The sequence below is a fragment of the Brevundimonas sp. FG8 genome (assembly GCF_057808845.1).
The window spans coordinates 1-56532 of the sequence record NZ_JBMDIU010000002.1; the positions used below are offsets into that span (position 1 = coordinate 1).

Annotated in this window: 53 protein-coding genes (1 of these 53 only partly in view); 23 read left to right on the forward strand and 30 right to left on the reverse strand. The window is 67.5% G+C overall.

Annotation, left to right across the window (positions count from 1 at the left end; genetic code table 11):
• Window positions 1-3 precede the first annotated feature (3 nt).
• The 8 genes from infB to pnp all read left to right on the forward strand — a co-directional run bounded on the left by infB (window position 4) and on the right by pnp (window position 8830).
• Entirely contained in the window at window positions 4-2550 is a 2547-nt protein-coding gene (gene infB, locus ACODRV_RS03635; RefSeq protein WP_488907750.1) for a translation initiation factor IF-2, read from the forward strand.
• A gap of 72 nt (window positions 2551-2622) precedes the next feature.
• Window positions 2623-3135 carry a hypothetical protein gene (locus ACODRV_RS03640; RefSeq protein ID WP_141627972.1) on the forward strand — a complete coding sequence of 171 codons (513 nt, stop codon included), beginning with the start codon at window positions 2623-2625 and terminating at the stop codon, window positions 3133-3135.
• A 39-nt stretch (window positions 3136-3174) separates the two neighbouring features.
• Window positions 3175-3858, forward strand: a complete 684-nt coding sequence (locus tag ACODRV_RS03645; RefSeq protein WP_488907454.1) for a hypothetical protein — start codon at window positions 3175-3177, stop codon at window positions 3856-3858.
• A gap of 12 nt (window positions 3859-3870) precedes the next feature.
• Entirely contained in the window at window positions 3871-4560 is a 690-nt protein-coding gene (locus tag ACODRV_RS03650; RefSeq protein ID WP_488907455.1) for a DUF2459 domain-containing protein, read from the forward strand.
• A 67-nt stretch (window positions 4561-4627) separates the two neighbouring features.
• Entirely contained in the window at window positions 4628-5083 is a 456-nt protein-coding gene (rbfA, locus tag ACODRV_RS03655) for a 30S ribosome-binding factor RbfA (protein WP_141627975.1), read from the forward strand.
• A 40-nt stretch (window positions 5084-5123) separates the two neighbouring features.
• The gene (gene truB / locus ACODRV_RS03660; protein ID WP_488907456.1) at window positions 5124-6056 is read left to right on the forward strand and encodes a tRNA pseudouridine(55) synthase TruB; all 933 of its coding nucleotides are present in this window, start codon (window positions 5124-5126) and stop codon (window positions 6054-6056) included.
• 35 nt (window positions 6057-6091) lie between these two features.
• Window positions 6092-6361 (forward strand): 30S ribosomal protein S15, encoded by a 270-nt coding sequence (rpsO, locus tag ACODRV_RS03665; RefSeq protein WP_141627977.1) that lies wholly within the window; start codon window positions 6092-6094, stop codon window positions 6359-6361.
• 237 nt (window positions 6362-6598) lie between these two features.
• Window positions 6599-8830 carry a polyribonucleotide nucleotidyltransferase gene (pnp, locus tag ACODRV_RS03670; RefSeq protein WP_488907457.1) on the forward strand — a complete coding sequence of 744 codons (2232 nt, stop codon included), beginning with the start codon at window positions 6599-6601 and terminating at the stop codon, window positions 8828-8830.
• Between the two features lie 301 nt (window positions 8831-9131).
• Here pnp and ACODRV_RS03675 read toward each other — a convergent pair whose 3' ends face one another.
• A complete protein-coding gene (locus ACODRV_RS03675) occupies window positions 9132-9377 on the reverse strand; it encodes a hypothetical protein (protein ID WP_488907458.1) in 246 nt (81 codons plus the stop codon).
• Between the two features lie 250 nt (window positions 9378-9627).
• Between ACODRV_RS03675 and ACODRV_RS03680 the strand changes: the two genes are divergently transcribed.
• Window positions 9628-10578, forward strand: a complete 951-nt coding sequence (locus ACODRV_RS03680) for a toll/interleukin-1 receptor domain-containing protein (RefSeq protein ID WP_488907459.1) — start codon at window positions 9628-9630, stop codon at window positions 10576-10578.
• Between the two features lie 184 nt (window positions 10579-10762).
• Window positions 10763-11305 (forward strand): hypothetical protein, encoded by a 543-nt coding sequence (locus tag ACODRV_RS03685; RefSeq protein WP_488907460.1) that lies wholly within the window; start codon window positions 10763-10765, stop codon window positions 11303-11305.
• A gap of 75 nt (window positions 11306-11380) precedes the next feature.
• Here the strand turns inward: ACODRV_RS03685 and clpB are convergent, their stop codons facing one another.
• Entirely contained in the window at window positions 11381-13969 is a 2589-nt protein-coding gene (clpB, locus tag ACODRV_RS03690; protein ID WP_488907751.1) for an ATP-dependent chaperone ClpB, read from the reverse strand.
• A gap of 167 nt (window positions 13970-14136) precedes the next feature.
• Between clpB and ACODRV_RS03695 the strand changes: the two genes are divergently transcribed.
• Window positions 14137-14781 carry a LysE family translocator gene (locus tag ACODRV_RS03695; protein ID WP_488907461.1) on the forward strand — a complete coding sequence of 215 codons (645 nt, stop codon included), beginning with the start codon at window positions 14137-14139 and terminating at the stop codon, window positions 14779-14781.
• A 3-nt stretch (window positions 14782-14784) separates the two neighbouring features.
• Here ACODRV_RS03695 and ACODRV_RS03700 read toward each other — a convergent pair whose 3' ends face one another.
• Window positions 14785-17058: a TonB-dependent receptor domain-containing protein gene (locus ACODRV_RS03700; protein WP_488907462.1), complete on the reverse strand. Its 2274-nt coding sequence runs from the start codon at window positions 17056-17058 to the stop codon at window positions 14785-14787.
• A gap of 243 nt (window positions 17059-17301) precedes the next feature.
• On the opposite strand from ACODRV_RS03700, the gene ACODRV_RS03705 reads away from it, so the two are divergent.
• Genes ACODRV_RS03705 through ACODRV_RS03715 form a run of 3 tightly spaced genes read left to right on the forward strand, consistent with a single transcriptional unit; the run spans window position 17302 to window position 21656 of the window.
• On the forward strand, window positions 17302-19101 hold the full coding sequence (locus tag ACODRV_RS03705) for an SH3 domain-containing protein (protein ID WP_488907463.1): 1800 nt from the start codon (window positions 17302-17304) through the stop codon (window positions 19099-19101).
• Window positions 19102-19161: 60 nt separating this feature from the next.
• Window positions 19162-20799: a serine hydrolase gene (locus ACODRV_RS03710; protein ID WP_488907464.1), complete on the forward strand. Its 1638-nt coding sequence runs from the start codon at window positions 19162-19164 to the stop codon at window positions 20797-20799.
• Window positions 20796-21656 carry a hypothetical protein gene (locus ACODRV_RS03715; RefSeq protein WP_488907465.1) on the forward strand — a complete coding sequence of 287 codons (861 nt, stop codon included), beginning with the start codon at window positions 20796-20798 and terminating at the stop codon, window positions 21654-21656. The genes ACODRV_RS03710 and ACODRV_RS03715 overlap by 4 nt, the downstream gene beginning before the upstream one ends.
• Before the next feature lie 9 nt (window positions 21657-21665).
• Here the strand turns inward: ACODRV_RS03715 and ACODRV_RS03720 are convergent, their stop codons facing one another.
• From ACODRV_RS03720 to prmC, 4 genes are all read right to left on the reverse strand, one after another.
• Window positions 21666-22370, reverse strand: a complete 705-nt coding sequence (locus tag ACODRV_RS03720) for a DUF4893 domain-containing protein (RefSeq protein ID WP_488907466.1) — start codon at window positions 22368-22370, stop codon at window positions 21666-21668.
• Window positions 22371-22427: 57 nt separating this feature from the next.
• A complete protein-coding gene (locus tag ACODRV_RS03725) occupies window positions 22428-23084 on the reverse strand; it encodes a DUF4893 domain-containing protein (protein WP_141627989.1) in 657 nt (218 codons plus the stop codon).
• A 140-nt stretch (window positions 23085-23224) separates the two neighbouring features.
• The gene (locus ACODRV_RS03730; RefSeq protein ID WP_488907467.1) at window positions 23225-24124 is read right to left on the reverse strand and encodes a DUF4167 domain-containing protein; all 900 of its coding nucleotides are present in this window, start codon (window positions 24122-24124) and stop codon (window positions 23225-23227) included.
• Window positions 24125-24501: 377 nt separating this feature from the next.
• Complete coding sequence (gene prmC, locus ACODRV_RS03735; RefSeq protein ID WP_488907468.1) at window positions 24502-25410, reverse strand: peptide chain release factor N(5)-glutamine methyltransferase; 909 nt, start codon at window positions 25408-25410, stop codon at window positions 24502-24504.
• 83 nt (window positions 25411-25493) lie between these two features.
• Here prmC and ACODRV_RS03740 point away from each other — a divergent pair, with 83 nt between their 5' ends.
• Window positions 25494-26732, forward strand: coding sequence for a YihY/virulence factor BrkB family protein (locus tag ACODRV_RS03740; protein WP_488907469.1), 1239 nt, complete (start codon window positions 25494-25496; stop codon window positions 26730-26732).
• 50 nt (window positions 26733-26782) lie between these two features.
• Window positions 26783-27442 carry an HPP family protein gene (locus ACODRV_RS03745; protein ID WP_141627993.1) on the forward strand — a complete coding sequence of 220 codons (660 nt, stop codon included), beginning with the start codon at window positions 26783-26785 and terminating at the stop codon, window positions 27440-27442.
• Here the strand turns inward: ACODRV_RS03745 and prfA are convergent.
• Window positions 27439-28509 carry a peptide chain release factor 1 gene (gene prfA / locus ACODRV_RS03750; RefSeq protein WP_488907470.1) on the reverse strand — a complete coding sequence of 357 codons (1071 nt, stop codon included), beginning with the start codon at window positions 28507-28509 and terminating at the stop codon, window positions 27439-27441. The genes ACODRV_RS03745 and prfA overlap by 4 nt on opposite strands.
• Window positions 28510-28675: 166 nt before the next feature.
• On the opposite strand from prfA, the gene ACODRV_RS03755 reads away from it, so the two are divergent.
• Window positions 28676-29455: a sulfite exporter TauE/SafE family protein gene (locus ACODRV_RS03755; protein WP_488907471.1), complete on the forward strand. Its 780-nt coding sequence runs from the start codon at window positions 28676-28678 to the stop codon at window positions 29453-29455.
• A 65-nt stretch (window positions 29456-29520) separates the two neighbouring features.
• Here ACODRV_RS03755 and ACODRV_RS03760 read toward each other — a convergent pair whose 3' ends face one another.
• The 7 genes from ACODRV_RS03760 to ACODRV_RS03790 all read right to left on the reverse strand — a co-directional run bounded on the left by ACODRV_RS03760 (window position 29521) and on the right by ACODRV_RS03790 (window position 37802).
• Entirely contained in the window at window positions 29521-30012 is a 492-nt protein-coding gene (locus tag ACODRV_RS03760; RefSeq protein ID WP_488907472.1) for a translation initiation factor 2, read from the reverse strand.
• 168 nt (window positions 30013-30180) lie between these two features.
• On the reverse strand, window positions 30181-30771 hold the full coding sequence (locus ACODRV_RS03765; protein WP_488907473.1) for a glutathione S-transferase N-terminal domain-containing protein: 591 nt from the start codon (window positions 30769-30771) through the stop codon (window positions 30181-30183).
• A 4-nt stretch (window positions 30772-30775) separates the two neighbouring features.
• Window positions 30776-31648, reverse strand: a complete 873-nt coding sequence (locus ACODRV_RS03770) for an alpha/beta hydrolase family protein (protein WP_488907474.1) — start codon at window positions 31646-31648, stop codon at window positions 30776-30778.
• A gap of 60 nt (window positions 31649-31708) precedes the next feature.
• Window positions 31709-32860, reverse strand: a complete 1152-nt coding sequence (gene ispG / locus ACODRV_RS03775; RefSeq protein WP_488907475.1) for a flavodoxin-dependent (E)-4-hydroxy-3-methylbut-2-enyl-diphosphate synthase — start codon at window positions 32858-32860, stop codon at window positions 31709-31711.
• A 71-nt stretch (window positions 32861-32931) separates the two neighbouring features.
• Window positions 32932-34056 (reverse strand): helix-turn-helix domain-containing protein, encoded by a 1125-nt coding sequence (locus ACODRV_RS03780; RefSeq protein WP_488907476.1) that lies wholly within the window; start codon window positions 34054-34056, stop codon window positions 32932-32934.
• Window positions 34057-34209: 153 nt separating this feature from the next.
• The gene (gene ptsP / locus ACODRV_RS03785) at window positions 34210-36477 is read right to left on the reverse strand and encodes a phosphoenolpyruvate--protein phosphotransferase (protein ID WP_141627998.1); all 2268 of its coding nucleotides are present in this window, start codon (window positions 36475-36477) and stop codon (window positions 34210-34212) included.
• A gap of 50 nt (window positions 36478-36527) precedes the next feature.
• A complete protein-coding gene (locus ACODRV_RS03790; RefSeq protein ID WP_141627999.1) occupies window positions 36528-37802 on the reverse strand; it encodes an aspartate kinase in 1275 nt (424 codons plus the stop codon).
• 55 nt (window positions 37803-37857) lie between these two features.
• On the opposite strand from ACODRV_RS03790, the gene ubiG reads away from it, so the two are divergent.
• Both ubiG and ACODRV_RS03800 read left to right on the forward strand, forming a co-directional pair.
• A complete protein-coding gene (ubiG, locus tag ACODRV_RS03795) occupies window positions 37858-38658 on the forward strand; it encodes a bifunctional 2-polyprenyl-6-hydroxyphenol methylase/3-demethylubiquinol 3-O-methyltransferase UbiG (protein WP_141628000.1) in 801 nt (266 codons plus the stop codon).
• Between the two features lie 106 nt (window positions 38659-38764).
• Window positions 38765-38992 (forward strand): hypothetical protein, encoded by a 228-nt coding sequence (locus ACODRV_RS03800; protein WP_141628001.1) that lies wholly within the window; start codon window positions 38765-38767, stop codon window positions 38990-38992.
• Here ACODRV_RS03800 and ACODRV_RS03805 read toward each other — a convergent pair.
• From ACODRV_RS03805 to ACODRV_RS03835, 7 genes are all read right to left on the reverse strand, one after another.
• The gene (locus ACODRV_RS03805; protein WP_240811680.1) at window positions 38989-39522 is read right to left on the reverse strand and encodes a GNAT family N-acetyltransferase; all 534 of its coding nucleotides are present in this window, start codon (window positions 39520-39522) and stop codon (window positions 38989-38991) included. The genes ACODRV_RS03800 and ACODRV_RS03805 overlap by 4 nt on opposite strands.
• Window positions 39477-39947 (reverse strand): DUF6265 family protein, encoded by a 471-nt coding sequence (locus tag ACODRV_RS03810; RefSeq protein WP_240811681.1) that lies wholly within the window; start codon window positions 39945-39947, stop codon window positions 39477-39479. Before ACODRV_RS03810 ends, ACODRV_RS03805 begins: the two co-directional genes overlap by 46 nt.
• Before the next feature lie 30 nt (window positions 39948-39977).
• Entirely contained in the window at window positions 39978-40817 is an 840-nt protein-coding gene (locus tag ACODRV_RS03815) for an AraC family transcriptional regulator (protein ID WP_488907477.1), read from the reverse strand.
• Between the two features lie 3 nt (window positions 40818-40820).
• The gene (locus ACODRV_RS03820) at window positions 40821-41255 is read right to left on the reverse strand and encodes a DUF1178 family protein (protein ID WP_488907478.1); all 435 of its coding nucleotides are present in this window, start codon (window positions 41253-41255) and stop codon (window positions 40821-40823) included.
• Window positions 41252-42100 carry a carbon-nitrogen hydrolase family protein gene (locus ACODRV_RS03825; RefSeq protein WP_488907479.1) on the reverse strand — a complete coding sequence of 283 codons (849 nt, stop codon included), beginning with the start codon at window positions 42098-42100 and terminating at the stop codon, window positions 41252-41254. Before ACODRV_RS03825 ends, ACODRV_RS03820 begins: the two co-directional genes overlap by 4 nt.
• A complete protein-coding gene (gene grxC, locus ACODRV_RS03830) occupies window positions 42097-42354 on the reverse strand; it encodes a glutaredoxin 3 (protein WP_141628006.1) in 258 nt (85 codons plus the stop codon). The genes ACODRV_RS03825 and grxC overlap by 4 nt, the downstream gene beginning before the upstream one ends.
• A 63-nt stretch (window positions 42355-42417) precedes the next feature.
• Complete coding sequence (locus ACODRV_RS03835) at window positions 42418-43212, reverse strand: ComFC family protein (RefSeq protein ID WP_488907480.1); 795 nt, start codon at window positions 43210-43212, stop codon at window positions 42418-42420.
• Here ACODRV_RS03835 and ACODRV_RS03840 point away from each other — a divergent pair.
• Entirely contained in the window at window positions 43211-44095 is an 885-nt protein-coding gene (locus ACODRV_RS03840) for a methyltransferase domain-containing protein (RefSeq protein ID WP_488907481.1), read from the forward strand. The two genes, ACODRV_RS03835 and ACODRV_RS03840, sit on opposite strands and share 2 nt — an antisense overlap.
• Window positions 44096-44102: 7 nt before the next feature.
• On the opposite strand, the gene ACODRV_RS03845 is transcribed toward ACODRV_RS03840, so the two are convergent.
• From ACODRV_RS03845 to ACODRV_RS03860, 4 genes are read right to left on the reverse strand one after another with little or no spacing between them, the layout of a single operon-like run.
• Entirely contained in the window at window positions 44103-44282 is a 180-nt protein-coding gene (locus tag ACODRV_RS03845; protein WP_141628009.1) for a Flp family type IVb pilin, read from the reverse strand.
• 19 nt (window positions 44283-44301) lie between these two features.
• Window positions 44302-44700 carry an 8-oxo-dGTP diphosphatase MutT gene (gene mutT / locus ACODRV_RS03850; RefSeq protein WP_488907752.1) on the reverse strand — a complete coding sequence of 133 codons (399 nt, stop codon included), beginning with the start codon at window positions 44698-44700 and terminating at the stop codon, window positions 44302-44304.
• A gap of 8 nt (window positions 44701-44708) precedes the next feature.
• Complete coding sequence (gene argJ / locus ACODRV_RS03855; RefSeq protein ID WP_488907482.1) at window positions 44709-46106, reverse strand: bifunctional glutamate N-acetyltransferase/amino-acid acetyltransferase ArgJ; 1398 nt, start codon at window positions 46104-46106, stop codon at window positions 44709-44711.
• Window positions 46103-47038: a peptidylprolyl isomerase gene (locus tag ACODRV_RS03860; RefSeq protein ID WP_488907483.1), complete on the reverse strand. Its 936-nt coding sequence runs from the start codon at window positions 47036-47038 to the stop codon at window positions 46103-46105. Before ACODRV_RS03860 ends, argJ begins: the two co-directional genes overlap by 4 nt.
• A 235-nt stretch (window positions 47039-47273) precedes the next feature.
• Between ACODRV_RS03860 and secA the strand changes: the two genes are divergently transcribed.
• Together secA and ACODRV_RS03870 are read left to right on the forward strand one after the other, a co-directional pair.
• On the forward strand, window positions 47274-50129 hold the full coding sequence (gene secA / locus ACODRV_RS03865) for a preprotein translocase subunit SecA (RefSeq protein WP_488907484.1): 2856 nt from the start codon (window positions 47274-47276) through the stop codon (window positions 50127-50129).
• 123 nt (window positions 50130-50252) lie between these two features.
• Window positions 50253-51416 carry an aminotransferase class V-fold PLP-dependent enzyme gene (locus tag ACODRV_RS03870; RefSeq protein WP_488907485.1) on the forward strand — a complete coding sequence of 388 codons (1164 nt, stop codon included), beginning with the start codon at window positions 50253-50255 and terminating at the stop codon, window positions 51414-51416.
• A 7-nt stretch (window positions 51417-51423) separates the two neighbouring features.
• On the opposite strand, the gene ACODRV_RS03875 is transcribed toward ACODRV_RS03870, so the two are convergent.
• From ACODRV_RS03875 to ACODRV_RS03890, 4 genes are all read right to left on the reverse strand, one after another.
• Entirely contained in the window at window positions 51424-52347 is a 924-nt protein-coding gene (locus ACODRV_RS03875; protein WP_488907486.1) for a hypothetical protein, read from the reverse strand.
• Window positions 52348-52456: 109 nt separating this feature from the next.
• Window positions 52457-53959: a CoA-acylating methylmalonate-semialdehyde dehydrogenase gene (locus tag ACODRV_RS03880; RefSeq protein WP_141628016.1), complete on the reverse strand. Its 1503-nt coding sequence runs from the start codon at window positions 53957-53959 to the stop codon at window positions 52457-52459.
• An 81-nt stretch (window positions 53960-54040) separates the two neighbouring features.
• The gene (locus tag ACODRV_RS03885; RefSeq protein WP_488907487.1) at window positions 54041-54859 is read right to left on the reverse strand and encodes an alpha/beta fold hydrolase; all 819 of its coding nucleotides are present in this window, start codon (window positions 54857-54859) and stop codon (window positions 54041-54043) included.
• Window positions 54860-54989: 130 nt separating this feature from the next.
• On the reverse strand, window positions 54990-55475 hold the full coding sequence (locus tag ACODRV_RS03890; RefSeq protein ID WP_488907488.1) for a Fur family transcriptional regulator: 486 nt from the start codon (window positions 55473-55475) through the stop codon (window positions 54990-54992).
• Between the two features lie 106 nt (window positions 55476-55581).
• On the opposite strand from ACODRV_RS03890, the gene ACODRV_RS03895 reads away from it, so the two are divergent.
• Window positions 55582-56532, forward strand: partial view of a TonB-dependent receptor gene (locus ACODRV_RS03895; RefSeq protein ID WP_488907489.1) — the 5' end (the start) only. 1074 nt of this gene lie beyond the right edge of the window; only the first 951 of its 2025 coding nucleotides appear in the window; its start codon is at window positions 55582-55584; the stop codon falls past the right edge of the window.

The following is a 56532-nucleotide window of genomic DNA, read 5'->3' on the forward strand; positions in this document are numbered from 1 at the left end:
TTTATAAGAGACAGCAACGAGGCGGCCAAGCTGGCCGCCGCCGCGCCTGCGCCCGCTCCGGTGAAGGCCAAGCCCGCCGCGCCGGTCGAAGCCGCCGCGCCCGCCCCGACGCCGGCTCCGGCTCCGACGCCTGCCCCCACGCCGCGTCCGGCCGCACCGGCCCGTCCGTCCGTCAACTTCGGCCAACGCGCGCCGCGCCTGCCCTCTGGCAACCCGGGTCGCGCCCCGGCTCCCGGCTTCGGCGGCCGTTCGGCCCGCGAACAGGCCATGGGTGGCGGTGAGCGCAGCTTCACCGATCGCCCGGCCGCGGCCGCCGGCGGCGCCGGTCGTCCCCAAGGTGATCGCCCGCAACAGGGTGATCGTCCGCAGGGCGCGCGCGCTCCGGGCGCCCGTCCGACCCAACCGGTCCGCTATTCCGCGCTGGACCCGCGCCCGGCCCCCGGCGCCCGCGCCGGCGCCCCGCGCACCGGTCCCGGCGGTCGTCCCGCCCCGAATGCTCCGCCTGCGACTCCGGAAGTCGCCCGTCCCGCGCGCGCCGGCTTCGGTCGCCCCGCCGGCAGCCGGGCCGAGGAAGATCGTGACAAGCGCTTCAACGAAGCCGGACCGGGCAAGGCCGTCAGCCGCACCCGCGGCGAGCCGAAGCGCCGCGAAGGCCGCCTGACCATCCAGGCCGTGGCCGGTGGTGACGAGGACGCCGCCGAGCGCATGCGCTCGCTGGCCTCGGTTCGCCGCGCCCGCGAACGCGAGAAGGAAAAGCGCAAGGGCGGCTCTACCGATGCGCCGAACCGTCCGCGTGAAGTCGTCATTCCGGACACCATCACGGTCGGCGAACTGGCCAACCGGATGGCCGTTCGCGGCGTCGACATCATCAAATTCCTGATGCGTCAGGGCCTGATGATGAAGATCAACGACGTCATCGATTCCGATACCGCCGAGCTGGTCGCCGAAGAGTATGGCATGGCCGTCAAGCGCGTATCCGAGTCGGACGTTGAAGAAGGCTTCATCGCCGAGGCTGATGACGAAGGCGCCACCGAAGGTCGCGCCCCGGTCGTGGCCATCATGGGTCACGTCGACCACGGCAAGACCTCGTTGCTGGATGCGCTGCGCACCACGGACGTGGCGGGCGGCGAAGCCGGCGGCATCACCCAGCACATCGGCGCCTATCAGGTGCGCCTGGAAAACGGCCAGCGCGTCACCTTCCTGGACACCCCGGGCCACGCCGCCTTCTCGGCGATGCGTGCGCGCGGCGCCAACGTCACGGACATCGTGGTGCTGGTCGTGGCGGCGGACGACGGCGTCATGCCGCAGACGGTGGAAGCCATCCAGCACGCCAAGGCGGCGGGCGCCCCGCTGATCGTGGCGGTCAACAAGATCGACAAGCCGGACGCCAACTCGCAGAAGGTCGTCAACGAACTTCTGCAGTACGAGGTCATCTCGGAAAGCCTGGGCGGCGATACCCAGATCATCGAGGTCTCGGCCAAGGAACGGCTGAACCTGAACGGTCTGATCGACGCCATTCTGGTTCAGGCCGAGGTCATGGACCTGCGCGCCAACCCCGACCGTTCGGCGGAGGGCGTGGTCATCGAAGCCAAGCTGGACAAGGGCCGCGGCCCGGTCGCGACCGTTCTGGTCAAGCGCGGCACGCTGAAGCGCGGCGACATCGTCGTGGCCGGTTCGTCGTGGGGCAAGGTGCGAGCCCTGCTGAACGAACGCAACGAGCAGCTGACCGAAGCCGGCCCATCGGTTCCGGTGGAGATTCTGGGTCTGGACGAAGCCCCCTCGCCGGGCGACGTTCTGGCCGTGGTCGAGAGCGAGGCCCGCGCCCGCGAGCTGACGGACTATCGCGAGCGCGTGCGCCGCGAGAAGGCCATCGGCGGCGGCAACCAGGTCTCGCTGGTCGACATGATGGCCAAGCTGGGCTCCAAGAAGATCAGCGAGCTGCCGGTCGTCATCAAGTCGGACGTGCAGGGGTCCGGCGAAGCCATCGCCGGATCGCTGGAGAAGATGGGCAACGACGAAGTGCGCGCGCGCATCGTCATGCAAGGCGCCGGCGGGATCACCGAGAGTGACGTGCAACTGGCCAAGTCGGCCGGCGCGCCGATCCTCGGCTTCAACGTTCGTGCGTCGAAGCAGGCCCGTGACCTTGCCGACCGCGAGGGCGTCGAAATCCGCTACTACTCGATCATCTACGACCTTCTGGACGACATGAAGGGCGTGCTGTCGGGCATGTTGGCGCCGCTGCAGCGTGAAACCTTCCTGGGCAACGCCCAGGTGCTGCAGGTCTTCGACATCTCCAAGACCGGCAAGATCGCCGGTTGCCGGGTGTCCGAAGGCGTCGTGCGCAAGGGCGCCAAGGTCCGCATCATCCGCGACGACGTGGTGGTGCTGGAACTGGGCACCCTCACGACGCTCAAGCGCTTCAAGGATGAGGTCAACGAGGTCCCGTCGGGTCAGGAGTGCGGCATGCACTTCCAGGGCTTCCAGGACATCAAGGCCGGCGATTACATCGAGTGCTTCACGGTCGAAGAGATCAAGCGAACGCTGGACTAGTCGTTCAGGGATAAGGGAAAGGCGGCGCCGCGGCGTCGCCTTTTCGCCATCCGGATCAAGGATCACTTCTGCATGCGCCGTTTGCTGATCACCCTTCTGACCCTTTCCGCCGTCGCCGGTCCGGCCGCGGCCGAGACCCGCTACATGGCGTTCGACGCCGCCGACCGGATCACCCAGGCCCTGACGCGCGGCGTGACCCTGGAAGGCGACCGGGGGCTGTTCGGGGCCATCACGGTGCGCAGGATCATCTCGACCTCCAATCGCGGCGAGGCCGAAATCCGTATCGGCGGCCCCGACGCCGCCCGCCGCGCCCTGCCGCGGGGGGCGACCGAGAACATCCTCTATACGGTGTCGACCGAGGGCGACGGACGCGGCCTGTCCCGCGCCCTGTGCCCCGGCTCGGAGCAGGCCTATCTGATCCTGGGCCGGGTGCGGCTGGGCCATCCCCTGACGGCGCAGGCCATCGGGCGCTGGGCGGACGGGACCTATCGGCACTGTGTGAGCCTGTCCTACGTCTGGAGGGGCGAGTGGGCCTTGCCGCCCGCGTCCGCCCCGGACGATTCCGGCGCCCCTGTGGGGCGATAGCCCTTTCCCGGCCAAGGCGGGCCCGGTTAGGGTCTCTCCATGACCGCCACCGCCGTCAGCAGATCCAAGAGCCGAAGCAACCGGGGCCTGAAGGGGCTGGCCGGGACGCTGGGTTTCGTCTGCCTGGTGCTGTTCCTGCTGGCCATTGAGCAGAAGCAGGCGATGGACGCCTGGGCCGCTGTACGCGATCAGGCCCTGCCTGCCGCCGGCCGTGTCATCGGCTGGGTGAAGGACGGCGCCTCGGACGGACTGGACGGCCTGAAGAGCGTCGCCTCGGGCGACAGTGAGGCCCCGCGCGCCGCCACCCCGAACGCCGTGGTTCTGGCCGGAAAATTCCGCCCCGCCGATGACGCCACGCGGGAGGCCGTCGGCGACGCAACCTTCACCGGAGCCATGATCCGACTGGAAAAGGGGCTGGCCCTGCGCACCCGCCCGCTGCGGATCGCCTCGGGAGATGAGGCCTTCAACGCCACCGGCCGAACCTTCGCCGCTGAACTGGACGCCCGGACGGACGCCCAGATCGAGCTGCGCACCGTCATTGCCCCGCAGGGCGGCCAGACCGTCGCCTCCACGCCCCTGTGCGGCGGCGCCGTACCGGGCGTGGTCGCCGTCCTGCATCGTCAGGATCGGGTCGAGGTGATGCTGTTCCGTGAACGGACAATCATCGGCCCGGACGCCGCCACCGACACCCTCTGCGGCGTCTGGCGTTTCCGCGCCCCCTAGAAAGACACACCCATGGGTCTCGGCCGGTTCATTCTCGCGGGCCTGATCGGGGCGCTGGTCGCCCTGTGGACCTGGGTCATGCCCGGCGATCCCGCCATCCGCTCCATCAGCGCGGGAGAGCCGGTGATCGAAGCCAGCCTGCTGGACAACGGCTTCCACACCGATCTGGCCCTGCCGCGCGCGGCGCTGGAGGCCCGGGACGGCCCGCTGGCGGTGGCGGTCAAGGCTCTGCCGCCCGGCGGCTGGATCCTGATCGGCTGGGGCGACGCCAAATTCTATGTCGACCAGAGCCCGATCAGCGACCGCCTGCTCGACGGCGCGCGCGCCTTCTTCCGCCCCGGCAATGCGTCGGTGGTCATGCTGGACCCGACGCAGGGTGATCCGCGTCAGATGTTCGCCGAGGACGGTCGCCGCGACTTCCAGCTGTCGCAGGCGGCCTTCGAGGCCATGGCCGCCCGTATCGAGGCCTCGCTGGACCTGTCGAGCGGCCCGCCCCGCATCGCCGCAGCCCGCCCCGGCGACGATGCCCGATTCTTCGCCAGCCGCGAGCATTTCAACATCGGCCACCTGTGCAACCACTGGACGGCGGGCGTGCTGAACGCCGCCGGCATGACGATCCGGCCCTTCCGCTCGATCCTGTCCTCGGAGGTGGTGGCGACGGTGGATCGCGCCAAGCTGGACACCCCGGCGACAAAGGACTAGACCGCGCCCCCTTCGCCTTTCAGCCGGGTCCGAGCCCCGGCGGGCGACAGGAGAAGGAGGCCGCCGCATGGGCCGCAAGCAACATACCCGCAACGCCACCGGACCGCAGGGACCGTCGCAACGCCAGCTGCGCGCCGGCGAGCTGATCCGTCACGCCCTGGTCGAGGTGCTGCGTGAGGAAGAGATTCACGACCCGGCGATGGAGGGCGTGTCGGTGACCATCACCGAGGTTCGCCTGTCGCCGGACCTGAAGCACGCCACCTGCTTCGTCGAGCCGCTGGGCGCCGGCGTGGCGGATGCTCCCACCGCCGGGCACGTGGACGAGATCATCAAGGCGCTGAACGCCCACGCCAAATTCCTGCGCGGCGTGCTGGGCAAGCATATCGACATGAAATTCACGCCGGATCTGCGCTTCCGCCACGACGACAGCTTCGACGCCGCCAGCCATATGGACCGGCTGTTCAACGATCCCCGCGTTCGCGCCGATCTGGACCGGGCGGACGATACGGACGAAGAGGCGTGACCCGGCCTCAAGTCGCGCGAAGCGCGGCGGGCCAGGCGTAATGGCCCGTCGGAAACGCGGCGAGATCGTCAACGGCTGGGTCTGTCTGGACAAGCCGTACGAGATGGGATCGACGGAGGCCGTCACCCGCATCCGCCGCCTGTTCGACGCCCAGAAGGCCGGGCATGCCGGGACGCTGGACCCGCTGGCCTCCGGCATCCTGCCCATCGCGCTGGGAGAGGCGACCAAGACCGTGCCCTTCATGATGGAGGCGCAGAAGGTCTATCGCTTCACCCTCCACTGGGGCGTCTCGACCGACAGCGTTGACCGCGAGGGCGAGATCATCGGCCGTTCGGACGTGCGTCCGACAGTGCAGGCGGTGAAGGCCGCCCTGCCCGCCTTCGTCGGCGAGATCGATCAGGTCCCGCCGGCCTTCTCGGCCATCAAGGTGGACGGCCAGCGCGCCTATGACCTGGCCCGCGAAGGCGTGGAGGTCGAGCTGAAGGCCCGCCGGGTGACCATCCACGAGGCGACGGTGACCGACGCGCCGGACGCCGACCACATCGAGATCACCATGCGGACCGGCAAGGGTGTCTATGTCCGTTCGCTGGCGCGCGATCTGGCCGCGGTGCTGGGCGCCGAGGGTCATGTGTCGGCCCTGCGACGAGAGCGGGTGGGTCCGTTCAACCTGCAAAACGCGGTGACGCTGGATTCTCTGGAGGAAATGGTGCATAGGGGCGCCGCCTCGGAAGGCTTGCTTCCCGTCGCGACCGCCCTGGACGACATCCCGGAGCTGGCCGTTACGGATCAGGACGCCTTCTCGCTTCGGCAGGGACGGCCGATCGTTCTGCTTCCCCGACAGGTCGAGACACTCAAGGGTCAGCTGCAAGGCGACGCCCGGACGGTTTCGGTCTTTCTGGGACAGACCCTCGTCGCTCTCGGTCAGTTGCGGGCCGGTCGGATTGAACCCGACCGCGTTTTCAATCTCCCCTGACCTCGCTGTCGGGGGCTCCAGCAAGGAGAACCACGATGTCGATCACTGCCGAGCGTAAAGCTCAAGTCATCGCCGATAACGCCCGTGGCGCCGGCGACACCGGTTCGGCCGAAGTCCAGGTCGCGATCCTGTCGGAACGCATCGCCAACCTCACCGAGCACTTCAAGACCCACAAGAAGGACAACCACTCGCGTCGCGGCCTGCTGAAGCTGGTCTCGCAGCGTCGTCGTCTTCTGGATCACCTGAACAAGACCGACAATGCGCGTTACGTCGCCATCGTCGCCAAGCTGGGCCTGCGCCGCTAAGGCAGGGCTTCGGAGGGCCCGCCCCGCGCGGGCCCTTCTGCTATTCGCCCGCGCGCCGCGGGCGGGACCCTTTGGTCCCACAGTACCGGCGCAGACGCAGAGGGCCCTGAACACCGGTCCTCACATTCACCCGCCCGGGCTTCAATACGGAACCCCGGGTCCACAGGGACCGAAGGACTGAACCCCTGACGCTCCGCCCCGCCGGGAATACGCCCGCCGGGATACGAAAGACGAAATATGTTCGATATCAAACGCAAGACGATCGAGTGGGCCGGCCGCCCGCTGACGCTGGAAACCGGCCGCATCGCCCGTCAGGCCGACGGCGCCGTGCTGGCGACCTACGGCGAGACCGTGGTTCTGGCCACCGTCGTCTACGGCCGCGCGCCGAAGCCGGGCCTGGACTTCTTCCCGCTGACCGTCAACTACCAGGAAAAGACCTTCGCCGCCGGCAAGATCCCGGGCGGCTACTTCAAGCGTGAAGGCCGTCCGACCGAGAAGGAGACCCTGGTCTCCCGCCTGATCGACCGTCCGATCCGCCCGCTGTTCGTCAAGGGCTTCAAGAACGAGACCCAGGTCGTCATCACCGTGCTGCAGCACGATCTCGAGAACGACCCGGACGTGGTCGGCATGGTCGCCGCCTCGGCCGCCCTGACCATCTCGGGCGTTCCCTTCATGGGCCCGATCGGCGCCGCCCGCGTCGGCTACATCGACGGTGAGCTGGTCCTGAACCCGACCATCGACCAACTGCCGAGCTCGGACCTGGACCTGGTCGTCGCCGGCACCACCGACGCCCTGATGATGGTCGAGTCGGAAGCCAAGGAACTGTCGGAAGACACCTTCCTGGAAGCCCTGATGTTCGCCCACCGCGGCATGCAGCCGGTGATCGAAGCCATCATCGAACTGGCCGAGCACGCCGCCAAGGAGCCCTTCGACTTCCAGGCCGAAGACCACTCGGACGTCGTCACGGCGATCCAGGGTCTGGTCGGCGAGGACATCAAGGCCGCCTACACCCACACCGCCAAGCATGACCGCCACAACGCCGTCGGCGCCGCCAAGAAGAAGGCCGCCGAAGCGCTGGTGAAGACCGAGGAGAACCCGGACGGCGTCGAGCCGGCCAAGTTCGCCACCGCCTTCAAGGAATGCGAAGCCCACGTCCTGCGTCGCGACATCATCGACAACGGCCACCGCGTCGACGGCCGCGCCCTCGACAAGGTCCGCTCGATCGTGTCGGAAGTCGGCGTCTTCCCGCGCACCCACGGTTCGGCCCTGTTCACCCGCGGTGAAACCCAGGCCATCGTCGTCGCCACCCTCGGCACCGGCGAGGACGAGCAGTACATCGACGCGCTCACGGGGACGTACAAGGAGAAGTTCCTGCTTCACTACAACTTCCCTCCCTACTCGGTCGGTGAGACCGGTCGTATGGGCGGCGCGGGTCGTCGTGAAATCGGTCACGGCAAGCTGGCCTGGCGGGCGATCCGCCCGATGCTGCCGTCGTCGGACGAGTTCCCCTACACCATCCGTCTGGTCTCCGAGATCACCGAGTCGAACGGCTCGTCCTCGATGGCCACGGTCTGCGGTTCGTCGCTGGCCCTGATGGACGCGGGCGTTCCGCTGAAGAAGCCCGTCTCGGGCATCGCCATGGGCCTGATCCTGGAGCCGTCGGGCGAGTTCGCCATCCTGTCGGACATCCTGGGTGACGAAGATCACCTGGGCGACATGGACTTCAAGGTCGCCGGCACCCGTGACGGCATCACCTCGCTGCAGATGGACATCAAGGTCGCCGGCATCACCGAGGAGATCATGAAGAAGGCCATCGCCCAGGCTTCGGCCGGCCGCCTTCACATCCTCGACGAGATGGACAAGGCCATCGACGGCGCCCGCACCGAGCTGGGTGAGTTCGCGCCGAAGATCGAGACCATCAAGGTCCCGGTCGACAAGATCCGCGAAGTGATCGGCACCGGCGGCAAGGTGATCCGCGAGATCGTCGAGAAGACCGGCGCCAAGATCAACATCGAGGACGACGGCACGGTGAAGATCGCCGCCTCGGAACAGGACAAGATCGACGCCGCCAAGGCCTGGATCTCGTCGATCGTTTCGGAGCCGGAAGTCGGCACGATCTACACCGGCAAGGTCGTGAAGGTCGTCGACTTCGGCGCCTTCGTGAACTTCTTCGGCGCCAAGGACGGTCTGGTCCACGTGTCGCAGATGGCTCTGGAGCGCGTCGCCAACCCGGCCGACGTCGTTTCTGAAGGCCAGGAGGTCAAGGTCAAATTCCTGGGCCTGGACGATCGCGGCAAGACCAAGCTGTCGATGAAGGTCGTTGATCAGACCACGGGTGAAGACCTGACGGACAAGATCAACGCCGAGCGCGCCGAGCGTGGCGAAGCCCCGCTGGCCGACGACACCGGCGGCCGTCCGAAGCGTGAAGGCGGCGGCGGTGACCGCGGCCGCAGCCGTCGCCGGGACTAAACGCCCTGCGCGTCAGCGCTGACTGAATGAGGCCCCGGTGGAAACGCCGGGGCCTTTTTCATGGGCGGAGCGACGGCGAATGGCGCTCAAATATTTTTTGAGTGCACAAAAGTGGACTTTCGGGCGGACGAAAACGCCGTCCACGTCGACCGGATCGGTCGCTTTCGCCCGCGGCGGCGAAGTCCTGTGCGCCGCAACGGATGCGTGCACGGTGAGGGCGGCTGGAGATGTCAAAGACCGGCAGCCAGACAGTCTGGCATGCCGGTGCGTCAATTCTGGTCGTATGGGCTCAACCCCCCGGTCAGTTCGGGTACAGGGCCGCGCAATCGGCGCGGACACCGGCGGCGCAGGCCTCGAAGGCGATACCCTCGGGCGTCTCGGGGCTGGGGCGATAGATGTTCCCGTTCCCGTCACGCGGATAGCAGGCCTGCATGTTCTGGACGACGCACTGACGGTACTGCGGGCTGGTCTGCGGCGCGGCGGCACCGCCGATGGACGGCGCGGCGGTCAGCAGGGCGACGGCGGATGCGGCGAGCAGGATCTTCATGGGAAACCTCAGGGGGTGAATGACGGAGGGATGTTCGTGCGAAAGTTGAGTTTGAGCAAGCGGTGCGGTTGTGCGTCGGGCGGACAGACCTAGCCAAGCATCGAAAGAACCGCTCCACTTCCGGAGCTTTGGAGCGAGTTAAACGGGAGCCCTCTGAGAGTGCATGGAGGCGCAACCGTCGATTGGACTTTCGTTCTGCGCCACATGGGTGTAACTCTGTTCTACGATCGAGATTCTCGCGGAGGTTAACGTGGCATTGGCGGCAAAACAGGCGCGCCCCTCAAAGAAGCCGGCTTCGACCGCGAAAAGCCCTCATCGCTTTGAACCAGTCCGGCTGGATTCCCTCTTCGTTGTTTTGGACGCGGTCGCGTGGATGGATCGACCTTCCGCGTCTCAAATCGCCCAGTTTGGCGGAATCGATCCCCGCACTGCGGGAAAAGTTCTGAAGAATGCCTGTCAGATCGGGCTTCTCGAAACCATAGGTAGTGGATACGTTCTTTCTCAAGCTTACCCCTTTAAAGGCTCTCAAGAACAGAAGGAGGCGGTTGTCAGAGAGGCTTTAGTTACGCTTAAAATTTTGACGAGCGTTCGGCAGTTTATGCGACTTGGGGACACAATCGATGTCGCTCTCAGAAAGGCGGCTACACTGGCCGGAATTTCACCCTTTGTGGCGGCAGACTTGAATCCTCTAGTTGAGTGGGCGCAGTCTCTGGGCGCTCTGAAGCCAAGTCTGATCGCAGAAGATTTGGTAGACCAAGCAACTTCTCAGAAGGCTGCGAGGCACAAACGGGAGAAGGGACGCCGTATCGCCTTTCTCTCTCACAGTTCACTCGATAAGCCATTCATGAGACAACTGGCAGCGGACCTAACGGCAAATCAGGTAGATGTCTGGCTCGATGAGCAGCGCATTAGGGTGGGCGAGTCCATTCCCGAAAAGGTGGCTCAGGGATTGGCTGAGTCGGACTTTTTTCTCATCGGAGTCAGCCAAAACTCAATCGAATCTGAATGGGTAAAAAAGGAACTCAACGGTGCTTTGGTGAACGAGGTTCAGCGCCGCAAAGTCCACATCCTTCCACTGAAGATGGATGACTCTCCGATGCCCGCGGTGATTTCAGACAAAAAATACGCGGACTTCTCATCCTCTTATAAGGCCGGCTTGGACGACCTTTTGACAGCCATCAAGGGTGACATCGATGAGTGACGCCAGCTCCTCCGTTAGAAAGCCCCTGGTAAAAAAGGGTGGCACTCGGTACCCCAAATACCGGTTGGAAGATGCTTTGCCATGGGCGAGAAAACTTGTGTCTCGAACCCACACGTCCCCCCAGCCAGAGGCCGTTATTTTTGCGGCGGTCGTTGAATCACGGGGGAGCACTGCGGACATCAAAGTGTCCTCGCTGCGCCAGTACGGCCTGCTAGACGGGAAATCGTCTGCATACCTCGCAACAGATCTTGCGAAAAAAATCGCCAACTCGCCTGCAGAAGAACTTCCGGCTCTTTATGCGCAAGCCGCATTGGCCCCTCCGATCTTCAAGGGGCTCTACGAAACTTTTGGTGCCACGGAGGTAGCTAAAGCTCAGTTGAAGCGGCGTGCTGCAGATTTGCACGTACATCCAGACAGCTTGGACGAGTGCATCGACATGTATCTCTCTGCTCTTTCCACCGCAGGGCTTGTTCGGCTCGACGGCGAAAAGATCGTCCAACGCGAAGTTTCCGCCGCCCCCGAGGAGAATGGAAAGAAGGATGAGGAAGAACGCCGCATCGATACCGGAGAGGAACAGCTTGCAGACGATGCGGAGCCGGATATTGAGCCCGCCCGCGGACGTCGTGGCCGTTCAGTAGTCAATGTGACATTAAATCTAGATTCCTCGCTCGATCCGGAGAAGCTTGAGAAGCAGCTCGCTTTGCTCAAACGTTACGGAGCAATTTGAACCGAACCACAAATCAACGCGCCCGCACCTTCCCAATCCCGGGTCCGCTTTAGCGGCCCGGGATGACAGGAAAGCCTAGTGCACCCGCGCCTTCCCGATCTCGAGCCCTTCCACCCCCGCTGACACGGCGATCACCGACCCGTCCGCGCTCTCGCCCGCCAGCAGTTTCCGCGCGATCGGGTCGACCAGCTCCTTCTGGATCACCCGCTTCAGCGGCCGGGCGCCGTAGACCGGGTCATAGCCCTTGTCGGCCAGCCAGGCGGCGGCGGTGTCGTCGAGCGCCAGCGTCAGTCTCCGGTCCGCCAGCAGCTTCTCGAACCGTTGCAGCTGGATGCGGACGATGCCGCCCATCTGTTCGCGGCCGAGGCGGCGGAACAGGATGATCTCGTCGATGCGGTTCAGGAACTCCGGGCGGAAGTGGGCGCGGACGGCGTCCATGACGAAGGGGCGCACGGCCTCGACATCCTCGCCTTCGGACTGGTTGGCCAGCGCCTCGGAGCCCAGGTTGGAGGTCATGATGATCAGGGTGTTACGGAAGTCGATGGTGCGGCCCTGACCATCGGTCAGGCGGCCGTCGTCCAGCACCTGCAGCAGCACGTTGAAGACGTCGGGGTGGGCCTTCTCGACCTCGTCGAACAGGACGACCTGATAGGGCCGACGGCGCACGGCCTCGGTCAGGGCGCCGCCCTCGTCATAGCCGACGTAGCCCGGAGGGGCGCCGATCAGGCGGCTGACGGAGTGCTTCTCCATGTATTCCGACATGTCGAGGCGGGTGATGGCGGCCTCGTCATCGAACAGGAAGTCGGCCAGCGCCTTGGTCAGCTCGGTCTTGCCGACGCCCGTGGGCCCCAGGAAGAGGAAGCTGCCCAGTGGGCGGTTCGGATCGTTCAGACCGGCGCGGGCGCGACGGACGGCGTCGGAGACGGCGATCAGGGCGTCGTCCTGACCGACCACTCTCCCACGGAGCGCGTCCTCCATCTTAAGCAGCTTCTCGCGCTCGCCCTCCAGCATCTTGTCGACCGGCACGCCGGTCCAGCGGGAAACGACGGCGGCGATCTGCTCGGCGTCGACGACCTCGGGCGTCAGGGGACCGGACTTGTCGGCCTCGTTCGCCTCGGCCTCGGCCAGCTGCTTTTCGATCTGCGGAATCTGGCCGTAGGCGATCTCTGACGCGCGGCCGAGGTCGCCGGCGCGCTGGGCGGCGGCCAGTTCGGCGCGCAGGCGGTCGAGGGTTTCGCGCAGCTGCGCCCCCTGCCCCACCTTGTCCTTTTCCGCTTTCCAGCGGGCGGTCAGGTCGTCGGACTGGCCCTCCAGATCGGCGATCTCGTCCTCGAGCTTTTCGAGGCGATGTTGAGAGGCGCTGTCGGTCTCCTTCTTCAGCGCCTCGCGCTCGATCTTCAGCTGGACCAGACGGCGGTCGATCTCGTCCAGCGCCTCGGGCTTGGAATCGACGGCCATGCGGACGCGGCTTGCGGCCTCGTCGATCAGGTCGATGGCCTTGTCGGGCAGGAAGCGATCGGTGATGTAGCGGTTCGACAGGGTGGCCGCGGCGACGATGGCGCTGTCCGAGATGCGGACCCCGTGGTGGACCTCATACTTCTCCTTCAGTCCACGGAGGATCGACACCGTGTCCTCGACGGTGGGCTCGGAGACGAAGACCGGCTGGAAGCGACGGGCGAGGGCCGCGTCCTTCTCGACGTGCTTGCGGTACTCATCCAGCGTCGTGGCGCCGACGCAGTGCAGTTCGCCGCGCGCGAGGGCGGGCTTGAGCAGGTTGGAGGCGTCCATGGCGCCGTCGCCCTTTCCGGCGCCGACAAGGGTGTGCATTTCGTCGATGAACAGGACGATGCCGCCCTCGGCCGCCGCGACCTCGTTGAGCACGGCCTTGAGCCGCTCCTCGAACTCGCCGCGATATTTCGCGCCGGCGATGAGGGCGCCCATGTCGAGCGCCATGACGGTCTTGTCGCGCAGGCTTTCGGGCACGTCGCCGTTGACGATGCGCAGGGCCAGACCCTCGACGATGGCGGTCTTGCCGACGCCGGGTTCACCGATGAGGACAGGGTTGTTCTTGGTGCGACGGGCGAGGACCTGGATGGTGCGGCGGATTTCCTCGTCGCGGCCGATGACCGGGTCGATCTTGCCGTCGGCGGCGGCCAGGGTCAGGTCGCGGGCGTAGCGTTTGAGGGCGTCATAGCCGTCCTCGGCCCCGGCGCTGTCGGCGGTCTTGCCCTTGCGGACCTCAATGATGGCGGCGTCGAGCGCATCGGCTTTCACCCCGGCGGCGCCGAGCACGGTCTTGGCCACCCCGCCTTCGCGGGCGAGGGCGGAGAGCAGGCGTTCCGTGGTGACGAAGGCGTCGCCGGCCTTCTTCGCGGAGGCTTCGGCGGCGGCGAAGACGCGGGCGGTGTCGCCGTCCAGATAGAGCTGGCCCGAGCCGCCGGAGACCTGGGCGCGCTTGGACAGGGCCGTCTCGACGTCGGCCTCGGCGCGGCTCGCGTCTCCCCCGGCGGCAGTGATCAGATTGCGGGCGAGGCCGTCACGCTCTTCCAGAAGCACCTTGAGCAGATGCTCGGGCGCGAACTGCTGGTGGCGGCGGGCGAGCGCCAGCGACTGGGCGGACTGGACGGCCTGTTTGGCGCGGTCGGAATAGAGTTCGAGATTCAACGTGGACATCCCCTGTCAGGCGGATTGAATGCTCATCAGCGCCCTTTCTGGAAGCGACGCCTTGAGATGTCGCAAACGTGGGTGTGGCGGGACAGACACACAAGACCTGCTCGCAGCAAAAAGGCCGCCCGGTATATGGCCCGGGTCTTTGGCAAGGAGCCCCGCCGATGCCCCACTCGGCCTGGCCGGTCGATCCCGGCGTGATCCTGCCCTTCCTGCTGGCCGTCAGCCTGATCGAGCTTACGCCGGGACCGAACATGGGCTGGCTGGCTCTGGTGTCGCTGGAGCGGGGTCGGCGCGCGGGCTTCGCCGCCGTGGCGGGCGTCACGCTGGGACTGGCGGTGTGGATGCTGGCCGCCGCTTTCGGCCTGACGGAGGCGTTGATGGTCTGGCCGCCGCTGTTCCAGCTGATCCGCTGGGCCGGGGTGCTGTTCCTGCTGTGGCTGGCCTGGGAGGCGTGGCGGCCGGAACCGGCGGCGGTCAACAGCGGGCCCGTCGAGGCGGCGCGATGGCGGACCCTGTTCCTGCGCGGCCTGACCGGCAATCTGCTGAACCCCAAGGCGGCCGTCTTCTATGTCGGCCTGCTGCCGACCTTCATGCGGCCGGACCACGGCTCACCCCTGAAGCAGGCGCTGACGCTGGGCGGCCTGCATCTGGCCGTGGCGATCGTGGTGCACATGGCGATCGTGCTGGGGGCCGCCCGCGCCGCGCCCCTGCTCCACGCGCGGGTGCAGGGGGCGGGGCTCAGGGCCCTGATGGCCGGCGGACTGGTTCTGGTCGCCGCCTGGATGGCTTGGGAGACCCGGGCCTGACGATCAGGTCCCGGGCTGCTGACCAGACGAGAAGTCGAACTGCGGGTCCTGCTGACGCGAGGGACCGCCGAAATTCCAGGTCAGGCCGATGAAGGCCACGCGACCGCCAAACACGCGCTCGGTGCGGTCGGTGAAGGTGTCCGTCTCGTAGTTGGTGATGTCCTTCGACTCATCCAGCAGATCGCGGACGGTCAGTTGCAGGGCCAGGGTCTCGGTCAGTTTGCGGCGGTAGCCGAGGTTGATCAGCTGGGTCGCGTCCCGCGTGCCCTGGGCCAGCAACTGCTCGCCGGTCCAGATGCCGGACACCTGCACGAAGTCGGCCTGGGTCGGCTGCCAGTTCAGGCTGAGACGGCCCGAGACCACCTCGCCCTCGCTGCTGACGCCGCCGACCAGGTTGGAGGCGTCGATCTCCTGACGGAAGACATTGACGCTGGCGTTGTAGCGCAGGGTCGGGTGCAGGCGACCGTTGGCGACCAGCTCCACGCCTGTGGCGGTGCGGGCGCCGAGGTTCTCGGTGCGGGTCAGCAGGACCCCGTTGCCGATGTCGCTGACCACCGGAGTGAAGGCGTTCTGCGTATCGCGATAATAGAGGGTCGCGCCGTAGAAGGACTGGTTCACCCGGCGCTGCCAGCTGAACTCGAACGAGTCGGTTTCCTGCGGCTCCAGATCCGGATTGCCCGAGCGGTAGTTGAGCGGGTCCTGATAGGTGGTGAACGGGTTCAGATCGTTCGGCGCGGGGCGCTGGACACGGCGGCTGTAGCTGCCGCGCAGGGTCTGGTCCGCGGTCAGCTGATACGAGACGTGCAGGGTCGGATAGGCGCGAAAGTAGTCGTTCGAGGCGGTGATGCCGGTCGTGACCTGATCCAGCTCCAGATCAGCGTGTTCCAGACGCAGGCCGAACTGGGCGCTGAGCTTGTCGCCGAAGGGCTGCTCCCAGGTGCCGTAGAGGGCGTGGACGGTCTGATCGACCTTGAAGAGGTTGGACACCAGCGGATCGGGCGTCAGGGCGCCGGGCGAGGCGCCGCGCGCGACGAGGTTGTCCAGTTCGAGCTGGGTGTACTCCAGCTCATAGCCCAGACGCAGGCGGGCTCCGCTGGTGAAGGGGCGGACGTAGGCGCTGGCGAAGTTAAAGGTGTCGTTGTTGTTCTGGTTGTCGACGCGCTCGTACTGGTTCGGCGCGGCGGGGATGAGGCCGTCGACGAGGGTGTCGTGGGCGTAGCTGCCGCGACCCCGGTTGTAGCGGACCTCGTTGGACCACTCGTGGCCCTGTTCGGCGAAGCGGCGCACCACGCGGCCCGTCGCGCCCGAGAACTGGCCCTCGAAGCCGCCGTCGGACAGGCGGCGATAGGCCGAACCGATGCCGCCGCCCGCGGCGTCAGCCTCGAACTGGTCCAGCATCAGGCCGTCGCTGGTGACGTCCACATGGTAGAGGTCGCCATAGAACTGCAGCTGGTCGGTCGGGCGATAGTCGGCCGAGAAGCGAACAAAGACGTTGTCGACCTCGCCGTCGCCATCCTGGGTGTTGCGGGATTCGAGGAACTGGTTCGAGCCGGAATCGTAGCGGGTTCGGACCCGGTCGGTCGACTGGACGAAGGTGTCGTGGCGGATGGCCGCGTCGGCGGTCACCGTCAGCTTGTCGCGGTTGAAGACGCTGCTGACGCCCAGATTGTAGCGCTCGTCATTGCCGACGTTGACACGAACCGAGCCGGTTGTCGTCGGCTGGGCGCGCGGGCGGTTGGGCTTGGTGATCAGATTGATCACGCCGCCGCCGCCGTCCGGGCGATAGGCGGCGGAGGGATTGGTCATGACCTCGATGCGGGCGTACTGATCCGCCGGAATCTGCAGGATGACCTGCCCCCGGTTCTCGCCCGAGAACAGGCCCGAGGGGCGGCCATCGACCAGAATGGTGACGCCCGCATCGCCGCGCAGGCTGACATTGCCGTCCGGGTCGACCTCGACCGAGGGGATGTTGCGCAGGGCGTCGGCCAGCGTGCCGGTCGCGGTCTGCAGGTCTTCGCCGACGTTGTAGCTGATCGAGTCGACCGAGGTGCGGATGTCATTGGCCCGTCCCTGAACGACGGTCTCGCCCAGTTCTGTCGGGGACTGTTCGGCGGCCTCGGCCGGGGCTTCCTGCGTCGCGGGGGACGGCGTGGCCGGGGCCTGAGCAGGCGTCTGGGCCGGCGTCTGGGTCGGGCCCGGCGCGGGCTGGGTCTGGGCGACAGCGGCGCCGGCCGGCAAGGCGAGCGCGAGCAGCGAGATGAGGGTGGTTCTGGTCATGGCCCCGAGGATCCTGAGTTCGGGAGTCCTGATCGCCCCCGTTTGAGCCCGGAACCTATCAGCGGCGCTGTACGGGCCTCAGTTACATCTTTTTCATTTCATTACAGTTTTTTCAGAGATCGCCACTTTTCGGACCTGATCGCCGCCCCCGCCGCGAGCAAGGGTCGCCGACCAGCGATCACCTTGCCTCCAGGACCGTCACGCTGTTTGATGCGGGAGGGGAGACAGGATGACGGGGCAAACATGGCGGGGAACGGGACGGGCGCCGGGCTGAAGACGAAGATCGCCGCGCGACTGGAGGGGACGGTCGATCCCCGGCACTGGGATCTGGACATCGTCACGGACGGCCCGATTATCCTGCCGGTCAAATCCACCTACAGCCATACCTGGGCCCGGCGACGGGAGCGCGCCGACAGCGCCCTGGGCGCCGGAACGATCGACAGCCAGATCGACAAGGCGTTGAAGAAAAAGTCTCCCGCCGAAACCCTTGAGGCCGAGGTGAAGCGCGAGCCGGGCAAGTGGCTGGGTCGATTGAACGCCCGCGCCCTTCCCGGCTGGCATTTCGCCGAGACCTGCACGGAAACGTGCGACACCTGCTCGGGCGCCGGAAAGGTGCGCTGCGGAAACTGCTCGGGTTCCGGGTCGGTGAACTGTGGCGCCTGTGGCGGCGCGGCCAGGGTGCGCGAGCAGTGCGCCGGGTGCTGGGGACGCGGCAACCACCAGCGCAGCCGTCAGGCGACCCGCTGGAACGGCCAGTACAATGAGAACTACACCGAATATTACACCGAGACCTGCTGGCAGTGCACCGGCGGGGGCTACAACTATGTGAACTGCCGGGATTGCAACAACGGCAAGGTGCGCTGCGGGCGGTGCGGAGGCTCCGGAAAGGTCACGTGCGGAGACTGCGGCGGGCCGGGCAAGCGGCTGTATCGCTACGACCGCGAGATCGTGGTCAGCAATGCCCTGGTCATCACCGGAGCGCGCGCCAACCACGACGGGCTGAGACAGGCCGCATTGGGTCGCTGGGAAGCGGTTCTCGGATCAACCGGGGTGCGCGTTGAAGACCTGACATGCGGGGATGTCACCGGCGAAGGCATGATCGCCACCGCCAACATCTCCATCCCGACCGCCACCGGCCGGTTGAGGATTCACAGCGAGAGCGGCGACGTCTGGGCGCTGGGCGCGGGCGCCGAGATACACGACGGCGAGCCGGTGCTGGCGAAGGGGCTAAAACTACCGGAGCCGAAGCCGGAGTCCCCCTGGACTTCCGTGGCGCAGCATCTCGCGGGGACCCGCCTGCTGCGGGAGGCCCTGGCCCGGTTCAACACCGCGACCGGCAAGTCCGAGGCCAGGCGCGACCTGACCGCCGGGACAGTGCTGGCCGATCAGGGCTGGCTGCTGGGCAATGACGGCGCCATGGCGATGGCGATGGCAGCCGCGTTCGGTGTCGGAAAGCTGCGCGGTCAGGCCCAGAAGAAGGTCTGGTGGGGCGCTTGGGCGCTGGCGCTCGCCGCCACGGCGGTCCTCACCTGGATCGCGATACGAACGATCATCGCAGAGCCCCATCCGGGGCCGGAGCTGGTCACCCTGCTGCTCTGCGGGGGCGGGCTGGGTCTGGCGCTCGGCGTGGGCGCCGCCCTGCTTGCGCGGCGCAACACAAAGGCGCTGGCTGAGGAGTTGGGGGTCGAGGCGGGCAATGTGAACATGAAGCCGGGCAAGCTGGTTCTGAGCGTCGGCGGCATGGCCGTCGCAATCCCGGTCGCTGTCGTCGCGGCCCTGTTCGCCGCCTACTTCGTCGGCTGGCCGGCGGACTACCGGCAAGCGATCGCCGGGCCGGTCGAGCCGGAGACGCGGATTGTCACCACGACGACGGTGCGATTGAGGCGGGGCGCCAGCGAACGCGCGGACATCGTCGCCACCCTGCCGGCGGGAACCGTGATGCTGGAGGCCGCGCCCTTCGACGACACATGGGCGCGGGTGAACACGGAGTACGGCAGCGGCTTCGTGGCGATACGCTATCTGGAAAAGCAGACCGTTCCCTGACGGCTGGCCTCGGCGAGCCACAGCGACTAGCGTCACGCTCAGTTCAGTCCGGAGCCTGCCATGTCCATCCGCCTTACGCGCCGCGCGGCGCTGGTTTCGTCCGCAGCGGGGGCCGCGGCCCTGCCCGCGACCGGATGGGCGCAAACGGCGGCCAATGATGCGGCTTCGCTGGCCGGGCAGGTGGAAGAGTTCGTCAAACGCGCCATGGCGGCCTTCCCGGAACAGCCGGCCGTCTCGGTGGCCGTGGTCAAGGACGGGCAGCCCATCCTGACCCGCGGATATGGCCTGCGCTCGGTCGGCGGCCCGCCGGTGGACGATCACACCCTGTTCGCCATCGCCTCGAACACCAAGGCCGTGACCTGCGCGGCGCTGGCGATCCTGATCGACGAGGGCAAGGTGAAATGGGACGAGCCGGTGCGGACCTATCTGCCCGGCTTCACCCTGTCGAAGCCCGAGTTGAACGCCATGGTGACGGTGCGCGATCTGGTCAGCCACCGGATCGGCTTCGGGCTGGGCGCGGGCGACCTGCTGTTCTGGCCGAACGGAAACCGGACCCGGGCCGAGATCATGGCGGCCATCCCGAACGTGCCGATCGAGGACAGCTTCCGCACCTCCTACCACTACTGCAACCTGATGTTCGTGGCGGCGGGCGAGGTCGTGGCGGCGGTCAGCGGCATGCCGTGGGAGGACTTTGTCCAGACCCGCATCCTGAACCCGCTGGGCATGACCGAGACCAAGCCGCTGATGACGTCGGCGGAGCCGGCGAAATCGGCCCTGCCCAACGGACGGCTGGGGCCGCCACTGCGCTATCAAGGCCCCATGCAGACGATGGCGCAGTCCATTCAGGCGGTGTGGGACTGGTCGGCGGCGGGCGCCGCGGGCGGGTTCGCCACCAACCCGGTCGACTGGGCCAAATGGATCGCGGTGCAACTGAACAAGGGCGCCCTGCCGGACGGCGCGCGCCTGTGGTCCGAAGCGCGCGCCAACGAGATGTGGCGGCCCAACATCATCGTCTCCAGCTCGGGCGGGCCGACGCCGGATGCACCGGGCCGGGCCATCGCGGCGACGTATGCGACCGGCTGGCAGGTGATGGACTATCGCGGCGAGCGGATGATCACCCACGGCGGCGGCGCCCCCGGCTACCTGTCGGGCACCGTCCTGCTGCCCGGGCGCAACGCGGGCTTCAGCTATTTCACCAACGCCGAGGAAAGCCAGCTGACCCGCGCCCTGCGCAGCGGGATCTCCGACATCCTGATGGGCAAGACCGGCTTCGACTGGATCGCCGACGCGGTGCGCCTGACGCAGGAAGGCAATGCCAAGTCCATCGCGGCGGCCGCTGAGATCGACGCCAAACAGGCGGCGGGCGCGGCGCCGTCCCTGCCGCTGGAAGCCTATGCGGGGAGCTGGGTCGATCCCTGGTACGGCGAAATCCGCATCGAGCCGCGCACCACGGGCCGGGGCCGCAACCGCCGGACGACCCTGCATCTGGATTTCACCCGCACCAACGCCCTGAAGGGACCGCTGGAGCCCTATGACGGCGACACCTTCCGCACCCGTTTCCCGGACAAGCGGGAGGAAGATACGTTCGTCGTCTTCAAGGTGGAGAACGGCGTGGCGGTGTCGGCGACCCTGAAGGCCGTCAGCCCGGATGCGGACTTCAGCTACGACTATCAGGACCTGAGACTGACCAAGGCATGACCCCGATGCTCTCGCTGTTGTTCGCCCTGATGACCTCGCCCGCGCAGGCGCAGGAGCCGCCTACGCCGCCCGCGTGCATCGGCGCGACCTTCGTCAGCTGGCAGGCCTGCGCCGAGGCCGCACGGGAGGGTACGCCGGCCTATTCACTGGCCATGATCAATCTGGGCACCGAAGCCTATCTGAACGGCGATCTGGCCGCGGCGCTGGTTCACTACGACAAGGCCCGGCTGGACGGTCAGGAGATGACCTCGGACGTCCTGTTCCACACCTTCCGGGCCGACACCTTGCGCTACGCCGGGCGGATGGATGAGGCGCGGGCCGATGCGCGCATCGCCTGGGGCTTTCTTGACGGACGACCGCCGGCCGATCTGCCCGCCGACCTCGCGCGGCCGGTGGTCAATGAACTGCGCGCACCGATCCTGAGCATTCTTCTGCCGATCATGAAGGAGGACGACGCCGGAGCCTTCCGCCGGGCCCGCGACCAATATCTGGCCCTTCCGGCGACCGACTGGACGACGTTGAGCCAGCGATCCGGCGTCCTGACCAGCCTGGGCGAGCATGAGAGTGCAGTCACCGCCAGCAAGGCGGCGCTGGACCTGCGTCCGCAGGACCCGCTGTCGCAGAACAACCACTGCTACGCCCTGGCCGAGGCCGGCCGCGCGGCGGAGGCCCTGCCCTATTGCGAAAGCGCGGTCGCGGGCCTGCCTGAACTGGGGCCGGTCCGGCACAGCCTTGCGACGGTTCTGGCGAAGCTGGGCCGGTGCGCCGACGCCGAGGCGCAACTCGTCATCGCCAGACGGCTGGAGCCGGGCAGCAGCCTGTATCGGGAACAGCTGACCTGCACGCCGAAGGGCTGAAGACGCGCGTCACTTCACCATCTCGAGGATCTCCAGTTTCGCCTCCTGACGCGGCCAGGGGATGACCAGACGCCAGCGGGCCGAACCGATACGCTCGAAAACGCCGACCTGATCGCGCACGGGCTGCTGACCATAGTTCGGGAAGCCGGTTTCATCGTCGCCCCATGCCTGTGCGCCGACGAAGATCAGGCGATTGTCCGTGTCCGGATAGAGCAGGCCGCGCGTGCGCTGGGAGCCGGTCGTCTTGGTCAACACCAGATCGCCGCCGGGGGTCAGTTCGACCGAACAGCGGAAGAAGGGATAGGCGACATAGGCCAGGGTGTTCCCGGCCTTTGAACCCAGCTTGATCGTGCGGCAGCGATAGGTCCCCGGCGGCGGCTGGAGACGGCCGGACTGGCCCGCCATGGGATCGACCAGCGGTCCCAGAGCCTCGACCTCGGAAGCGAACCCCTTGTCCTCGGCCTCTGCGCGGCCCAGTCGCCAAGCCTGATCCAGACGGCCCAGATTGCCGGAATCCTCCGTCGAAACGATCTGGCGCCAATCGGAGATTCCGCCCTGTTCACCTTCCGTCGGAGGCGCGGTCGGAGCCGGGGCCGGTTCAGGTGCGGGGGTCGGATCGGTCGCGGGCGCCGGGGCCTCGGGCGGGGACACCGCATTGTCCCCGCAGGCGGCGAGCAGGGCGGCGACGGAAGCGACGGCGATCAGGGTCCGCATGGGGCAGGCTCCATAAGGCTGAGCTTGCACAACGGACGGGCGCGCCGGGGGTTGCCCTCAGGCGACGGGGACGAGCTCGATCAGGTCAAGATTGGATTCGTTCTGCGGCCATGGGATCACCAGCCGCCAGCGACGCTCGCCGATCCGCTCCAGCGACGCGACCAGATCGCGGTCCGGGCGCTGGCCATAGGAATTGGCGGCCGGTTCGGACGCCAGAGCCATCGAGCCGAGCATGACCATGTGCCGGTCGTCCTCCGGGAACAGCAGGCCGGAAGGACGTTGTGACCCGGTCTCCTTGACGAATTTCAGTCCGTTGGGGGTCTGTTCGATCCGGCAGGCGAACCAGCCGTAGATGACATAGCCCAGACCGTCCTCGCCGCCCTGCGAGCCCAGCTTCACGGTACGGCAGCGATAGGCGCCGGCGGGCGGGACGACGGAGGGACGGCGCGCATCCGGGGCGATCAGCTCGCCCAGACTGTTCAGATCGCCCGAGCCGCGCTGGCGGCGGGCCTGTTGCAGGGCCAGGGACCAGGCGGCGTCGCGCCGGGTGTACCGGTCACGGTCCGACGCGGTGATGATGCTGCGCCAGTCCCGCAGGGTCGCGCCCGGACCACCTGACGGCGGCGGGGGCGGCGGGGCCGGCGTGGAGGCGCAGGCCGAAAGGGTCAGGGCGGCGCCGACCAACAGGGTCGACAGCCGGAACAGGCGAGGCATGGGCGCTCCCGAACGCAGGCTGAGGGCTTGGCTCAACTCTTTTGGACCGGTTCAGGCAGCCGCCGTCAACCGCCCTCGCGTCACGAGGCGTCACAAGGCGATGGCGGTTCAGCGGTTTCCCCCTTGAGGGGAGGCCGGCGTCAGCTTTCCTCGGCGGGCGCCTCGACCTTGGGCTTGCGCGGCGCACGGGTGCGCTTGGGCGCCGGAGCCTCCTCGCCTTCCGCCTCGGCGACCGGAGCGGGCGCGGGGGCGGTCGAACGGGTCAGGAAGCCCGGCAGGGCGCCGGCGGTGTCTTCCGACGACTCCTCGCGCCGCGGACGACGCGGGGCGCGTTCGGGGCGTTGCGGCGCGGCCTCGGCGGCGACCGGTTCAGCCTCGACGGCGGCGGGCGCGTCGCCCTCGGTGGCGGCCTCGACACCTTCGCCCTCGAAGCGGCGGTTGCGCTCGTCACGACGACGTTCCCAACGCTCGCGTCGGCTTTCGCGGCGACCGCCTTCGCGGGGCTGACCGTCTTCGCCCTCGGCGCGGGGTTCGCGCGGCTCGCGCGCTTCACGGGGTTCGCGGTCGTCGCGGTCACGCCATTCACGGCGGCCTTCGCCGTTGTTGTTCTGACGCTCCTGCTGGCGCTCGTCCTGCTCGCGCTGGCGGGCCTCCTGCTGGGCGGCGCGATCAGCCTCGGCCTGCTGGGCGGCGAGGATGGCGGCGGCCTGGGCGCCGGATTCGTCTTCGAAATCGATGTCGAAACCCTGACCGGCCAGTTCGCGCTGGGCGATCTCTGAGACCGAACGCTGGGGCTGCAGGGCGCGCAGGACGCGGAAATAGTGTTCGGCGTGCTGGGTGTAGTTCTCGGCCAGAACGCGGTCGCCGCCGGCCGACGCATCGCGGGCCAGCTGCATATAGCGCTCATAGACGGTCTGGGCGTTGCCACGGACCTTGATGTTCTCGGGACCTTGCGAGTCCCACGAACGGTTCGGGTTGGTGGCGTTGGCGTTGTTGCCGCCGCCGCCGGGCTTTCTGTTGCGTCCGCGTTGACGCTTCATGCCCTTGAAATCTCTCATCGGAAGCTACCGTGCCTTGATGGGGAGGCGGACCGGGCCTCCTGGGCTCGGTATCCGTCCGGGGGTGTTCCGTCTCGGGCGGGGCCTATTCCCCGCTGGCGATGTGTTCGGAAAGCCGTGTCGCCCCGGACCATCGGACTCGATGGTCCGCTCGACGTTGGGCGGAAATCTGAGTTCAGATGCAAGAGCATCTGAACCGATTTCCCGCCGGTCCGCCGGGCGACCGGCCCGACCGTCACTGCCCGAAGCGCGCGCGAAACAGGAACCGAATCGGTTCGAGGCGTTTGCTTGGGTGGGAGACGAGAGAGACTTAGCGCGGGTTTGTGGCGTTTCCAAGGGGGTTTATGAGCCCCCTCCGATCAGCCCGCCTCGGGATACATCGGCGGAATGGGGTTGGTGCGGGGGTCCGGGCCGTTGGTGACGACGCGATCGCGGTTGGACAGGTCCTTGACCACGATGACGTTCTCGAAGCCCGCCTGTTCGAACAGGGCCTTGACCTGCGCCCCCTGATCCCAGCCGATCTCGACCGCGAAGGTCCCGCCCGGCTTGAGGATGCGCATGATCTCTGGCGCCAGTTCGCGATAGGCGACCAGACCGTCCGGACCGCCGTCCAGAGCCAGATGCGGATCATGCTCGCGCACTTCGGGGTCCAACCCGGCGATGTCGTCGGACGGGATGTAGGGCGGATTGGACACGACCAGATCAAAGCTGTGGTCGGCGAAGCCCGCGGCCCATTCGGTGCGGATGAAGTCGCAGCGGCTGTCCAGATCGAGATTGGCGGCGTTCTCACGCGCCACGGCCAGAGCTTCGGTCGAGATGTCGGTGCCGACCCCCTTGGCCGCAGGCCGCTCGGCGAGCGTCGCCAGCAGGATGGCGCCCGAGCCCGTGCCCAGATCGATCATGGTGAAGCTTTCCTGCGGCTGGAAGGCCAGCATGACGACGTCGAGGATCGCCTCGGTGTCCGGGCGGGGGCTGAGCACGTCGGGGGTGACGTTCAGAATGATCTTCCAGAAGCCCTTCTTGCCCAGAATGCGCGACACCGGCTCACGCTTCAAGCGGCGGGCGACATAGCCGTCCATCGTCGCCTTCTGTTCGGCGGTGACCGGCCGGTAGGGGTCGGTCAGGATGTCGGTGCGCGAGCAGTCGGCGGCGACTTCCAGCAGCAAGCGGGCGTCGATCGACGGGCTGTCGATCTTCCCGGCCTTGAGCTCGGCCTGCGCGGCTTTCCAGGTCTTCAGCAGGGTATGGGCGGGGGCGGTGTCGGTCATGCGCAGGGCCTTGAACCGGACGCGGTCGGATTTCAAGCGTAGAGGATGCGGAACGACAGGTCAGCTTGGCCGTTGAGGCGCGGATGCAGAACCAGTCGGGACAGATGGGCTCGAGACGAAAGAGCGGGCCAGGTCTCTGGGGCGTCGCCGGGGCCATCGTCGGCGGTCTGGCCGCCGGGGCGGGCGCGGCGCACCTGCTTTATACGCGCGGCCACAAGTACGGGATCGAACTGCGCCCGCAGAGACCCGAGCCCCTGCCGCCCGCTCCTCCGACGCCTCAGGACTTCGAGGCGAAGGAGCCCGGACGCGGGCGCATGGCCCAACGACCGGAGCATATTCCACGCAAGGGCTGGATCGACATCTTCTGGCGGGTCGGCGCGGCCTATTTCGGCGACCGGGTCGGCTTCGTGGCGGGCGGCGTGACCTTCTTCGTGGTCCTGTCGCTGTTCCCGACGCTGGCGGCCTTCGTGACCGTCTATGGCCTGTTCGCCGATCCGAACGGCGCTTGGGACCGGCTGCAGTTCCTGTATTCCGTCCTGCCCGGGGGCGTGGCCGAGTTTCTGGGTCAGGAGATGCAGCGCCTCGCCGAGAACACCAACACCGCGCTGACCTTCACCCTGGTCTGGACCCTGCTGCTGTCGCTGTGGACGGCGAACGGGGCGATCAAGGTGCTCTTCTACGGCCTGAACATCGCCTATCACGAGGTCGAGCGGCGCAATATCGTCCGCTACAACCTTATGTGCATGGCCTTCACCGTGTCGGGCCTGCTGGCGGTGCTGATGTCGGCGGGCATGGTGGTGGGCGCCCCCCTGGTGCTCGACTTCCTTGGACTGAGAGAGGAGTGGGGCTATCTGGCGCCGTTCCGGTGGCCCGTACTGTTGCTGATCTACATGGCCGCCCTGACCGTCATCTATCGCTTCGGCCCCTGCCGACAGAAGGCGCGGTGGCGGTGGCTGACACCCGGAGCAATCTTCGCGGCCCTTCTAAGCCTCGGCCTGTCGCTGGGCTTCAGCTGGTACCTCGGCGCCTTCGTCCGCACGGCCTCCTATGGCCCGCTGGCGGCGATGATGGGCTTCCTGTTGTGGACATGGCTGACGGTGCAGATCGTCATCATGGGCGCCGAACTGAACGCCGAGATCGAGCACCAGACCGCCATGGACACCACGACGGGCGCCCCACGTGACATCGGCGACCGGGGCGCGGTGGTGGCCGACACCGTCGGCCCCAAACGCGGAAGCCCGGCGGCGCTGGCCTTCACCCTGAAGCATGCCGAGGCGCTTTCGGATCGGCTTGTCCGGCGACGTATCAGACGGAACAGCTAGCCCGCGGTCTCCCGATATGCTCTGGCTCGCGCGAAGCGGCGGGGAGACCTATGAGACTGTTCCAACCTCTTCTGGCGGGCGCGACTCTCCGTGACCGGGCCATCGCCTGTCTCGGCGCTCTGCTGGGCATCGGAGCGACCGGGCTGCTGTCCCGCGTCGTACTGGGCGGCGACACGGCGCTGTCGCTGTTGATGGTCGCGTCCATGGGCGCGTCAGCGGTGCTGGTGTTCGCCGTTCCCGCCAGTCCTCTGGCCCAGCCTTGGCCGCTGATCGGCGGCAATGTCATCTCGGCCGTGGTCGGGGTGATCGCGGCGCGACTGATCCCGGACCCGATGATCGCAGGCGCGGTCGCGGTGGCGACGGCCATCGGCCTGATGTCGCTGCTGCGCTGCCTGCACCCGCCGGGTGGCTCGACGGCCCTGATCGGGGTGCTCGGCGGATCCAGCATTCATGGCGCGGGCCTGATGCTGGCGCTGGCACCGGTGGGGCTGAACGCGATGATCCTGGGGCTGTCCGCCTGGGTGTTCCACCGCTTCTCCGGCCACGCCTGGCCCCACAGGGCGGTCGCCACACCGGGCCCCGCGCCGGTGACGGACGAGGATATTGAAGCCGCGCTGGAGACCGTCGGGGAACCGCTGGACGTCAGCCGCTCTGATCTGAAGGCCGTGGTGAAGCTGGCGCTGGATAACGCCGCCTCGCGGAAGCCTTAGCCGCCGAACTCGGCTTCCAGATCGGCCAGACGGGCGGCCTGATCCTCGGCGATCAGGGCGTTCAGCATGGGGTCGATGTCGCCCTCCAGAATCTGGGGCAGGCTGTGCAGGGTCAGGCCGATGCGGTGGTCGGTCACCCGGCCCTGCGGGAAGTTGTAGGTGCGGATGCGCTCGGACCGGTCGCCGGAACCGACCTGTGACTTGCGGGCGTCCGAGCGGGCCTGATCCTTGGCCTGACGCTGCATGTCGTACAGGCGGACGCGCAGGTTCTTCATCGCCTTGTCGCGGTTCACATGCTGCGACTTTTCGGAAGAGGTCACCATGATCCCGGACGGGAAGTGGGTGATGCGGACTGCGGAATCGGTCTTGTTGACGTGCTGACCGCCCGAGCCCGAGGCGCGGAAGGTGTCGATGCGGATGTCCTTTTCGAGAATCTCGATCTCGACGTCCTCGACCTCGGGCAGGACCGCGACGGTGGCGGCGGAGGTGTGGATGCGGCCCTGCGTCTCCGTGGCCGGGACCCGTTGGACGCGATGGACGCCGCTCTCGAACTTCAGGCGACCGAAGACCCCCTCGCCGGTGACGGTGGCGATGATTTCCTTGTAGCCGCCGGCCTCGCCCTCGGTGGCGCTGTCGACCTCGACCCGCCAGCCGCGCGTGGAGGCGTAGCGCGAATACATGCGGAACAGGTCGCCCGCGAACAGCGCCGCCTCGTCGCCGCCGGTGCCCGCGCGGACTTCCAGAACAGCCGAGGCATTCTCGTCGGCGTCCCGCGGCGCCAGCAGCAGGGCGACCTCACGTTCCAGCTCCGGGAGGCGATCCTTGAGCGCCTGTAGCTCCTCGGCGGCCATCTCGGCCATCTCCGGATCGGCGGCCATGACTTCCAGATCAGCCATTTCGGCGCGGGCCCTGGCCAATCCCTGAACCGCGTCGGCGACCGGCTTCAGCTCGGCGTGCTCCTTCGACAGGCGCACGATCTCGGCGCCGTCGCTGGCCGCGCCCATGCGCGCCTCCACCTCGTGGAAACGGTCGAGCACCTGATCGAGCCGGGCCTGGGGCAGTCGCAAGAGGGATCATCCATGCGGGAAAGGGGTCGGAGCCTTTAGCGCGCCGCGCCCTGCCCTGTCGATGCACGGTCATGACAGGATCAGCCATCCGTGGACGGCGCAACCTTTGCCTTCGGGTTTCATTGGGCGAAGATCGGCGCCTGTTGGTGCGACAGACGGGGCATACATGGAAACCTTCCTCCTGTTTCTGGCCGTGGGTTTTCTGGCCCAGGCGGTCGATGGCTCGCTGGGCATGGCCTATGGCGTGATCTCGTCCTCGGTGCTGCTCGCCTTCGGCGTGCCGCCCGCGACGGCCTCGGCCAGCGTGCACGGGGCGGAGGTCTTCACCACGGCGGCCTCGGCCGGAAGTCACGCCTGGCACAGGAACATCGACTGGAAGATGCTGGCCCCGCTGGCCATCGCCGGGGTGATAGGCGGCTGTCTGGGGGCCTATGTGCTGGCCGGTCTGGACAGCGACATCATCAAGCCGTTCGTCATCGCCTATCTGGCGCTGATGGGCGTGTGGATCCTCTGGCGGGCCGGCCATGACGTGAAGCCCAAACCCATCCGTCCGCGCTGGATCGTCGCGCCGCTGGGGGCCGTCGGCGGCTTTCTGGACGCCATCGGCGGAGGCGGCTGGGGACCGACCGTGTCATCCACACTCGTCGGGGCCGGACAGGAGCCGCGCCGCGCCATCGGCACGGTGAACACCGCCGAGTTCTTCGTCACCGTGGCGGTCAGCGCGACCTTCGTCTGGTCGCTGGTGAGCGGCCACTGGGAAGAGGCCGACGCCTTGCAGAACCATGCGGCGGCGGTCGGCGGACTGGTCGTCGGCGGCCTTCTGGCCGCGCCGTTCGCCGGGCTGATCGCCAAGCGCGTGCCGCAGCGCCCGATGACCTATGCGGTAGGCGGGCTGCTGATCGTGCTGGCCGCCTTCCAGGGTGTTCAGCTGTCGGGCGTGCTCTAGACAAGAGAAAGGGCGACCGGCCCCCTGTCCGATCGCCCTATCTTCATCCGATTGACTGACCGCGTTTACGCGCCCGGCGCGGCGTCTTCAGCGGCGGCCGCGGCGGTGGAGGCGGCCGCGGCGGCGGCGGCGGCTTCCTCGGCCTGTCGGGCGGCTTCCTGCGCCAGACGCTCGGCATCCTGTGCCGGAGTCAGCAGTTCGACCAGCAGCGGGTTAGGCGTCAGATCCCGCATCGCGCCCGAAGTCGCGTCGACGGCCGCGCCGATGCCGCCGCCGAGGATGCCGTTGCCGACCGCCATGGTGACGATGCCGTTACGGCTCACACGACCGACGACGGCGTGTTCCTGGGGAACATAGCCGTCCATCGTGACGGTGGCGGTGAAGTTCGACTTGCGCGGCATGCGGAAGGTGCAGGGCGTGGCGTCGCACTGGAAGCCGTTCGAGGTCGTCACCCGGGCGCCGGACGGCGTGCTCTCGACCTTGAAGTCCTCGTCGACGCCGCGAAGGATGGAGGCGCAGGCCGGCAGACAAAGCGTGATCGCGGCGAGCGCGACCATCTGCGCGGCACGGCGCGCGGTACGAACAGAAATCACTGAAATCCCCGAAATTCAAAGAAGATCGCCCCCCGGCGATCTCCATCACTCCCTCGCACCGGGACCGAGCCGCCGTCAATCACCGGTGCGCGAAATTGCGCCGATCCGGATCGAAAGACAGCGGGAGGCGCCTCAGGCCGGTTGGGTGGCCGCGAAGCTGGGCCGGGCCTCAAGCGCCGCCTGAAGCGCGACCAGACGCGGACGCCCCGTCGCCCAGTCGAAGTCCGGGTGGCGGAAGCTGATCCAGGTCAGGGCGATCCCGGCGGTCAGGCTGCCGATGTGGAAGTCGTCCGCCGACAGATCGGCAGCTTCCAGCGCATCCAGCGCGCGGTGCATGTTGGCGGCCCAGCGTTCCATCCATGACGGCGAGCGCTCGTGCTCGGGGCGGCGCTTCTCGAGCACCAGCTTGACCCCCATTTCCAGCAGACCGTCGGCGGTCGCCTCGATCCGGCGCACACGCAGCCGTTCCGGACCGCTTTCGGGCGTCAGGCGCGGGCCCGAGCCGACCATGTCCAGATACTCGCAGATGATCGGGCTGTCGTTGAGCGGCAGACCGTCCTCGGCGATCAGGGACGGCACCTGGATGAGCGGGTTGGAGGCCAGAAGTTCCGGAGCGTTCGCATAGGGGTCAACCACGACCTCCTCGAGCGAAACGCCCTTCTCACGGGCCACGACGCGGCATTTGCGGGCGAAGGGTGACGGGGTGGTGATGTAGAGCTTCATCATCTCAGCGGCGCTCGATGGTGACGCCCTCGGGGGCGGTCAGGGCGTCAAGGCGGGCGCCGGCGGCGGCGTCGCCCAGCGCATGGGCGCGGATGAAGTCCGTGGTGGTCCGGGCGATCAGGTCCATATCGGCGGCGTCGGCGTTGGCGATCAGGCTGTGGTCGCCGCCCGCGAAGGTCACGAGCATCTTGTCGCCCGCCGGGCTGGTGTCGAAGGGCGCGCGGTGGTCGCGCGGATCGGTGACGAAGCCGCGCACCAGATCGTTGTCGCCGGTGATCATCAGAACCGGAGTGGTGACGCCGGCGAAGGTTGAGGGGGTGACCACCTGCGGGATCAGGCCCGGGGAGGACAGGGCCACGACGACCTTGATGTCCGGGTCCGCCTGCGGTCCCGCCATGGTCAGGGCCCCGGCTTCCATCAGGGCGTTCAGCGAGCCGAACGAGTGACCCGCCGCGATCAACGGCTTGCCCGGATGGCCGGCCTTCACATAGCCGCGCACCACCGCCAGATCGACGATCCGCGTCATGAAGATGGTCTGGGGCGTCGCCTCGGCGTTCCGCGGGTGGCGCGCCGAATCCGTATGAAGCGGGGCGACGACGGTGAAGCCGTGCGCGACCCAGTGCTCGATGATGCGATGGTAGGCCGCCGGGGCGCCGCCCCAGCCGTGGCCGAAGACGATCACCGCCTGCTCGTTCTCGGCCTGCCAGACGCTGACGTCGATGGTCCGGCCGTCAGGCGCGGAAAGCTCGACGTGGGTGGCGGCCGTCGCCGCGGCGGAGCTGACGGGCGCGGACGCTTGCCGGGCGAAGGCCGGCGCGACAGGGGCGAGTCCCAGCGAGAGAACCAGAACAAGCGCGGACGCAGCGCGACGGATCATATTGAATACCCCACCGAATGATCTGGTCTGACTAGACCAGCGGCGGGTGTCGGAACAGGGCTATTCCGCCGCTGCCAGGGCCCTTTCGTCGGCGGCCTTTCGGGCGGCGTCCAGTTCGGCGGCCTTGGCTTCGACCTGGGCGACAATCTCGTCGATCATGCCGTCGTTGGCCTGCTTGTGGGCGATCTTGCCGTTCAGATAGACCATGCCCGAACCCTTGCCGCCGCCGGTGAAGCCGACGTCGGTGTAGAGGGCCTCGCCCGGGCCGTTCACGACGCAGCCGATGATCGACAGCGACATGGGCGTGGTGACGTGGGCCAGCTTCTCTTCCAGCACCGCGACCGTCTCGATGACGTTGAAGCCCTGTCGGGCGCACGACGGGCAAGCGATGATGTTCACGCCGCGGTGACGCAGACCCAGCGACTTGAGAATGTCGAAACCGACCTTGATCTCCTCGACCGGATCGGCGGCCAGCGAGACGCGGATGGTGTCGCCGATACCGGCCCACAGCATCGAGCCCATGCCGATGGCTGACTTGATGGTGCCGGTGCGCAGGGGGCCGGCCTCGGTCACGCCCAGATGCAGCGGGCAGTCGATGGCGTCCGCCAGTTGCTGATAGGCGGCGACGGTCAGGAAGGGGTCGGACGCCTTCACCGAAATCTTGAACTCGTGGAAGTCGTTGTCCTGCAGGATGCGGGCGTGGTTCAGCGCGCTTTCGACCATAGCATCAGGGCAGGGTTCGCCGTACTTCTCGAGCAACTCGCGCTCCAGCGATCCGGCGTTGACGCCGATCCGCATCGAGCAGCCGTTGTCGCGGGCGGCCTTGATGACCTCCCTCACCCGCTCGGCGCTGCCGATGTTGCCCGGATTGATCCGCAGGCAGGCGGCGCCGGCCTCGGCGGCCTCGATGCCCCGTTTGTAGTGGAAGTGGATATCGGCCACGAGCGGGACCTTCGCCTCCCGGGCGATGGTGCGGAAGGCGGCGGTGGACTCTTCGTCCGGGCAGGAGACGCGAACAATGTCCGCCCCGGCCTCTTCCAGCTTGCGGATCTGGCTGATCGTCGCCGCCGCGTCCGAGGTCGGCGTATTGGTCATCGACTGGACACTGATCGGCGCGCCGCCGCCGACGGCGACATCGCCCACCATGATCTGGCGGCTCTTGCGGCGCTCGATATGGCGCCAGGGACGGACGTGGGTGTGATCAAGGCTCATGCGAGGGCCAACATAGGCTCACGATTGCGGCATGGCCACGACAAGCCGCGTTCCGGCGGCGTCGGGACGCATCAGCCTCCGGTCGGCGCGACCGGAGCCGGCGCAGGCGTGGCGGCGGAGACGGCCTGGATCTGGGCCTGCGCGGCCAGACGGGCGGCCTCGGCGCGCGCGGCGATCTCGGCGGCAGCCTCGCGGGCGAGCGTCTGGGCGCGGGCGTTCAGCTGCGACAGCTGGGTCTGCTGAGCGGTCAGGGCCCCGCCGTGCTCGCCGTTCAGATAGACGTCGAAGGCGCCGAAGTCGGAGGCGTCGATCACCGCCGCCACATTGGCCGGGGCGCGCCAGGCCTCGCCGGCCGCGAGTTGACGGGCGAACAGCACCCGGCCGTCGCCCATGCGCACCACGATGGCGGCGGCCTTGCGGGCCTGGATCACCACATCCGAGGCGCTGGCGGAGGCGCCGTAAATGGCGCCGCGCGGATTGAAAGCCTTTGCAACCGGGGTGGCGGCGGCCGCGGCCGCGGCGGCCTCAGCCGGGTCGATGCCGGTCAGCTGCATTTCGAGGCCGGGCGTGACGTAAAGAGCCGGAATGGTCTGGTCAGGCGGCGCCGGATGCGGCGCGGTCAGGCGCATATTGGCGTCCTGCCCCGGAATGGTGCCCACACGCCACGTCTCGGGCACCTCGGCGATGTCCGACGGCTGGGGCGCGCGCATCAGATTCACGCGCTGGAAGACGTTCCAGCCGACCACCGCGAACAGCAGCACGGCGCAGCCCGCGATCAGGCGGGGCGAATAGCGTTTCACTTCCTCGAAGGCGACGCCGACGGGGGGCTGCAGCGGGACCGAAGGGTCCGGGCTCTCGCGCTTGAACCGCTCGACCGCCAACTGCTCGTCCAGACCAAGGGCGCCGGCATAGGCGCGCACATAGCCGATGGAGAAGACACGGTTGGGAAGGATGGAGAAATCGTTCTGCTCCAGCGCGGTCAGATACCGGGCCGGCACGCGGGTCAGCGATGCGAGTTCAGCCAGCGAGCGACCAGAGTGGTCGCGCGCGATCTTCAGGCCTTCGCCCAGAGTCGGGGCATCCGTGACCGAAGGAACCAGATCCTTCCAGTCGCCGTGCGCACCATACTCTTCCGGGCCCTTGCCCGCATCCAGCGCCATGACGCTCGACCCCACACTCGACGGCGCGTCATCCACGCCCGCCGTACTCGAACCCGGCCCCTGTACCATATCGGGATGACAGTCGGGTCCTGCCCCCGCAGGCCCGCCGAACTCGCCTTGTGGATAACTCATAAGAGTCGACCGTTCAATGATTTGTTAAGCACCCTGGCCGTTCCGGCCCCGGCACGATCAAATCTGTACGTTCAACTTCCGGGCCAGAGTTTCGAGCTCGCCACGGACCGAGCCGGACGATGATCCGAGCAGGCTGGTCATGCCCCGATGCGCCGCCGCCAGGTCGGTGGACAGGATCATTCGCTTCACCGGTCCCACACCCCCGGCCGGGGCCGAGAGACGGGTGAAACCCAGCGCCAGCAGGGCGAACGCCTCGAGCGGACGGCCCGCCAGTTCGCCACAGACCGAGACCGGCGTGCCGGTATCGGCGCATTTCTTCTGGATTTCGGCCAGCGCGCGGAGCGCGGGGGGCGAAAGGGGATCGTACCGATCCGAGACCAGCGGGTTCGTGCGGTCAGCCGCGAACATGTACTGGAACAGGTCATTGGACCCGATCGAGACGAAATCGGTCAGGGGCAACAGGGCGTCCAGGTGCCACAGAAGGCTGGGGCATTCGATCATCGCCCCGACCCGCAGCAGGGCGGGCAGTTCGCGGCCCCGTCGCCGCGCCCAGTCGCACTCGATATCGACCAGTTCGCGCGCGGCGCGGAACTCGTCGACCGTGGCGATCATCGGGAACATCACGCGCAATTCGCGCCCGGCGGCGGCGCCCAGAAGCGCCCTGAGCTGCAGGCGAAGCATGGCCGGCCGGTCCAGACCCAGACGGATGGCGCGACGGCCGAGCGCCGGGTTCTCTTCCCGCTCGGTCTCCAGATAGGGCAGAACCTTGTCGCCGCCGATGTCGAGAGTGCGGAAGGTGACCGGGCGGTCGCCCGCCGTGTCGAGCACCAGCCGATAAAGGGCGGTCTGGCTGTCCAGACGCGGCAGTTCTTCCGAGACCATGAACTGGAACTCGGTGCGGAACAGGCCGATGCCCTCCGCGCCGGTTGCATCAAGATTTTCCAGATCGACAGCCAGACCGGCATTGGTCAGCAGGCTGATCCGCTGGCCGTCGGCGGTGACGGCGGGCACATCGCGCAGCTTGGCGAACTCGGCCTGCCTCTGGTTGCGGACCTCCATCCGCGACTGGACCGCCGACAGCATGTCGGGACGCGGGCGCAGATAGGCCTCGCCGGTCTCGCCGTCGGCGATGACCAGATCGCCCTCCGACAGGCGATCCCGCAGCCCCTGCAGGCGGCCGACGCAGGGGATGCCGAGCGCGCGGGCGACGATGGCCGCGTGACTGGCCGCTGAACCTTCTTCCAGCAGCAAGCCTCTCAGCTTGTTGCGCGGATATTCGAGCAAGTCCGCCGGACCGAGGTTGCGGGCCACCAGAATGGCGTCGTCCGGCAGGTCGCGCGTGCCCGGGCTGTCGCCCGCCAGCACACGCAGCAGACGGTTGGCCAGATCCTCGAAATCGTGCAGCCGTTCCTTGATGTAAGGGTCGCGGGCCTTGGCGAAGCGGGCGCGGTGCTCGTTGCGAACCCGGTCAACGGCAGCCTCGGCGGTCAGGCCGGTGCGGACGGCCTCTTCCAGCGACCGGTTCCAGCCCCGGTCGTCGGCGAACATCCGGTAGGTTTCCAGCACCTCGAAGGACTGGCCCGCCAGCTTGCCTTGCCCGCCCTCCAGCATGGCGTCGATATTGGCCTTCAACCCGATCAGGGCCTCGCGCAGGCGGATTTCCTCGACCTGCTGGTTCTCGGCGAGAAGGTTTTCGGGCGCGACCGGCGCCTCGTGCAGGACGACATGACCGAAGGCCAGACCTTCGGCGAACCGCTGTCCCTTGAGGCGCTCCGGACGGTGCGGGGCGACCTCGATGTCGCGCAACTCTTCCTGACCCAGCAGCTCACCGGAAGCCACGGTCTCGGCCAGCACCATGGCGATGGTCTGGATGTCCTCGACCTCGTCCTCGTCGTAGCGGCGCTCGGACCGGTTCTGGACGACCAGAACGCCGATGGCGCGACCACCGCGCAGCAGGGGCGCGCCGAGGAAGGCGTGGTAGGGGTCTTCGCCCGTTTCCGGACGATAGGAGAAGCTGGGATGCGACGGCGCGTCCGACAGGCTGATCGGACCGGCGCTGCGGGCGACCTCGCCCACCAGGCCCTCGCCGGGGCGAAGGCGGGTGTTGTGGACAGCGTCCGGCTTCAGACCCTGGGTGGCGAACAGCTCCAGCTCGCCCGACGCCCGGCGCAGATAGATGGAGCACACCTCGGCGACCATCGACTGGGCGATGATGCGCACCACGGTGTCGAGCCGTTCCTGAGCCGGCGCGGCCCCCGCCATAGCCTCGCGGATCTGGCGAAGGAGGTTACGCGGCCCCCTCGTCGTCAATCCGCCAACCGGCATGGCCCCTCCCGAAAGTCAGCGCTCCAGATGGGCGCCGCAAAGCTTGATTTCTAGACGGCTTCCAGTCCGTAAGCCGAATGAAGCGCACGAACCGCGAGCTCAGCATAGGCCGCATCGATCAGAACACTGATCTTGATCTCCGAGGTGGAGATGGCCTGGAACTTCACACCCTTGTCCGCCAGCGCCTTGAACATGGTCTGGGCGACGCCCGCATGACTGCGCATCCCGACCCCGACGACCGAAACCTTCGCCACGTCCTCATCGACGCGCAACTCCTCGAAACCGATATCGGTCTGGGTCGCCCGCATCAGTTCGGCGGCGCGCTGGGCGTCACGGCGACCGGTGGTGAAGGTCAGGTTGACGGTGCCGGCGGTTCGGGCCTGCGACTGGACGATCATGTCCACGTTCACATTGGCCTCGGCCAGACGGGTGAAGACGTCGGCGGGCGCGTCGACCCGGTCGGACAGGCCCAGCAGGGTGATGCGGGCTTCGTCACGGCTCATGGTCACACCGGACACGATGCGCTTTTCCACGATCTCCTCCTCGTCGCAGATCAGGGTTCCGCCCTTGTCGGGCATGACGCCGTCGGCGTCAGGTTCGATAAAGCTGGACAGAACCCGGACAGGGACCTGTTTCGCCATGGCCAGTTCGACCGAGCGGGTCTGCAGCACCTTGGCGCCCAGCGAGGCCATCTCCAGCATCTCCTCATAGGAGACCTTTTCGAGGCGGCGGGCACGGGATTCGATGCGTGGGTCGGTCGTGTAAACGCCGTCGACGTCCGTATAGATGTCGCAGGGGCACTCCAGCGCCGCCGCCACGGCCACCGCCGAGGTGTCCGAACCGCCGCGACCGAGCGTGGTGATCCGGCCGTCCTTCGTCACACCCTGGAAGCCGGGGACGATGGCGATCTGGCCGGTGTCGAGCGCGGCGCCCAGCACCTCGCCCGGCACGTCCTCGATGCGGGCGCGGCCGTGGGCGTCGTCGGTGATGATGGGAATCTGCCAGCCCATCCAGCTGCGGGCGTTGAGGCCCATGTTGCGCAGGGTCAGGGCCAGCAGGCCAGAGGTCACCTGCTCGCCCGAGGCGACGACGACGTCGTACTCGTCGTCCGACATCTCGATGCCGGCGGCCGGGCGGCCCGCGCCGTCCGTCCAGGCGACCAGTTCATTGGTCTTTCCCGCCATGGCCGACACGACGACAGCGATTTTCTTGCCCGAAGCAGCCTCGGCCGCGACGATACGGGCGGCGCGACGGATACGCTCGAGGTCGCCCATCGACGTTCCGCCGAACTTCATCACCAGTCGCTGTGAGTCGGTCCGCGTCATCCTGACAGGCTGCTCCGTGCTTGCATGAAACGGCGCGCGGGTTCATCGCTGCGCCATGGCTGCTTCTAACGGCACGGTATCGGCGCGCAAACCCCAAAGCGGGGCGGAATTCCACGATCAGGCGGAAGGACCGTCGATCGACCCCGCCGACGTGGCCCGCTTTTCCGCCCAGGCCGCCGAATGGTGGGACGCGCGCGGCCCCTTCGCGCCGCTGCACCGCTTCAATCCCGCGCGGCTGGCGTTCGTGCGCGACCGGGTCGCCGAACGGTTCGGGCGCGACCCGAAGCGGCGCGAGGCCTTCGCCGGGCTGACCCTTCTGGACGTCGGCTGCGGCGGCGGCCTGATCGCCGAGCCCATGCGCCGCCTCGGCTTTGAGGTGACGGCGGCGGACGCCTCCAGCGAGAACATCGGCACTGCCCGCGCCCACGCGGAGCAGTCGGGCCTCGACATCACCTATCGCGCCGCGACAGTGGAGCAACTTGAAACCGAAGGCGCGGGTCCGTTCGACGTGGTCCTGACCATGGAGGTGATCGAGCATGTCGCCGATCCGGAGGCCTTCGTGCGCGCCTGCTCGCGGCTGGTCAAACCGGGCGGCATCATGATCGTCGCCACCCTGAACCGAACCCTGAAGGCGCTGGCGCTGGGCAAGTTCGCGGCTGAATACGTGCTGCGCTGGGTGCCCGCCGGAACCCATGACTGGAACCAGTTCCTGAAGCCGGACGAAATCCGCGCCATGCTGGCGGACGAGCCCCTGACCGTCACCGGCCCGTTCGGACTAGCGTTCAACCCGCTCACTGCCCGGTGGAGCGAGGGCGATTCCGACATCAACTACATGATGGTCGCCACGCGGGACTGAGACCCGCCTTACGACGATTTCACTTACCTGACCGTGTTTTAACGGGACCGGGACCTGAGCTCATGCGACCCCTTGTGGCGTCAACTTCGCCTTGGGGAACACCACCATGAAACGCTTGATCATCGTCGCGGCCGTCGCAGCCGCCGCCCTGCTGAACGCCGCCTGCGTCACCGTTATCGGGATGGACGACACCGACTATCGCTGGACCGGCGAGAACGCCCAGCCGTTCGACGGCGCGCGCGATGCCTGCCGCAACAGCGCCGGCGGGGCCGAGGGCTCGACCGCCTTCGTCCAGTGCATGGCCGAAAAGGGCTGGACCCGCGTCAAGGACTAAAGCGGGCGCACCATGTAGCGGGCGTCGGAGCCATAGGAGGCCAGCTTGGCCGCCATCTCCGGCGTCTCGCGCACGACAAAACCGTGGCGCGCCCAGAAGGGCGCGGCGTCATTGACCGCGACCAGCGCCACCGCGGGCCAGCCCGCCGCCTTGGACGCCGCCGCCAGTTGTTCGACGACCACTCCCGGATAGCCGCCGCCGCGGGCGTCGGGATGCAGGGCCAGGTCGTGCAGATACATGACCGAGGCGTCCGACGGGACGCCCCCAAGCAGGGTGTTGAGGGCGGGCGCGCTGTCCGGTCGCCATGGATAGGCGACCATATAGCCCTTCGGTTCTCCCGGTCCGTCCGCCAGCACGAAACAGCCGGACGGGTTCAGGGAAAGTCGGTTCTCGAACAGATCGCGACCCTCGAAATGATCCGGAAAGCCGATCACGGCGATGGCGGCGACCGCATCGAGGTCGGCCACCGTCATCGGCCGCCAGGTCAGGCGGGGCAGTTGCTGTTGAATTCCGCCTTGTGGAACCGCCACCGGATGGTCCTCGTCTGTCCGTCAATCTCGCCCTCGATCCGGGCGTTCAGCATATCGCCGTCGCGTTCATAGATGACCCGTTTGGGGAAGTCGTGGGCGGCCTGCTCGAAGACCACCCGGTTCGGGCCGGACTCGAGGACCGGGAAGGTTGTCGGCGCCTGTCCCTCGGGGATGGCGAAATAGCCGAAGGGCGCATCCGGCGCCGGGCCGGTCGGGGCGATGCGGGCCAGCTCCCAGCCGACGCGACCATCGCGGACAGTGATCGAGCTTCCGGCCATCAGCCCCAGACGCGGCGGGCTCCAGGTCTCCGCCACCTCACGCCCGCCGTCACAGGACAGCCAGTAGCCCGCCATCCAGCCGAGATCCGGGCGCAAATCGGCCTGCGGGCTCAGGACGGCGGCGGTCATCGTCAGGGCGGTCAGCATGTCGGGTCTCCCTCCGGTTTCGAAGGCAAGCTAGGCCGGATGCCCCGCATCCGGCTTGTAGGTTTGCGACGCGATGGCGCGGGCCAGCGCCTGCTGCTCCCGCGCCCACTCGGTGGCGGTGCAGCCGAGAAAGCGACGGAAGTCGCGAGCCATCTGGGGTTGGTCGAAATATCCGGCTTCCAATCCTGCGCCGAGCCAGCTCTCGGCCCCGGGCTTGCCGGGATGGGCGGCGTGATCGAACACCCGGCGGAACCGGAAGATGGAGCGCAGCATGCGGGGCGAGACCCCGACCCGGTCGGCGAAGCGGCGCTGGAGGGCGCGTTGATCCGTCGGCGACCGGGTGGGTGAAGGCTGATCCGTCGCAGCCAAGGCGATCTCATCGCGGACGACGGGGTCAATACGCCAGTCGGACTGCAGCCGTTGCGCATCCAGCCACCGGACGAACGCCTCGGCCTGCCCGGCCGGGTCTCCGGCGGGAGCGGTGAACCCCGCCAGGCGGTCCGTCATGTCGAGCCGTCTGTCCGTCGCGCTGTCGAGAGACCGGCCCAGCCAATCGCGGGCGCCGTCCGGTTCAAACCGGATCGCCACAAGCTCGGTCGGCCCGACAGGGCGCAGTGCGAGAGGGCGCGTCATCTGGCCGGCGAAGATGGCGGCGGGCTGAATTCGCCAGGCTCCGTCCTCGTCCTGTTCCTCATAAGGGGAGCCGATGTCGAAGATCAGCTCCGGACAGCCATCCGGCGCGATCCGCTGGACCACCGGCGCGGGATCAGGGTCGGCATAGGTCCAGATGACGCGCACAAAGGGCTTGAGGGCCGCGGGCGGTTCGAACTCCTCATAGCGCTCCCCCTCCCCCGACACGGCCCCGGACATGGCTCAGTGAACTCCGGACTTGTCCGGCGGGATGTCAGGGAGCGGCGCGACCGGGACCCCGTCGTCGCGCAGCTTCTTCACATCGGCGGGGGTCGCCTCGCCATAGATTTCGCGCTTCTCGGACCGGCCTTCATGGATGTCGCGGGCTTCGCGCGCGAAGGCGTCGCCCACGTAGTCGAAATTCCGCTCGACGTGGCTGCGCACCTCGCGGGCCGCCTCCATCATCATGGTTCGCATCTTCGCCTGCATGTCCGCGGCGGGCGCGGACTTCCTCGTGCCGGACACCGACGGCGCCATGATCTGTTTGGACACCGCGCGCGAGCCGCACATCGGGCATTCGACCAGTCCCCGCGCGACCTGATCGTCATAGTCCGAAGACGATCCGAACCACGCCTCGAACCCGTGGCTCCCGTCACAGATCAGGGCGTAGCGGATCATGCAGGGATCGGGGACGGGGGCGCGAACACACGGTCGTGGGTCAACTGCGGCACGGCGTTGCGCGCTGTTTCGACCGCATCGAAGTCCAGGGTGGCGAACAGGACGCCGGGCTCGTCATTGTCGAGTTTGGCGATCACCTCGCCCCAGGGCGCGACAATGGTGGAACGCCCCCACGTCCTGCGACCATCCTCATGCTCCCCCGCCTGCGCCGGGGCGAGGATGTAGGCGCCGCTCTCGATGGCGCGGGCGCGCAGCAGGACCTCCCAGTGCGCCTCGCCCGTCGGAACGGTGAAGGCGGCGGGGACGGCGATCATCGAGGCCCCGGCCTTGGCCAGCGCCCGATGCAGTTGCGGGAAACGGATGTCGTAGCAGATGGTCAGACCCAGCCCGCCCCACGGCGTCGGCGCAACGACCGCGCCGTCGCCGGGCCGCACCGTCGCGCTTTCGCGCCAGCGCTCGCCGGTCGGCAGATCGACGTCATAGACGTGCAGCTTGTCATAGGTCGCGACGACCTCGCCCTGATCGTCAATCAGAAGGGAGCGATTGGCGGCGCGCTCGTCGCCTGCATGGCCTGACTTCACAATGGCCGAACCGATCAGCAGCCAGACCCCCAGCGCTTTCGCCAGATCGCGTAGCCGGACCACCACCTCGTCCCGGTCGTCAGTGGTCAGAACAGCCTCGCGGGCGTCCTTGTCACGGATCAGGAAATTGGTGGCCTCGGGCGTCAGGATCAGCTGCGCCCCGCCCTGTGCGGCTTCACGAATCAGCGACTCGACATGGGCGAAGGCCGCCGCCGGAGAAGCCGGGGTGCGGGTCTGGATAAGGGCGACGGGAAGCGTAGTCATGCGGCCAGCAATGGGTCCAGCCCGCCCTTGCGGTCAAGCGCGTGCAGATCGTCCGAACCGCCGATGTGCTGGTCGTTGATGAAAATCTGCGGGAAGGTCATCCGGCCCTTCGAGCGCTGGATCATCTCCTGCTTCTTCTCCGGATCGTTTGACGCGACGATCTCGGTGTAGTCCACGCCCTTTTTCGTCAGCAAGGCTTCCGCCATAGCGCAGTAGGGGCAACCGGGCTTGGTGTAGATGACGACTTCGGCCAAATCTCTCTCCAACTCGAAAAGCGCCCCGCCTGCCTGAAACTCCGCAGGGTCAGGGTGTTTCCCTTACATAGTCAGTTCCCGTACTGTTCGCACGCGTGCGATCACCGCCAGATCGACCGCGCGTGCGCCGGCCTGCAGCAAGGCCCTGGCGCAGGCCTCGGCGGTGGCCCCCGTGGTCAGGACATCATCCACCAGAAGGACGCGCCGCCCCTTGATTCGGCGAGCGCCGACAGGGGTGACGGCGAAGGCCTTCTTCACGTTCAGACGGCGGCCCCGCGCGGACTTGCCGCCCTGGCTGGTCGTATGCGTCTGGCGGATCAGGGCGTCGGGCAGATAGTCGAGCCCGGCGACACGAGCCAGCGGACGCGCCACCTCCGCCGCCTGATTGAAGCGACGCGACAACAGTCGCCAGCGATGCAGGGGCACCGGCATGACCACGTCCGCCTCCTCCAGCAAGGGCGCGGCGGCGCGGCTGATCCATCGGGCGAACAGGGGCGCGAACGGCTGATGATCTCCATGCTTGAACTTCAGGATAAGTCCCCGTGACGCCTCGTCATACAGGCAGGCCGCCCGCGCCCGGGTGAAGGCGTAGGGCTGGGCCAGACAGGCCGCGCACCGCTCGGACGCGAAGGCCCCGCCATCCATCTCGAAGGCGGCTCCGCAGCCATCACAGACCGGGTCTTCGAGAAACACCACCCGGCTCCAGGCGTCCGGCGTCAGCCCCGCCGAGGCGGTGGCTTCCGGGCTGTCATGGGCCAGCGGCGGCAGCAGAACGTCCGCCATTCCACGGCCGATCCGACGCCCGATGCCGGTCGCCGCTTCCCAACGCGCCCTCCAGACCCCATCCTGAAGGCTCATGAGCCCCTCCTCCGGTCCCCCCGTCATCTTCGACAGCCTGCGCCGAACGGCAAGGCTTGAGCGCAGCGAAAAGTTGTTTTCCGGCGCCGATTTCCTTCATGCCCGCGCCGCCCAGACCGCTGTCGACAGTCTGGACGCCCTTCTGCGCGACTGGCCGGAGGTGGCGGACCTGTCCGCCCAGCCGGGTTCGTTCGCCGCGGCCCTGACGGACGCCCATGCGGCCGCACGGGTCGGACCGGTCAAGATCACGGGTAATCTGGCGGAGCGCGCCGCGCCGGGCGCGGGGCCGCTGGACCTGCCGGACCAGTCGCAGGACCTGATCGTCAGCCTGATGAGCCTGCACTGGGCCAATGACCTGCCTGGCGCTCTGAGCCAGATCCGGCGGGCGCTGAAGCCGGACGGTCTGTTCGTCGGCACCCTGCTGGGCGCGGGCACGCTCAAGGAGCTGCGCGCGGTCCTGACCGAGGCGGAGCTGGAACACCGCGGCGGGGCGCAGGCCCGGGTCTCGCCCTTCGCGGACGGATTTGACGGCGCGGCCCTGCTGCAGCGGGCCGGATTCGCCCTGCCCGTCTCGGATGTAGATCGCGTGACCGTGCGCTATTCGGACCTGTTCGCCCTGATCCGCGACCTGCGCGCCATGGGCGAGACCAATGTGCTGGCCGGAAACGGCCGCCCACTGACGCGCGGAATCATCGCCAAGGCGGCGCAGCTGTATGCGGAGAAATTCGGAGAACCGGACGGCCGCATCCCCGCGACCTTCGAGATCGTGCATCTGGCCGGTTGGGCGCCGCATGACAGCCAGCAGAAACCCTTGCCGCGCGGCTCGGCGAAGATGCGACTGGCGGATGCGCTGGGCGTGAAGGAGCAGACCGGCGAGGACTGAAGGCCCGTCAGCCGCCCATCCCGGTGCGGATGGCGTTCATTGCGGTGTTGAACAGCCCGCTGGTGGTCCCGCCGAAGACGGTCAGGGCCGACAGGATGACCAGAAAGATCAGGGCGATGATCAGGCCGTACTCAATCGAGGTCGCGCCACGCTCGTCGCGCCGGAAGCGGGTGAGGAAACGTCTCATCCTGCCTCCTTTCTGAAGGCTAGAGCAGATCGCGTAGCCAGGCGATCAGAGGTTCGTCCGCCGGAGGCATGGGGTAGTCCGACAACTGCGACGGCCGCACCCATTTCAGGGCCGAATGCTCGCGCGCCTGAACCACACCCGACCAACGTCGGCACAGGTACAGTGGCATCAACAGGTGAAAGGACTCGTAACCGTGACTGGTAAACACGAACGGCGAGAGACAGGCCTCGTTGACGTCGATGCCCAGTTCTTCCTTCAATTCGCGGATCAGCGCGGCCTCCGGCCGTTCCCCCGGTTCGACCTTGCCGCCCGGGAATTCCCAGAGCCCGGCCAACTGCTTGCCCTCGGGTCGCCGGGCGATCAGCACGCGACCGTCAGTGTCCACAAGGGCGACGGCGACGACGAGGACGGTTTTCACGCCTTCGGTCACGAGCGGTAGTCGCCGTTGATCTCGACGTAGCGCTTGGTCAGGTCACAGGTCCAGACGGTGGCGGAGGCCCGGCCCGAAGCGACATCGACGGTGATGTCGATCTCCGGCTTCTTCATATAGGCGCTCATCTTGGCCTCGTCGTAGGTCGGCGAAGGCGCGCCGTCGACGGCGGCGACGTGGGGCCCGAACTTGATCATCAGACGGTCGCGGTCGACCGGCTCCTCGGTCTTGCCGACGGCCATGACCACGCGGCCCCAGTTTGCGTCCTCGCCCGCCAGGGCGGTCTTCACCAGCGGGCTGTCGGCGATGGATTTGGCCAGCTTGCGGGCCGAGGCGGGGCTGGCGGCGCCGTCCACGGTGATCTTGACGAATTTCGTCGCGCCCTCGCCGTCACGGACCAGCTGGTGAGCCAGATCCAGCATGACCTCGTCCAGCGCACGGCTGAAATCCTTCAGGCGACGGTCACCGACCCGGCCGATGCGCGGCGCGCCCGAGGTTCCGGTGGCGAACAGCAGGGCGGTGTCATTGGTCGAGGTATCGCCGTCCACGGTCACGCTGTTGAAGGTCGTGCGGACATGCAGCCCCAGCAGGGCCTGCAGCACGGCGGGCGAGATGGCGGCGTCGGTGACGATGAAGGCCAGCATGGTCGCCATGTCCGGCGCGATCATGCCCGAGCCCTTGGCGATGCCGGCGATGCGGACCTTGTGCCCCTCGATCTCGCACTCGGCGTAGGCCCCCTTGGGGAAAGTGTCCGTGGTCATGATGGCCCGCCCGGCGGCGGCCCAGTTGTCGGCGTCGAGGCCGGCCTCGATCTCGGGCAGACGGGCGGCGATCTTGCGATCATCCAGCACCACGCCGATCACCCCGGTGGAGGCCAGCATGACGTCGCGCTGGCGGCAGCCGAAACGCTTGGCGACCTCCGAGGCCGTGCGCCGGGCGGCGTCAGCCCCGGCCTTGCCGGTGAAGGCGTTGGCGCAGCCCGCGTTGACCACCAGCGCCCGCACGTCCTTGCCGCCGTCCTCGGCGCCCAGGTGACGTTTGCACCAGTCCACGGGGGCGGACCCCACCTTGTGGCGGGTGAACACCCCGGCGCAGGTCGTGCCGCGCGCGAAGCTGAACACCACCAAATCCTCGCGCTCATGCTTGTAGAAGCCGGCCCGACCGGTCGCGATCTCGACACCCCCGATGGGCGGGATGGTCGGGAAGGGCACGGCCAGCGGGGAAATCTCCAGACCCGGTTTGCCCGGCGCGGCCGGCGCAGGCGCGGTCACGGGCTTCGACGACGTCGTGGCCCGCTTGATGGCCGTGGCCACAGGCTCCAGAGCCTTCTCCAGCGCCTGCTCGATCTTCTGGCCGGTCGAACCGCGACCGGTCGGGGTGGGCGTCTTGCTCATCGGGCCTTGGCGGGAACTGGAGTAGCTGGAGAATTCGGTGCGGGTGCGTCGGCCGGAGGGGCGGAGGCGGGTTCCTGCGACGTCGCCCCGTCGCCACCCAGCAGCACATCGACCGACGCCTTGCCGCGCAAGTCCTCCAGCAACTGACGCACGCCCTCATAGGTCAGGTAGCGCACGATCTGCGGGCGGGCCTGATCCATGGTCGGCGGGGTTTCTCGACGGCGATCCTCGACCCGCAGGACAGCCCAGCCGCCCTCCGTCTGGAACGGGCCGACGGTCGATCCCGCAGGCCGGTCGCGCAGGGCGTTTCGGTAGGCCTCCGGCATGACGTCCGGTGTCAGGTAGCCGAGATCACCGCCTGAAAAACGGGTGGCGTCGTCAATCGAACGCTCCATGGCCACGGCTTCGAAGGCGGCGCCCTGCCCCAGCACGCCGACGACGGCGTCGGCTTCGGCGCGGGTGCGCGACAGGATCAGCCGCGTGCGCACCTCCTCGGAGGTCCGGGCCAGATTGAGCTGACCCTGATAAATCTCCTCGATCTTCTTGTCCGAGATCCGGTCGTTGACCACGGTCTCGACCAACATGTCGCCGAGGATGCGCTCACGGGTCGCAGCCAGCCGGCGCTGGGCCAGCGGTGAATTGTCCAGCCCCCGACGCTCGGCCTCGCGAGCCAGAAGCTTCTGGTCGATCACTTCATCGAGAACACGCCGGAACAGGGCGGAGGACACATCCAGAGGCTCGCCCTCGCCCACCAAACCCTGCGCCACGGCCTCACGCTTCACGTCAGAGGCCCAGATGGTCTCGTCCTGAACCCGGGCCACGGCGCGATCACCGGGCTCCGGCGAGCGATCCGAACCGCCGCCCCGGCCGCAGGCGGCGACCGTCAGCGCAAGCGCCATCAGCAGGGGAAACAGGACGCGGGAAGACCTCATGCGGACGCGCTCCGTCTGCGGGCGGCGAAAGGCCCTCGCGTTGACAGGGATAAGGGCGGTGCTTAAGTCCCGGCTGCGCCCAAGTCGAGGGGTTTTCGATCGTTCGCGCGGCCCTCGCGCGCGCCTGTCACGGGCGCACCGGGCCGCCGTCGTCGGAGCCTCTCAGCGGCGTCCGCTCGCCGCCCTTCCGGGACCTCGTACCAGAGCCATTCGCTCGACCGCCTTCGGATACTCCATGCTCGGCTTCGCCAAGAAGATTTTCGGCTCGTCCAATGACCGCAAGGTCAAGGATTTCATGAGCCGCGTTCAGAAGATCAACGCGTTGGAGGAGAAGTACGCCGCCCTCTCCGACGACGAGCTGCGGATGATGACGGATGCGTTCCGGGACCGCCTGGCCGCCGGTGAGACGACCGACAAGATCCTGAACGACGCCTTCGCGGTCGCCCGCGAAGCCTCGCGCCGGGTGCTCGGACAGCGCCAGTACGACGTGCAGCTGACCGGCGGCATGATCCTGAACGACGGCGGCATCGCCGAAATGCGGACCGGTGAAGGCAAGACCCTGGTCGCCATCGCCCCGGCCTATCTGAACGCCCTGTCAGGCAAGGGCGTGCACGTCATCACCGTGAACGACTACCTCGCCCGTCGCGACGCCGAATGGATGGGCCGCGTCTATCGCTTCCTGGGCCTGGAAGTGGGCGTGATCGTAAACGGTCTGTCGCAGGGCCAGCGCCAGGCGGCCTATGCGGCCGACATCACCTACGGCACCAACAACGAATTCGGCTTCGACTATCTGCGCGACAATCTGGTCTATGACCGTCGCGAGATGGTGCAGCGTCCGCACCACTTCGCCATCGTCGACGAAGTCGACTCGATCCTGATCGACGAAGCCCGTACCCCGCTGATCATCTCGGGCCCGACCGAGGACCGCTCGGACCTGTATGTAACGGTCGACGCGATCATCAAGGACCTGATCCAGGACAAGTCGACCTACGATCTGGACGAAAAGCAGAAGCAGGCCCTGCTGAGCGAAAAGGGCTCGGAGCTGGTCGAACAGCTGATGGAAGAGCGCGGTCTGTTCGCCGAGGACACCACCGGCCTGTACGACGCCGCCAACATCACCCTGGTCCACCACATCAACCAGGCCCTGCGCGCCAACACCCTGTATCAAAAGGACAAGGACTACATCATCAAGGCCGGTGAGATCATGCTCATCGACGAGTTCACCGGCCGGATGATGCAGGGCCGCCGTCTGTCCGAAGGCCTGCACCAGGCCATCGAGGCCAAGGAAGGCGTCAAGATTCAGCCCGAGAACCAGACCCTGGCCTCGGTGACGATCCAGAACTACTTCCGCCTTTACGAAAAGCTTTCGGGCATGACCGGCACGGCCGCGACCGAGGCCCAGGAGTTCATGGACATCTACAAGATGGACGTCCTTGAAGTTCCGACCCACCGTCCGATCCAGCGCATCGACTACGACGACGAAATCTATCGAACCGAGCGCGAGAAGAACCTCGCCATCGCCGCCCAGATCGCCGAACGCCATCTGGCCGGGCAACCGGTTCTGGTCGGCACCGTGTCGATCGAGAAGTCGGAGGTCCTGTCCGAACTGCTGAAGAACTTCGTCTACAAGGTCGAGACCGGCCGGACCCTGAAGAAGGAGTTCGAAGGCAAGGCCAAGGAAGCCGAGAAGATCGGCGATGCCGCCTACGACATCCAGTATGAGGTCAAGCTGCGCGGCATTCCGCACGCCGTCCTGAACGCCCGCCAGCACGAGCAGGAAGCCTATATCGTCGCGGACGCCGGTCTGCCCGGCGCCGTCACGATCGCGACCAACATGGCCGGACGCGGCACAGACATCCAGCTGGGGGGCAACCTCGAGATGCGGATGCAGAAGTGGCGTCTGGAGCAGCGCAACCTCGCCATCGAGGTCACGCCGGAAATGGAAGCCGCCAAGGAAGCCGAGTTCAAGGCCGACATCAGCGCCCAGAAGGAAATCTCGATGGCCGCGGGCGGCCTGTTCGTCCTGGGCACCGAGCGTCACGAAAGCCGCCGGATCGACAATCAGCTGCGCGGGCGCACGGGCCGTCAGGGCGACAAGGGCACGTCGAAATTCTTCCTGTCCTGCGAGGACGACCTGCTGCGCATCTTCGCCGGCGACCGTCTGGACTCGATCATGAAATCGTTCGGCGTCGCCGAGGGCGAGGCGATCAGCCACCCTTGGCTGAACAAGGCGGTCGAACAGGCCCAGAAGCGCGTCGAGACCCGCAACTACGACATCCGCAAGAACCTGCTGAAGTACGACGACGTCGTGAACGACCAGCGCAAGGCCGTGTTCGAGCAGCGTCAGGAGTTCATGGACTCCACCGATCTTTCCGAACTGGTCAACGAGTTCCGCGCCGATGTGGTCAATGACCTGGTCGAGCGCCACATGCCGCCCAAGGCCTATGCAGAGCAGTGGGACATCGCTGGTCTGGACGAGAAGGTCCGCTCGACGCTGGGCCTCGAGCTGCCGCTGGCCGAGTGGGCCGCCGAGGAAGGCGTCTCGAACGAGGAGATCGAGGAGCGGATCAACGAGGCCGCCGACGCCCGGGCCGCCGAACGCATCGAGATGGTCGGGGCCGACCAGATCCGCAGTCTGGAGCGCCAGTTCCTGCTGCAGATGATCGACATGCAATGGCGCGAACATCTGGTTCAGCTGGACCACCTGCGCGGCGTGATCGGCCTGCGCGGCTATGGCCAGCGCGATCCCTTGAACGAGTACAAGACCGAAGCCTTCAACCTGTTTGAATCGCTGCTGCACAACCTGCGTCACGACGTGACCCGCTGGCTGATGACTGTCGAGTTCCGCTTCGAGCAGCCGCCGGCGATGGAGATGCCCGAGTTCCAGGAAATCCATCTGAACCCCGGCACCGGCGAGAACGAGATGCGCAACCCGCTCGCCCAGCTGCCGGAAGGCGCGCTTCAGGGCGATGATCGCTCGCGCCTGCCGGTGGACGTGCTGCCGGTCGGTTGGGAGCGCACCTCGCGCAACGCCGACTGCCCCTGCGGCTCGGGCCGCAAGTTCAAGCACTGCCACGGAAGCTTGATTTAAGGGACGCCGCCGCGCTGCTTGTGCGCGACCCGTTGAGGCGACAACCTGTTGAGTGGGAGGCGGGTCAGCGATGGCCCGCCTCTTTCCGTTTCGGCCGGCGGACGAACCGGTTAAGGTCCGGCCATGAGCTACAAGTTCCTGTTCTCGCGCGCCCTCGGTCTGGACCCGGAGCGGCTGCATTTCGCCGCGCATAGCCATCATCTGTGGCCGGACGCCAGCTTTGACGGACAGGTCCGGGCGTGGGTCGAGGCCAATCGCTTCGCCGACCGGAAATGGGACCTGATCTTCGGAGAGGTCATTCCGGAAGCCCAGAAGCATGTCGCGAAGGAACTGAACCTCCCCTCGCCCGACAGCGTGGTGTTCGCGACGAACACCCATGAATTCCTGCTGCGCATCGTCTCGGGCGTGGAGACGAAGCCGGTCCGTATTCTGTCGACCGATGGCGAGTTCCACTCGTTCCGGCGTCAGGGCGAGCGCTGGGAGGAGGCGGGCGAGGCGGTGATAACCCGCATCCCGCTGCATCCGTTCGACACCTTCGAGGCTCGCTTCATCGCGGCGGCGAAGGCCGGAAGCTTCGATCTGATCGTGGTCAGTCAGGTCTTCTTCCGCACCGGGCAGGTGTTCAGCGGGATCGCCGACCTGGCCGAACTGGCGCGGCCGGAGGGCCCGTGGGTGGTCATCGACGGCTATCACGGCTTCATGGCGACGCCGACCGATCTGTCGGCGGTTGCGGACAGGGTCTTCTACGTCGCGGGTGGGTACAAATACGCCATGTCAGGCGAAGGCGCGGGCTTCCTGCACGCCCCGGACGGCTTTTGCCCCCGGCCGGTGATCACCGGCTGGTTCGCCGAGTTCGGCGATCTGGAGGGCCCGCCCGGCGGGGTGCGGTACCGGACCGACGGCGGTCGATTCTGGGGCGCGACGCTGGAAGCGACGCCCTTCTATCGCTTCAACGGCGTGCGCCGGATGCTGGACGAGGCCGGCCTGACCACCGCCGACGTCGCCGCCCATGCCCGCGGCCTGATGCAGACCTTTCAGGACGCCGTTGAGGCCGGGCGGACCGGACGACTGGGCCAAGCCGAACTGTTGAACCCGCTCGACGGTGAAGGCGACCGAGCCCGCTTCATGGCCTTCCGGCACCCGGACGCGCAGGACTGGCGCAAGCGACTGTTGGACGCCGGCGTGGTGACGGATGTGCGCGACGACGTCATCCGCTTCGGCTTCGGCCTGTATCAGGATGAGGCGGACATCGAGCGCCTGATCGCGATCTGCGCGAGAGTGCTCTGACCCGCCTCTAGAAGAAGGTCGTTTCGTCCTGCTGGCGGGCCTCAGGCGCCTTTCGCGGCGCCGGGGTGCGATTGGTCGGCGCGGGCGTCGGGGCCGGCGTCGCCTGACCGGGCTGGGCCGGTTGTCCGGGTTGGCCCGGTTGAACCGGCGTCGGGGTCTGGCCGGGAACCGGCGTGACCTGCGGCAGGGCGGGATAAGGCAGGGTTTGGGGAGCCGGCCCACCCTCCGGATAGGCCACAGGCGCCTGTCCGTTGGCGTCCACCGCGGGCATATCCGGAGCCACGCGATCCGGGGCGTCCAGATCATCGCGGATGAAGGCCCACGAGCGGGCGTCCGAACAGGCGCAGGCCTTCATGAAGCCCTCGCGGTCGCGCCAGATAATCAGCGGATAGCGGGTCTGGAGCCCGGCTTCACTCAGGTTCCGGCTCAGCTGGTTGACGAAGTCACGTCCCGCATCGACCACCGCCGCCCGGGCCAGATTGCCGTCCGCCGCCGGAATGCCCGCGGCGGTCCAGTTGTTCACCGGGGTCGCCGTCCAGCGCTCGTAGAGCACCCAGTCACGGGTCAGCCACAGCTCGGCCACGGTGGCGCGCTCGGCCGCCGTCGACTGCTGCATGCCTTCACGATCCGGACGAGCGAAGACGAGAACCCGCACCTCCACCCCGGCAGCCCGCAGCTTGGGCCCCTCCTCCCGCTCGAAACGCTGCATGGCGGCGCTGTCGCGGTAGCCGATGATGTAGAGGGCCTGCCCGCCGCCGCCCGCCGACATCCATGAGCTTTCGTCCAGCAGGCGCTGAATTTCGACCTGATTGCGGGTCACCGTCACCGGCTGGAAGCGGGCGTAGAAATTCCAGTAGGCCCAGTAGCCGCCGCCCGCGAGGGCGAGGCCGATCACGGCGGCGAGGGCGGACCAGACGAAAAAGCGACGCATGCGGGGGAGCGCTCCAGCTTCACAGTGCGAAGACGTTAACGCCTAACACCGAAAAGCGCTGCCGCGAACGCCGAAGAGGTGAATCCTCTTCGGCGCCGTGTCGTTAGCGTCACCCCATCGTCGGGATGACGAAGCTGCTGTCGGCGTGTTCCAACTCACTGTCCGGCCAACGAGCGGTGATGGTCTTGACCTTGGTCCAGAACTTCACGCCTTCCATGCCGTGCTGGTTTGTGTCGCCGAAGGCCGAGCGCTTCCAGCCGCCGAAGGTGTGATAGGCGACCGGCACCGGGATCGGCACATTGATGCCGACCATGCCGACGTTCACACGGGCGGCGAAGTCTCGGGCCGCGCGGCCGTTCTGGGTGAAGATGGCGACGCCGTTGCCGTACTGGTGCTTCGACGGCAGGCTCAGCGCCTCCTCGAAGCTGGCGGCGCGCATGATCTGCAGGACCGGGCCGAAGATCTCTTCCTTGTAGGATTCCATGTCCGGCTTCACGTGGTCGAACAGCGACGGGCCGACGAAGTAGCCGTTCTCATGGCCCTGCAGCTTGAAGCCGCGACCGTCGACGACCAGCTCGGCGCCGTCCTTGACGCCCTGATCGATCCAGCCTTCGACGCGGGCCTTGTGGGCGGCGGTGACGACCGGGCCGTAGTGAGCCGAGGCGTCGGTCGAAACGCCGACGCGCAGGGTGTCGATCTCGGCGACCATGCGCTCGCGCAGTTCATCGGCGGTCTTCTGCCCGACCGGCACCACCACCGGAAGGGCCATGCAACGCTCGCCGGCCGAGCCGAAGGCCGCACCGGACAGGTCCTTGATGACCTGATCCATATCGGCGTCCGGCAGGACGATGCCGTGGTTCTTGGCGCCGCCCATGGCCTGGACGCGTTTCCCGTGCTGGGCGCCCATCTGATAGACGTAATGGGCGATGTCGGATGAGCCGACGAAGCTGACGGCGTGAACCAGCGGGTGGGTCAGGATGGCGTCGACGGCGGTCTTGTCGCCATGCACGACGTTCAGGACGCCGGCGGGGGCGCCCGCCTCCATCATCAGTTCAGCCAGACGGACCGGCACGGACGGGTCACGCTCGGACGGCTTCAGCACGAAGGTGTTGCCGACGGCGATGGCCACGCCGAACATCCACATCGGGATCATGCCGGGGAAGTTGAACGGGGTGATGCCCGAGACCACGCCCAACGGCTGACGCATCGAATAGACGTCGATGCCGGGGCCGGCGCCGTGGGTGTACTCGCCCTTCAGGACGTGAGGGATGCCGCAGGCGAACTCGATCACTTCCAGACCACGCTGGATGTCGCCTTTCGAGTCGGCGATGACCTTGCCGTGCTCCGAGCTGAGCAGCTCGGCCAGCTCGTTCATGTTGGCCTCGACCAGACGCTTGAACTCGAACATCACCCGGGCGCGGCGCTGGGGATTGGTCGAGGACCAGCCGTCAAAGGCGGCCTGGGCGGCCTGAACCGCGCGATCGACCTCGCCGGTCGTCGCCAGCTGGACACGGGCCTGAACCTCGCCGGTGTTCGGGTTGAACACGTCGCTGAAGCGATCCGAGGCGCCGACGAACGACGCGCCGCCGATGAAGTGGTTGATATCACGCATGATGAAGGCGTTTCCCTGAACCGAACTTTTGTTCTTGTGGGCGCGGTTTAGCGGCTGGCGTCGAAGGGCGCCAGCGGGGCGTCAGACCGCCGCGTCGAACAGGGCGTCGCGGGCGACGTCGGCCTTGAGCATCGGGAAGAAATGCGTGCCGCCGTGGACGGCCTCGACGGTGACGTTCGGCAGGCGACGCGGGTCCGTCGCGACCGAGCAGGTGGACCCGGCCTCGGCCTTCAGAATACGCACCGGGCGATCCAGCCGCTTCATCGCCGTCCACGGATCGTGGGACTGTTCGGCGTAGTTGGAGGCTTCCCAATCGGGGCGGCAGGCCAGGGTGAAGCCGTCGGACGTCTCGACCAGACCGTCGGTCAGATAGTCGGCGATCATCATTTCCGGCCAGCCCCGGAAGGCGCCGCGACCGATGTAGCCGCTGAGGGCTTTCTCCCGGCTCTCGAACACCGAGCGACGCTTCAGCGCCCCCTTCACCAGCGGGATGTGAGAAGCCATGCGGTCGAACAGCGGCAACCGGAACAGGCCGACGGTCAGCCGGCCCCAGATGACCGGGTCCATCAACACCAGCTTCGACACCTTGTCCGGGCGCTCGGCGGCGGCCAGCAGGGATGAGGTTCCGCCCATGGAATGGCCGGCCAGAACCACCGGCGGCCCATCCAGTCCCTCCAGCAGCGCGGTCAGGTCATCGCGATGGTCCGTCCAGCCCCGGCGACCGGCCGTGTTCGCCGGCAAGTCCGACTGGCCATGTCCGCGCAAATCAGGCGCCCAGATGCGCAGCGTGCCCGACAGGGGCGCCAGCAGGGTGCGATAGGTCATGGCGTTGAAGCCGTTGGCGTGAACGAAGACCAGATCCACCGGTCGCTTCGGGTCGCCGAAATCGAGAACGGACATGGCGCCGGCGCCCCACCGGTTCTCGACCGGAAGGCTCAGGCGACGGGGCGGGGAGAGCCGGATCGCGTCCATGGCCCCAGAGATAGAGGCCCGCGAAAGCGTTTTCCAGAAAAACCGACGCCATGCGGCGTCAGGCAGCGGTCCGACAGGCCGGGCAACGCCCGTGCGCCTCGATGGTGGTGCGCTCGATCACATAGCCGACATCGGCGGCGGCCCGGTTAAGGCCCTCGGCGATCGCGGCCGGGATTTCTTCGGTAGCGCCGCAGCAGTCACAGATCAGGAAGGCCGCCGAATGATCCACGGCGCCGGACGAACAGGCCACATAGGCGCTGATCGAGGCGATGCGGTGAGCCAGCCCCTTGCGCTCGAGAAACTCCAGCGCGCGATAGACTGTGGGCGGCTTGGCCGGCTGGCCGTCCTCGCCGAAACGCGCGATCAGGTCATAGGCCTTCACCGGCTCGCCGGCGGCCAGCAGCAGCTCCAGCACCCGCATGCGGGCGGCGGTCATGCGCTCGCCCTCTCCGGTCAGACGCGCGTCGGCGGCAGCCAGAGCGGAGGCCACGGTGTCGGCTGACGGCGGACCGTCGTGATGATGGTGATGGCAGGCGTCGCCCATGGATTGACAGCTAATGCTTCCCCCCGCCCGCCGCAACAGGAAGCGACTTGACGGAATGTGATGTTATCTCATAACACTTTAGCTTCCTTCCCGCCAGAGTTCCCCGATGACCCTCCCCGCAGTTTCCCGCGCCGCCCTCCTGACCGCCCTCGGCTGGAGCGCCCTGGCCGGCGCCGCCGCCGCCCAGACCGCTCCGCAACAACCTGCGACTGAACTGGATGAAGTGGTCGTCACCGGCGCTCCCTTCGGAATCAACCAGCGCGCCACCACCATCGCCACCACCGTGGTCGATCAGGAAGCCCTCGCCCAGGCGCCCGCCGCCTCGCTGGGCGATCTGCTCAACGGCCTGCCGGGCGTGCGTTCTACCGACTTCGCGCCGGGCGCCAGCCGCCCGGTCATCCGGGGCCTGTCGGGCCCTCGGGTTCAGGTTCTGACCAACGGCATCGGCCTGATCGACGCCAGCTCGGTCTCCCCGGACCACCAGGTCGCCACTGACCCCGCTGAAGCCAACCGGATCGAGATCGTGCGGGGGCCGGCGACCCTGGCCTACGGCGGCACCGCCATCGGCGGCGTCGTGAACGTTCTGGACGGCCGCATCCCGGACCGCCTGCCGGACGGTGTGGACGGCATGGTCTCCACCCAGGCGTCCAGCGTCGATGACGGCTGGGCTGCCTCGGGCCGCGCCACCTTCGCGCTCGGCCCCATCGCCGTGAATCTGGATGGGATCAAGAAGGACGCCTCGGACTACGACATCCCGGCCCCCGCGATCTCGCAACGGCTGGCCGACGCCGAGGGCATTTCGCGCGGCGATGGCGGCACGCAGCCGAACAGCTTCTCCGAACTGGAAAGCTGGGGCCTGGGCGCGTCATATATCGGGTCGCGCGGCTATATCGGCGCGTCGTACAAGGACCTCTCATCGACCTACGGCACCGTGGCCGAGCCGGACGTCTTCATCGAGCTGAAGCAGACGCGTGAAGACGTGCGCGGCGAGCTGCGCTTCGACAGCGGCCCGTTCCAGGCGGTGCGCGGGTCGGCCGGCCACGCCGAGTACACTCAC

Coding starts and splice junctions, on each gene's coding strand:
- ACODRV_RS03640 (WP_141627972.1), top strand. CDS start 2,623: ATGCGCCGTTTGCTGATCACCCTTCTGACCCTTTCCGCCGTCGCCGGT.
- ACODRV_RS03645 (WP_488907454.1), top strand. CDS start 3,175: ATGACCGCCACCGCCGTCAGCAGATCCAAGAGCCGAAGCAACCGGGGC.
- ACODRV_RS03650 (WP_488907455.1), top strand. CDS start 3,871: ATGGGTCTCGGCCGGTTCATTCTCGCGGGCCTGATCGGGGCGCTGGTC.
- rbfA (WP_141627975.1), top strand. CDS start 4,628: ATGGGCCGCAAGCAACATACCCGCAACGCCACCGGACCGCAGGGACCG.
- truB (WP_488907456.1), top strand. CDS start 5,124: ATGGCCCGTCGGAAACGCGGCGAGATCGTCAACGGCTGGGTCTGTCTG.
- rpsO (WP_141627977.1), top strand. CDS start 6,092: ATGTCGATCACTGCCGAGCGTAAAGCTCAAGTCATCGCCGATAACGCC.
- pnp (WP_488907457.1), top strand. CDS start 6,599: ATGTTCGATATCAAACGCAAGACGATCGAGTGGGCCGGCCGCCCGCTG.
- ACODRV_RS03675 (WP_488907458.1), bottom strand. CDS start 9,377: ATGAAGATCCTGCTCGCCGCATCCGCCGTCGCCCTGCTGACCGCCGCG.
- ACODRV_RS03695 (WP_488907461.1), top strand. CDS start 14,137: ATGCCCCACTCGGCCTGGCCGGTCGATCCCGGCGTGATCCTGCCCTTC.
- ACODRV_RS03700 (WP_488907462.1), bottom strand. CDS start 17,058: ATGACCAGAACCACCCTCATCTCGCTGCTCGCGCTCGCCTTGCCGGCC.
- ACODRV_RS03705 (WP_488907463.1), top strand. CDS start 17,302: ATGGCGGGGAACGGGACGGGCGCCGGGCTGAAGACGAAGATCGCCGCG.
- ACODRV_RS03710 (WP_488907464.1), top strand. CDS start 19,162: ATGTCCATCCGCCTTACGCGCCGCGCGGCGCTGGTTTCGTCCGCAGCG.
- ACODRV_RS03715 (WP_488907465.1), top strand. CDS start 20,796: ATGACCCCGATGCTCTCGCTGTTGTTCGCCCTGATGACCTCGCCCGCG.
- ACODRV_RS03720 (WP_488907466.1), bottom strand. CDS start 22,370: ATGCGGACCCTGATCGCCGTCGCTTCCGTCGCCGCCCTGCTCGCCGCC.
- ACODRV_RS03725 (WP_141627989.1), bottom strand. CDS start 23,084: ATGCCTCGCCTGTTCCGGCTGTCGACCCTGTTGGTCGGCGCCGCCCTG.
- ACODRV_RS03730 (WP_488907467.1), bottom strand. CDS start 24,124: ATGAAGCGTCAACGCGGACGCAACAGAAAGCCCGGCGGCGGCGGCAAC.
- prmC (WP_488907468.1), bottom strand. CDS start 25,410: ATGACCGACACCGCCCCCGCCCATACCCTGCTGAAGACCTGGAAAGCC.
- ACODRV_RS03740 (WP_488907469.1), top strand. CDS start 25,494: ATGCAGAACCAGTCGGGACAGATGGGCTCGAGACGAAAGAGCGGGCCA.
- ACODRV_RS03745 (WP_141627993.1), top strand. CDS start 26,783: ATGAGACTGTTCCAACCTCTTCTGGCGGGCGCGACTCTCCGTGACCGG.
- ACODRV_RS03755 (WP_488907471.1), top strand. CDS start 28,676: ATGGAAACCTTCCTCCTGTTTCTGGCCGTGGGTTTTCTGGCCCAGGCG.
- ACODRV_RS03760 (WP_488907472.1), bottom strand. CDS start 30,012: ATGGTCGCGCTCGCCGCGATCACGCTTTGTCTGCCGGCCTGCGCCTCC.
- ACODRV_RS03765 (WP_488907473.1), bottom strand. CDS start 30,771: ATGAAGCTCTACATCACCACCCCGTCACCCTTCGCCCGCAAATGCCGC.
- ACODRV_RS03770 (WP_488907474.1), bottom strand. CDS start 31,648: ATGATCCGTCGCGCTGCGTCCGCGCTTGTTCTGGTTCTCTCGCTGGGA.
- ispG (WP_488907475.1), bottom strand. CDS start 32,860: ATGAGCCTTGATCACACCCACGTCCGTCCCTGGCGCCATATCGAGCGC.
- ptsP (WP_141627998.1), bottom strand. CDS start 36,477: ATGCCGGTTGGCGGATTGACGACGAGGGGGCCGCGTAACCTCCTTCGC.
- ACODRV_RS03790 (WP_141627999.1), bottom strand. CDS start 37,802: ATGACGCGGACCGACTCACAGCGACTGGTGATGAAGTTCGGCGGAACG.
- ubiG (WP_141628000.1), top strand. CDS start 37,858: ATGGCTGCTTCTAACGGCACGGTATCGGCGCGCAAACCCCAAAGCGGG.
- ACODRV_RS03800 (WP_141628001.1), top strand. CDS start 38,765: ATGAAACGCTTGATCATCGTCGCGGCCGTCGCAGCCGCCGCCCTGCTG.
- ACODRV_RS03810 (WP_240811681.1), bottom strand. CDS start 39,947: ATGCTGACCGCCCTGACGATGACCGCCGCCGTCCTGAGCCCGCAGGCC.
- ACODRV_RS03815 (WP_488907477.1), bottom strand. CDS start 40,817: ATGTCCGGGGCCGTGTCGGGGGAGGGGGAGCGCTATGAGGAGTTCGAA.
- ACODRV_RS03820 (WP_488907478.1), bottom strand. CDS start 41,255: ATGATCCGCTACGCCCTGATCTGTGACGGGAGCCACGGGTTCGAGGCG.
- ACODRV_RS03825 (WP_488907479.1), bottom strand. CDS start 42,100: ATGACTACGCTTCCCGTCGCCCTTATCCAGACCCGCACCCCGGCTTCT.
- ACODRV_RS03840 (WP_488907481.1), top strand. CDS start 43,211: ATGAGCCCCTCCTCCGGTCCCCCCGTCATCTTCGACAGCCTGCGCCGA.
- ACODRV_RS03835 (WP_488907480.1), bottom strand. CDS start 43,212: ATGAGCCTTCAGGATGGGGTCTGGAGGGCGCGTTGGGAAGCGGCGACC.
- ACODRV_RS03845 (WP_141628009.1), bottom strand. CDS start 44,282: ATGAGACGTTTCCTCACCCGCTTCCGGCGCGACGAGCGTGGCGCGACC.
- argJ (WP_488907482.1), bottom strand. CDS start 46,106: ATGAGCAAGACGCCCACCCCGACCGGTCGCGGTTCGACCGGCCAGAAG.
- ACODRV_RS03860 (WP_488907483.1), bottom strand. CDS start 47,038: ATGAGGTCTTCCCGCGTCCTGTTTCCCCTGCTGATGGCGCTTGCGCTG.
- secA (WP_488907484.1), top strand. CDS start 47,274: ATGCTCGGCTTCGCCAAGAAGATTTTCGGCTCGTCCAATGACCGCAAG.
- ACODRV_RS03870 (WP_488907485.1), top strand. CDS start 50,253: ATGAGCTACAAGTTCCTGTTCTCGCGCGCCCTCGGTCTGGACCCGGAG.
- ACODRV_RS03875 (WP_488907486.1), bottom strand. CDS start 52,347: ATGCGTCGCTTTTTCGTCTGGTCCGCCCTCGCCGCCGTGATCGGCCTC.
- ACODRV_RS03880 (WP_141628016.1), bottom strand. CDS start 53,959: ATGCGTGATATCAACCACTTCATCGGCGGCGCGTCGTTCGTCGGCGCC.
- ACODRV_RS03885 (WP_488907487.1), bottom strand. CDS start 54,859: ATGTCCGTTCTCGATTTCGGCGACCCGAAGCGACCGGTGGATCTGGTC.
- ACODRV_RS03890 (WP_488907488.1), bottom strand. CDS start 55,475: ATGGGCGACGCCTGCCATCACCATCATCACGACGGTCCGCCGTCAGCC.